Annotated in this window: 49 protein-coding genes (2 of these 49 cut by a window edge); 23 read left to right on the top strand and 26 right to left on the bottom strand. The window is 74.3% G+C overall.

The window, feature by feature from the left end; translation table 11 throughout:
* Together ACZ6ZT_RS21365 and ACZ6ZT_RS21360 are read left to right on the top strand one after the other, a co-directional pair.
* Window positions 1-702, top strand: partial view of an NUDIX hydrolase gene (locus ACZ6ZT_RS21365; RefSeq protein WP_469721207.1) — the 3' portion only. Its footprint begins 63 nt before the window's first position; the window shows 702 of its 765 coding nt (coding positions 64-765); the start codon falls outside the window, past its left edge; its stop codon occupies window positions 700-702.
* Complete coding sequence (locus tag ACZ6ZT_RS21360; RefSeq protein WP_469721206.1) at window positions 699-1,751, top strand: ADP-ribosylglycohydrolase family protein; 1,053 nt, start codon at window positions 699-701, stop codon at window positions 1,749-1,751. The genes ACZ6ZT_RS21365 and ACZ6ZT_RS21360 overlap by 4 nt, the downstream gene beginning before the upstream one ends.
* Before the next feature lie 13 nt (window positions 1,752-1,764).
* Here ACZ6ZT_RS21360 and ACZ6ZT_RS21355 read toward each other — a convergent pair whose 3' ends face one another.
* The 3 genes from ACZ6ZT_RS21355 to ACZ6ZT_RS21345 all read right to left on the bottom strand — a co-directional run bounded on the left by ACZ6ZT_RS21355 (window position 1,765) and on the right by ACZ6ZT_RS21345 (window position 3,384).
* Window positions 1,765-2,445 (bottom strand): nucleotidyltransferase domain-containing protein, encoded by a 681-nt coding sequence (locus tag ACZ6ZT_RS21355; RefSeq protein ID WP_469721205.1) that lies wholly within the window; start codon window positions 2,443-2,445, stop codon window positions 1,765-1,767.
* 28 nt (window positions 2,446-2,473) lie between these two features.
* Window positions 2,474-2,941: a Rieske (2Fe-2S) protein gene (locus ACZ6ZT_RS21350; protein WP_469721204.1), complete on the bottom strand. Its 468-nt coding sequence runs from the start codon at window positions 2,939-2,941 to the stop codon at window positions 2,474-2,476.
* A 98-nt stretch (window positions 2,942-3,039) separates the two neighbouring features.
* A complete protein-coding gene (locus ACZ6ZT_RS21345) occupies window positions 3,040-3,384 on the bottom strand; it encodes a DUF952 domain-containing protein (protein WP_469721202.1) in 345 nt (114 codons plus the stop codon).
* 184 nt (window positions 3,385-3,568) lie between these two features.
* On the opposite strand from ACZ6ZT_RS21345, the gene ACZ6ZT_RS21340 reads away from it, so the two are divergent.
* The 4 genes from ACZ6ZT_RS21340 to der all read left to right on the top strand — a co-directional run bounded on the left by ACZ6ZT_RS21340 (window position 3,569) and on the right by der (window position 7,667).
* Window positions 3,569-4,657: a prephenate dehydrogenase gene (locus ACZ6ZT_RS21340; protein WP_469721201.1), complete on the top strand. Its 1,089-nt coding sequence runs from the start codon at window positions 3,569-3,571 to the stop codon at window positions 4,655-4,657.
* A 119-nt stretch (window positions 4,658-4,776) separates the two neighbouring features.
* Window positions 4,777-5,484 (top strand): (d)CMP kinase, encoded by a 708-nt coding sequence (gene cmk / locus ACZ6ZT_RS21335; RefSeq protein ID WP_469721200.1) that lies wholly within the window; start codon window positions 4,777-4,779, stop codon window positions 5,482-5,484.
* Window positions 5,485-5,540: 56 nt separating this feature from the next.
* The gene (locus ACZ6ZT_RS21330) at window positions 5,541-6,128 is read left to right on the top strand and encodes a lysophospholipid acyltransferase family protein (RefSeq protein WP_469721415.1); all 588 of its coding nucleotides are present in this window, start codon (window positions 5,541-5,543) and stop codon (window positions 6,126-6,128) included.
* A 75-nt stretch (window positions 6,129-6,203) separates the two neighbouring features.
* Entirely contained in the window at window positions 6,204-7,667 is a 1,464-nt protein-coding gene (gene der / locus ACZ6ZT_RS21325; protein WP_469721199.1) for a ribosome biogenesis GTPase Der, read from the top strand.
* Window positions 7,668-7,685: 18 nt separating this feature from the next.
* Here der and ACZ6ZT_RS21320 read toward each other — a convergent pair whose 3' ends face one another.
* Complete coding sequence (locus ACZ6ZT_RS21320; RefSeq protein ID WP_469721197.1) at window positions 7,686-8,087, bottom strand: hypothetical protein; 402 nt, start codon at window positions 8,085-8,087, stop codon at window positions 7,686-7,688.
* A gap of 248 nt (window positions 8,088-8,335) precedes the next feature.
* Entirely contained in the window at window positions 8,336-9,151 is an 816-nt protein-coding gene (locus tag ACZ6ZT_RS21315; RefSeq protein ID WP_469721195.1) for a hypothetical protein, read from the bottom strand.
* Between the two features lie 294 nt (window positions 9,152-9,445).
* Between ACZ6ZT_RS21315 and ACZ6ZT_RS21310 the strand changes: the two genes are divergently transcribed.
* Entirely contained in the window at window positions 9,446-10,150 is a 705-nt protein-coding gene (locus ACZ6ZT_RS21310) for a LysM peptidoglycan-binding domain-containing protein (protein WP_469721193.1), read from the top strand.
* 360 nt (window positions 10,151-10,510) lie between these two features.
* Here ACZ6ZT_RS21310 and ACZ6ZT_RS21305 read toward each other — a convergent pair whose 3' ends face one another.
* Entirely contained in the window at window positions 10,511-11,545 is a 1,035-nt protein-coding gene (locus ACZ6ZT_RS21305) for a phosphatase PAP2 family protein (RefSeq protein ID WP_469721191.1), read from the bottom strand.
* A gap of 240 nt (window positions 11,546-11,785) precedes the next feature.
* A complete protein-coding gene (locus ACZ6ZT_RS21300) occupies window positions 11,786-12,910 on the bottom strand; it encodes a glycosyltransferase family 39 protein (protein WP_469721189.1) in 1,125 nt (374 codons plus the stop codon).
* A 302-nt stretch (window positions 12,911-13,212) separates the two neighbouring features.
* On the opposite strand from ACZ6ZT_RS21300, the gene ACZ6ZT_RS21295 reads away from it, so the two are divergent.
* Entirely contained in the window at window positions 13,213-14,937 is a 1,725-nt protein-coding gene (locus ACZ6ZT_RS21295; protein ID WP_469721187.1) for an MFS transporter, read from the top strand.
* A 96-nt stretch (window positions 14,938-15,033) separates the two neighbouring features.
* Window positions 15,034-16,245, top strand: coding sequence for an acyl-CoA dehydrogenase family protein (locus ACZ6ZT_RS21290; RefSeq protein WP_469721185.1), 1,212 nt, complete (start codon window positions 15,034-15,036; stop codon window positions 16,243-16,245).
* 9 nt (window positions 16,246-16,254) lie between these two features.
* Here the strand turns inward: ACZ6ZT_RS21290 and ACZ6ZT_RS21285 are convergent, their stop codons facing one another.
* Window positions 16,255-16,713, bottom strand: a complete 459-nt coding sequence (locus ACZ6ZT_RS21285) for a cell division protein SepF (RefSeq protein WP_469721183.1) — start codon at window positions 16,711-16,713, stop codon at window positions 16,255-16,257.
* A 286-nt stretch (window positions 16,714-16,999) separates the two neighbouring features.
* Here ACZ6ZT_RS21285 and ACZ6ZT_RS21280 point away from each other — a divergent pair, with 286 nt between their 5' ends.
* The 4 genes from ACZ6ZT_RS21280 to ACZ6ZT_RS21265 all read left to right on the top strand — a co-directional run bounded on the left by ACZ6ZT_RS21280 (window position 17,000) and on the right by ACZ6ZT_RS21265 (window position 20,860).
* The gene (locus ACZ6ZT_RS21280; protein WP_469721182.1) at window positions 17,000-18,292 is read left to right on the top strand and encodes a DUF5685 family protein; all 1,293 of its coding nucleotides are present in this window, start codon (window positions 17,000-17,002) and stop codon (window positions 18,290-18,292) included.
* Window positions 18,293-18,386: 94 nt separating this feature from the next.
* Window positions 18,387-19,196, top strand: a complete 810-nt coding sequence (locus ACZ6ZT_RS21275) for a DUF1684 domain-containing protein (protein ID WP_469721180.1) — start codon at window positions 18,387-18,389, stop codon at window positions 19,194-19,196.
* A 177-nt stretch (window positions 19,197-19,373) separates the two neighbouring features.
* Window positions 19,374-20,243 carry a S1 family peptidase gene (locus tag ACZ6ZT_RS21270; protein WP_469721178.1) on the top strand — a complete coding sequence of 290 codons (870 nt, stop codon included), beginning with the start codon at window positions 19,374-19,376 and terminating at the stop codon, window positions 20,241-20,243.
* A gap of 137 nt (window positions 20,244-20,380) precedes the next feature.
* Window positions 20,381-20,860, top strand: coding sequence for a hypothetical protein (locus tag ACZ6ZT_RS21265; protein ID WP_469721176.1), 480 nt, complete (start codon window positions 20,381-20,383; stop codon window positions 20,858-20,860).
* Between the two features lie 28 nt (window positions 20,861-20,888).
* Here the strand turns inward: ACZ6ZT_RS21265 and ACZ6ZT_RS21260 are convergent, their stop codons facing one another.
* From ACZ6ZT_RS21260 to fxsA, 6 genes are all read right to left on the bottom strand, one after another.
* Window positions 20,889-21,797 carry a DUF4231 domain-containing protein gene (locus ACZ6ZT_RS21260; RefSeq protein ID WP_469721174.1) on the bottom strand — a complete coding sequence of 303 codons (909 nt, stop codon included), beginning with the start codon at window positions 21,795-21,797 and terminating at the stop codon, window positions 20,889-20,891.
* A 70-nt stretch (window positions 21,798-21,867) separates the two neighbouring features.
* Complete coding sequence (gene fxsT, locus ACZ6ZT_RS21255; protein WP_469721172.1) at window positions 21,868-25,842, bottom strand: FxSxx-COOH system tetratricopeptide repeat protein; 3,975 nt, start codon at window positions 25,840-25,842, stop codon at window positions 21,868-21,870.
* Entirely contained in the window at window positions 25,826-27,313 is a 1,488-nt protein-coding gene (locus ACZ6ZT_RS21250; RefSeq protein ID WP_469721413.1) for a TIR-like protein FxsC, read from the bottom strand. The genes fxsT and ACZ6ZT_RS21250 overlap by 17 nt, the downstream gene beginning before the upstream one ends.
* 43 nt (window positions 27,314-27,356) lie before the next feature.
* Window positions 27,357-28,232 carry an AAC(3) family N-acetyltransferase gene (locus ACZ6ZT_RS21245; RefSeq protein WP_469721171.1) on the bottom strand — a complete coding sequence of 292 codons (876 nt, stop codon included), beginning with the start codon at window positions 28,230-28,232 and terminating at the stop codon, window positions 27,357-27,359.
* The gene (gene fxsBH, locus ACZ6ZT_RS21240; protein WP_469721169.1) at window positions 28,229-30,481 is read right to left on the bottom strand and encodes a radical SAM/SPASM protein FxsBH, inactivated beta-hydroxylase extension form; all 2,253 of its coding nucleotides are present in this window, start codon (window positions 30,479-30,481) and stop codon (window positions 28,229-28,231) included. Before fxsBH ends, ACZ6ZT_RS21245 begins: the two co-directional genes overlap by 4 nt.
* A gap of 29 nt (window positions 30,482-30,510) precedes the next feature.
* Window positions 30,511-30,675 carry an FxSxx-COOH cyclophane-containing RiPP peptide gene (gene fxsA / locus ACZ6ZT_RS21235; protein WP_469721167.1) on the bottom strand — a complete coding sequence of 55 codons (165 nt, stop codon included), beginning with the start codon at window positions 30,673-30,675 and terminating at the stop codon, window positions 30,511-30,513.
* 295 nt (window positions 30,676-30,970) lie between these two features.
* On the opposite strand from fxsA, the gene ACZ6ZT_RS21230 reads away from it, so the two are divergent.
* A complete protein-coding gene (locus tag ACZ6ZT_RS21230) occupies window positions 30,971-31,942 on the top strand; it encodes an aminoglycoside phosphotransferase family protein (protein WP_469721165.1) in 972 nt (323 codons plus the stop codon).
* Here the strand turns inward: ACZ6ZT_RS21230 and ACZ6ZT_RS21225 are convergent.
* A complete protein-coding gene (locus ACZ6ZT_RS21225; protein WP_469721164.1) occupies window positions 31,884-32,786 on the bottom strand; it encodes an alpha/beta fold hydrolase in 903 nt (300 codons plus the stop codon). The genes ACZ6ZT_RS21230 and ACZ6ZT_RS21225 overlap by 59 nt on opposite strands.
* Before the next feature lie 140 nt (window positions 32,787-32,926).
* Entirely contained in the window at window positions 32,927-34,051 is a 1,125-nt protein-coding gene (locus ACZ6ZT_RS21220) for a DUF3533 domain-containing protein (RefSeq protein ID WP_469721163.1), read from the bottom strand.
* Window positions 34,052-34,196: 145 nt separating this feature from the next.
* Here ACZ6ZT_RS21220 and ACZ6ZT_RS21215 point away from each other — a divergent pair, with 145 nt between their 5' ends.
* The 3 genes from ACZ6ZT_RS21215 (at window position 34,197) to ACZ6ZT_RS21205 (ending at window position 39,812) form a co-directional block, all read left to right on the top strand.
* Window positions 34,197-37,703 (top strand): DNA polymerase III subunit alpha, encoded by a 3,507-nt coding sequence (locus tag ACZ6ZT_RS21215; protein ID WP_469721162.1) that lies wholly within the window; start codon window positions 34,197-34,199, stop codon window positions 37,701-37,703.
* Entirely contained in the window at window positions 37,700-38,776 is a 1,077-nt protein-coding gene (locus tag ACZ6ZT_RS21210) for a DinB/UmuC family translesion DNA polymerase (protein WP_469721160.1), read from the top strand. Before ACZ6ZT_RS21215 ends, ACZ6ZT_RS21210 begins: the two co-directional genes overlap by 4 nt.
* 178 nt (window positions 38,777-38,954) lie before the next feature.
* Window positions 38,955-39,812, top strand: a complete 858-nt coding sequence (locus tag ACZ6ZT_RS21205) for an esterase/lipase family protein (protein ID WP_469721158.1) — start codon at window positions 38,955-38,957, stop codon at window positions 39,810-39,812.
* Window positions 39,813-39,887: 75 nt separating this feature from the next.
* On the opposite strand, the gene ACZ6ZT_RS21200 is transcribed toward ACZ6ZT_RS21205, so the two are convergent.
* Both ACZ6ZT_RS21200 and ACZ6ZT_RS21195 read right to left on the bottom strand, forming a co-directional pair.
* Entirely contained in the window at window positions 39,888-40,970 is a 1,083-nt protein-coding gene (locus ACZ6ZT_RS21200) for a lytic polysaccharide monooxygenase auxiliary activity family 9 protein (RefSeq protein WP_469721156.1), read from the bottom strand.
* A gap of 222 nt (window positions 40,971-41,192) precedes the next feature.
* A complete protein-coding gene (locus ACZ6ZT_RS21195) occupies window positions 41,193-41,675 on the bottom strand; it encodes a ribonuclease FAU-1 family protein (protein ID WP_469721154.1) in 483 nt (160 codons plus the stop codon).
* 195 nt (window positions 41,676-41,870) lie between these two features.
* Here ACZ6ZT_RS21195 and ACZ6ZT_RS21190 point away from each other — a divergent pair, with 195 nt between their 5' ends.
* Window positions 41,871-42,260, top strand: coding sequence for a GntR family transcriptional regulator (locus tag ACZ6ZT_RS21190; RefSeq protein WP_469721152.1), 390 nt, complete (start codon window positions 41,871-41,873; stop codon window positions 42,258-42,260).
* Here the strand turns inward: ACZ6ZT_RS21190 and ACZ6ZT_RS21185 are convergent.
* The gene (locus tag ACZ6ZT_RS21185; protein ID WP_469721150.1) at window positions 42,257-43,354 is read right to left on the bottom strand and encodes a DUF5925 domain-containing protein; all 1,098 of its coding nucleotides are present in this window, start codon (window positions 43,352-43,354) and stop codon (window positions 42,257-42,259) included. The genes ACZ6ZT_RS21190 and ACZ6ZT_RS21185 overlap by 4 nt on opposite strands.
* Window positions 43,355-43,556: 202 nt before the next feature.
* On the opposite strand from ACZ6ZT_RS21185, the gene ACZ6ZT_RS21180 reads away from it, so the two are divergent.
* A complete protein-coding gene (locus tag ACZ6ZT_RS21180) occupies window positions 43,557-44,366 on the top strand; it encodes an SGNH/GDSL hydrolase family protein (RefSeq protein WP_469721148.1) in 810 nt (269 codons plus the stop codon).
* Window positions 44,367-44,384: 18 nt separating this feature from the next.
* Here the strand turns inward: ACZ6ZT_RS21180 and ACZ6ZT_RS21175 are convergent, their stop codons facing one another.
* A complete protein-coding gene (locus tag ACZ6ZT_RS21175) occupies window positions 44,385-46,031 on the bottom strand; it encodes a serine/threonine-protein kinase (RefSeq protein WP_469721147.1) in 1,647 nt (548 codons plus the stop codon).
* Window positions 46,032-46,303: 272 nt separating this feature from the next.
* Here ACZ6ZT_RS21175 and ACZ6ZT_RS21170 point away from each other — a divergent pair, with 272 nt between their 5' ends.
* Complete coding sequence (locus ACZ6ZT_RS21170) at window positions 46,304-46,573, top strand: hypothetical protein (RefSeq protein ID WP_356214728.1); 270 nt, start codon at window positions 46,304-46,306, stop codon at window positions 46,571-46,573.
* Window positions 46,574-46,683: 110 nt separating this feature from the next.
* Here the strand turns inward: ACZ6ZT_RS21170 and ACZ6ZT_RS21165 are convergent, their stop codons facing one another.
* The 3 genes from ACZ6ZT_RS21165 to ACZ6ZT_RS21155 form a co-directional block, all read right to left on the bottom strand.
* Window positions 46,684-47,922, bottom strand: coding sequence for a CaiB/BaiF CoA transferase family protein (locus tag ACZ6ZT_RS21165; RefSeq protein ID WP_469721146.1), 1,239 nt, complete (start codon window positions 47,920-47,922; stop codon window positions 46,684-46,686).
* A gap of 84 nt (window positions 47,923-48,006) precedes the next feature.
* On the bottom strand, window positions 48,007-48,795 hold the full coding sequence (locus ACZ6ZT_RS21160) for an ABC transporter permease (protein ID WP_469721145.1): 789 nt from the start codon (window positions 48,793-48,795) through the stop codon (window positions 48,007-48,009).
* Complete coding sequence (locus ACZ6ZT_RS21155) at window positions 48,792-49,772, bottom strand: ATP-binding cassette domain-containing protein (protein WP_469721144.1); 981 nt, start codon at window positions 49,770-49,772, stop codon at window positions 48,792-48,794. Before ACZ6ZT_RS21155 ends, ACZ6ZT_RS21160 begins: the two co-directional genes overlap by 4 nt.
* 73 nt (window positions 49,773-49,845) lie before the next feature.
* Between ACZ6ZT_RS21155 and ACZ6ZT_RS21150 the strand changes: the two genes are divergently transcribed.
* Entirely contained in the window at window positions 49,846-50,577 is a 732-nt protein-coding gene (locus ACZ6ZT_RS21150) for a TetR/AcrR family transcriptional regulator (protein ID WP_469721143.1), read from the top strand.
* A gap of 502 nt (window positions 50,578-51,079) precedes the next feature.
* Here ACZ6ZT_RS21150 and ACZ6ZT_RS21145 read toward each other — a convergent pair.
* Window positions 51,080-52,204, bottom strand: coding sequence for a type ISP restriction/modification enzyme (locus ACZ6ZT_RS21145; RefSeq protein ID WP_469721411.1), 1,125 nt, complete (start codon window positions 52,202-52,204; stop codon window positions 51,080-51,082).
* A 158-nt stretch (window positions 52,205-52,362) separates the two neighbouring features.
* Between ACZ6ZT_RS21145 and ACZ6ZT_RS21140 the strand changes: the two genes are divergently transcribed.
* Window positions 52,363-52,536 (top strand): hypothetical protein, encoded by a 174-nt coding sequence (locus ACZ6ZT_RS21140; RefSeq protein ID WP_469721141.1) that lies wholly within the window; start codon window positions 52,363-52,365, stop codon window positions 52,534-52,536.
* A 42-nt stretch (window positions 52,537-52,578) separates the two neighbouring features.
* On the opposite strand, the gene ACZ6ZT_RS21135 is transcribed toward ACZ6ZT_RS21140, so the two are convergent.
* Window positions 52,579-53,328 (bottom strand): GntR family transcriptional regulator, encoded by a 750-nt coding sequence (locus ACZ6ZT_RS21135; protein ID WP_469721140.1) that lies wholly within the window; start codon window positions 53,326-53,328, stop codon window positions 52,579-52,581.
* Window positions 53,329-53,417: 89 nt separating this feature from the next.
* Complete coding sequence (gene hmgA / locus ACZ6ZT_RS21130; RefSeq protein ID WP_469721139.1) at window positions 53,418-54,746, bottom strand: homogentisate 1,2-dioxygenase; 1,329 nt, start codon at window positions 54,744-54,746, stop codon at window positions 53,418-53,420.
* A gap of 175 nt (window positions 54,747-54,921) precedes the next feature.
* Here hmgA and ACZ6ZT_RS21125 point away from each other — a divergent pair, with 175 nt between their 5' ends.
* Window positions 54,922-55,905 carry the 5' end (the start) of a right-handed parallel beta-helix repeat-containing protein gene (locus ACZ6ZT_RS21125; RefSeq protein ID WP_469721137.1) on the top strand. 1,152 nt of this gene lie beyond the right edge of the window, so 984 of the gene's 2,136 nt are visible here — the first part of the coding sequence; its start codon is at window positions 54,922-54,924; its stop codon lies off the right edge, out of view.

The following is a 55,905-nucleotide window of genomic DNA, read 5'->3' as shown; positions in this document are numbered from 1 at the left end:
GAGCCGTTCGCCGTGACCGTGGACCTCGCCGTCCTCACCGTGCGCGGCGGGGAGCTGCACGTGCTGCTGATCCGGCGCGGGCAGGAACCGTACGCCGGTGCCTGGGCGCTGCCCGGCGGGTTCGTCCTGCCCCGGGAGTCCGCCGAGACGGCCGCCCGGCGCGAACTGGCCGAGGAGACGGGGCTGGCGCCCGCCCTGGTCGCCTCCCTGCACCTGGAACAGCTGCGCACCTACAGCGAACCCGACCGGGACCCCCGGATGCGGGTGGTGTCGGTGGCGTTCACGGCGCTGGTCCCCGACATGCCCGAACCGGCCGCAGGCGGCGGCGGGGACGCCGACCGGGCGCGGTGGGTGCCGGTCGGGGAGGTGTCCGAGCCGGCCTTCGACCACGCGCGGATCCTCGCGGACGCGCGGGAACGGGTCGGCGCGAAGCTGGAGTACACCTGCCTCGCCACCGCCTTCTGCCCGCCCGAGTTCACCCTCGGCGAGCTCCGGGCCGTCTACGAGACCGTCTGGGGCACCGCCCTGGACCGCCCCAACTTCCGCCGCAAGGTCCTCGCCACGCCCGGCTTCGTCGAGGCCGTCCCCGGAGCCGCCCGGCTGACCGGCGGCCGCGGCAAGCCCGCCGCGCTCTACCGGGCGGGACCGGCGACCGCCCTGCACCCGCCCCTGCTCCGCCCCACGGAAGGCCCCGCCCGATGACGACGAGTCCCACGACGCGCTCCACCACGCGCCCGGCCGCGCAGAAGCGCCCCGCGACCGGAGCCCTGATCGGCCTGGCCCTGGGCGACGCCCTCGGCTTCCCGACCGAGTTCAACGACGTCCCGTCGATCCTCGCCAAGTCCGGGCCGTGGCGCGAGATGGCCCTGCCCCGCCCGGCCCTCGTCACCGACGACACCCAGATGACCCTCGCGCTGGCCCGCGGGATGCGCACCGCCGCCGAGCGCGGACACGTCGGCCCGCTGCGGCTCGCCCGGCCGGTCCGGGAGGAGTTCGTCGACTGGTACCACTCCCCGGAGAACAACCGCGCCCCAGGCCGCACCTGCATGGTGGCCTGCCGTCTCCTGGACGAGCCCGGCCGGGACTGGCGCGACGCCAGCCAGACCGGCTCCAAGGGCTGCGGGGCGAACATGCGGGTGGCGCCGATCGGCCTGGTGCCGGGCTGGACGGACGAGGAACGGGCGGGCGCCGCCCAGCTCCAGTCGGCCCTCACCCACGGCCACCCCACCGCACTCGCCGCCTCCGACCTCACCGCGCGGGCCGTCCAGCTGCTGGCGTGCGGCACGGAGGTGACCGGCCTGGTCGGGCGGCTGCGCTCGTACGCCCTGGAGAACCGCACCCGCTACCACGAGCGCTGGCTCGGCGACCTCTGGCAGCGCACCGCCTGCGACGCCACCCCGGAGTCCTTCATCGCCCGGGGCTGGGACGACTGCCTGGCCGTCCTCGACCGCCTCGCCGCCGCCCTGCGCACCCCGTCCCCGGAGACCGACCCCTGCCTGACCACCGGCCAGGGCTGGATCGCCGAGGAGGCGCTGGCCACCGCCCTGCACTGCTTCCTGCTGTTCCCGGAGGAACCCCTCCTGGCCCTGCGCCGGGCCGCCTGCACCTCGGGCGACTCCGACTCCCTGGCCTGCCTCGCCGGCGCCTTCGCCGGAGCCCACCTCGGCGCGGACGTGTGGCCCCGCGACTGGGAGGGCCGCATCGAGTACCGCTCCGAACTCCTGGCCTTCGGCACGCTCTGGGACGCGTGACGGGAGAGCCGGCTTAGCGGGCCGTGGCCAGTCGGGAGCGGTGGAGGTAGTCCGCCACGCGGGTCTGGTCCGGTTCGGCCGGGAGGGGGGTCGTGGTGAGGGCGGTGTCGGACTCGTCCGCGAGGCGGGCCATCCAGGCCTCGACCTCCTCCCAGGTGCGCTCGCCCCGCCTGACCGCGAGGAGGGCTTCGCGGTGCGGGCCCGCGTCGATCGTCAGCCGGCCGGTGCGCAGCAGGTCGCGGCAGGAGATCAGCAGGCGCAGCAGGTGCATGGCGTGCTTCCAGCGCGGGGCGCCGTGGTGGCGTACGTCCGCGAGGAGCTTGCCGTGCTGGGACTTCGCGTAGCGGGTGAAGGTGGTGTGGGCCCGGCGGGAGAGGAACGCCCCGCGCAGGGAGAGGAGTTCCTCGCCCGCCGGGGTGAGGCGGTCCACCAGGGGGGAGTGCAGGCACTCCAGGATGTTCGGGTTGGCCCGCAGCGCGAGGGCGCAGAAACGTTCCAGCTCCCAGGAGAACTCCTCCTCCCGGGGCCCCTCCACATGCGTCGGCGGCTTCTCGAACCCCCAGAACAGCGGGGTGGGGGCGAGATAGACGCCGCGCCGGTCGGTGTCGCTCGCCTCCGTGGCCAGCCCGAAGGCACGGGAGCCCATGACGCAGGCGTAGATCGTGTGCTCCCGTACCAGGGTCAGGTCGTCCATCCCGGGAGGGTAGGCGGCCGGAGCGGCCCTACGCGAGTGAGATAGCGCCGTCGGGGGCCACCGTGATCTTCTGCTCGGGCAGCGGGCGGGTGGCCGGGCCCTTGGCCACCGCGCCGTCCGCGATCTGGAACTCGCTGCCGTGGCAGGGGCAGTCGATCGTGCCGTCGGCGACCTTGTTCACCAGGCAGCCCTGGTGCGTGCACACCGCGGAGAAGCAGCGGAAGGACCCGGCCGTCGGCTGGGTCACCACCAGCTTCTGGTCCTTGAGGACCACGCCGCCGCCGACCGGCACCGCCGAGGACTTCAGCAGGGTCTTGCCGCCGGCCCCGCCGGAGGACTGCGGGGAGGGGGCGCTGCCCGACTCCTGGGCCGGCTCGTCCGAGCCGCCCCCGCCGCACGCGGCGAGCGTGCCGCCGGCCAGGGCGGCGGCGCCGACCGCCAGTACGGTACGCCGGGCGGTGGGGGCGGGGCCGCTCATCGGATTCGGGTCGGTCATGGGGGGACTCCTCGCTCGGTGGCCGGAAGGGCGAGCAGCATCCTGGCGCGTGCCGGGCTCCGGGAGAAGCCCGCCACACCCTGCGCCCCGGCTTCACTTCATCCCGCCGGCTGCCGCCGGGGGACCAGGTGCGCCGGGCCGTCCGGGACGCGTACCACCTCCCACACGCGCACCACCGCGTCCCGGTTCAACGGCCCGTACACGTGCGGGTAGCGGCCGTCGGAACCGTCCGCACGGCGCACCTCGGCGGTCAGGGCCGCCTCGTCGAGCTCCACGGCGAGCAGGGTGCCGGGCACCCGCCGGTAGTGGGCCTCCACGACGGCGAGGGCGGTCGCGCGGTCCGCCGAGCAGTGCACGAAACCCTCGGCGGCGAGCGAGGGCGGGGCGTACGGGAGCGCGGGCGCGGCGTTCCAGTCGGCGAGCGGGACGATGTGGAAGATCATGCGGGCCGTTCTACCGCAGCGGGAGGGAGGGCGCGCGCCAGCCCCGGCCGGGGCGCGGTGAGGCCGTGTGCGGCGTCGCGCACACGGGGTCGGCCCCGGTGGGGACCAGGCCGGGGGCGGTGGCGGGCGGGCGGTGGCTACCCTGAGTCGGGAACCGCCGTTACGCGATCACCCTGGAGCGCCCGTGAGAACCGCCGTCGTCATCGGAACCGGACTGATCGGCACCTCCGCGGCGCTCGCCCTGACCGCGCGCGGGATCGCGGTCCACCTCGTCGACCACGACCCGGCCCAGGCCCGTACGGCCGCCGCCCTCGGAGCCGGCACCGACGACGCCCCCGAGGGACAGGTCGACCTCGCCATCGTCGCCGTGCCCCCGGCCCACGTCGCCCGGGCCCTTGCCGACGCCATCGGCCGCGGGACGGCCCGCGCCTACGTCGACGTCGCCAGCGTCAAGGGCGGCCCCCGCCGGGAACTGGCGGCGCTGGGCGCGGACACCTCCGCGTACATCGGCACCCACCCCATGGCAGGCAAGGAGCGCAACGGCCCGCTCGCCGCCACCGCCGACCTCTTCGAGGGCCGCCCCTGGGTGCTCACCCCCACCCGGGACACCGACCACGAGGTGCTGAACCTGGCACTGGAGCTGGTCGCGCTGTGCCGGGCCGTGCCCGTCGTGATGGACGCCGACGCGCACGACCGGGCCGTGGCCCTGGTCTCCCACACCCCGCAGCTGGTCTCCAGCATGGTCGCCGCCCGCCTGGAGGAGGCCGATGAGACGGCCGTCCGGCTGTGCGGGCAGGGCATCCGCGACGTCACCCGGATCGCGGCCTCCGACCCCCGGATGTGGGTGGAGATCCTCTCCGCCAACCCCGGCCCGGTGGCCGACGTGCTCTCCGGGATCGCCGCCGACCTGGCGGAGACCGTCGAGGCCCTGCGCGGCCTCCAGTCCGCCGACGAGGACAAGCGCCGGGGCGGGGCCGCCGGTATCGAGGACGTCCTCAAGCGGGGCAACGCGGGCCGGGTCCGGGTCCCCGGCAAGCACGGCGCGGCCCCCGCCGCCTACGAGACCGTCGGGGTGTTCATCAGCGACCAGCCGGGCGAGCTGGCCCGGATCTTCGCCGACGCGGGCCGGGCCGGGGTCAACATCGAGGACGTCCGCATCGAGCACGCCACCGGCCAGCAGGCGGGCCTGGTCCAGCTCATGGTCGAGCCGCGCGCCGTCGCGGGCCTGACCGCCGAGCTGCGCGAGCGGGGCTGGGCCCTGCGCCCGCAGTAGCCGCCCCGGGCGGGGACGGGACGCGGCGGAACCAAGGGGTGCCGGGGGCCGGTAACCTGGGGGAGGGGCGCTCTTGGCGCGCCCGGACACGTACGTGCAACCAGGAAGGTGCCCGCACCGTGGAAACCGCCGCTCCGTCCGCCGTGATCGTCGCCATCGACGGTCCCTCCGGCACGGGCAAGTCCAGCACCTCCAAGGCCGTGGCCGCCAAGCTCGGGCTGCGCTACCTGGACACCGGTGCCCAGTACCGGGCCATCACCTGGTGGATGATCAGCAACGGCGTCGACACCGACGACCCGCAGGCCATCGCCCTCGCCGCGGGCAAGCCCGCCATCGTGTCCGGTACGGACCCGGCCGCGCCCACCATCACCGTCGACGGCCAGGACGCCTCCGGCCCGATCCGCACCCAGGAGGTCACCTCCAAGGTCAGCGCCGTCAGCGCCGTCCCCGAGGTGCGCGCCCTGATCACCGAGCTCCAGCGCTCCATCGCCGCCGCCGCGGCCCGGGAGGCCGAGGGCATCGTGGTCGAGGGCCGGGACATCGGCACCACCGTCCTGCCCGGCGCCGACCTCAAGATCTTCCTGACTGCCTCCGCCGAGGCCAGGGCCGCCCGCCGCAGCGGAGAGCTGCGCGGCAAGGAGGCCGCCGACCTCGCGGCCACCAAGGAAGCCCTGATCAAGCGCGACGCCGCCGACTCCGGCCGCAAGACCTCCCCGCTGGCCAAGGCCCCCGACGCCGTCGAGGTCGACACCACCGACCTCACCCTGGACCGGGTGATCGAGTGTGTGGTCACGCTCGTGGAGGAGAAGCGGGCGGGTCGCCCGTGAGCGGTACGCCCTCCCTCAAGGGTGCGGCGGTCGGCAGGCGCATCGGCATCGGGCTCATGTACGGGCTGTGGAAGCCGCGCGTGCTCGGAGCCTGGAAGGTGCCGGCCAACGGCCCCGTCATCCTGGCCGTGAACCACGCGCACAACATCGACGGCCCCATGGTCATGGGCACCGCGCCGCGCCCCCTGCACTTCCTGATCAAGAAGGAGGCCTACGTCGGCCCCCTCGGCCCCTTCCTGGAGGGGATCGGCCAGGTGAAGGTGGACCGGACCGGCACCGACCGGACCGCCGTCACCCGCGCCCTCGGCGTGCTGGAGCGGGGCGGCGCCCTGGGGATATTCCCCGAGGGCTCCCGGGGCGAGGGCGACTTCGCCTCACTGCGCGCCGGACTCGCCTACTTCGCGGTCCGCAGCGGCGCCCCGATCGTCCCCGTCGCGGTCCTCGGCAGCACCGAGGCCCGGGGCCGGCTCGTCAAGGGGCTGCCGCCGCTGCGCAGCCGCGTCGACGTCGTCTTCGGCTCCGCCTTCGACGCCGGCGACGGCACGGGCCGCCGTACGCGCACCGCGCTGGACCAGGCCACCGAACGCGTCCAGGGGCGGCTGACCGCCCACCTGGCCGACGCCAAGCGCCTCACCGGGCGCTGAGCGAGACTTGACCTAGTAGTGGAACCGCGCTGCGCGGGAGCCACCGATCACCACGAACGACGAGGAACGGACTTCATGAACGACCAGCACGACCACGGAGCACTTGGCGACGCCGAGTACGCGGAGTTCATGGAGCTCGCCGCGGAGGAAGGCTTCGACATCGAGGATGTCGAAGGCGCGATCGAGGCGGCGGGCCACGGCCCGCTGCCGGTCCTCGCCGTCGTGGGCCGCCCCAACGTCGGCAAGTCGACCCTGGTGAACCGCATCATCGGCCGCCGCGAGGCCGTCGTCGAGGACAAGCCGGGCGTCACCCGCGACCGCGTCACGTACGAGGCCGAATGGGCCGGCCGCCGCTTCAAGGTCGTCGACACCGGCGGCTGGGAGCAGGACGTCCTCGGCATCGACGCCTCCGTCGCCGCCCAGGCCGAGTACGCCATCGAGGCCGCCGACGCGGTCGTCTTCGTCGTCGACGCCAAGGTCGGCGCCACCGACACCGACGAGGCCGTCGTCCGGCTGCTGCGCCGGGCAGGCAAGCCCGTCGTGCTCTGCGCCAACAAGGTCGACGGCCAGAGCGGCGAGGCCGACGCGGCCTCCCTGTGGTCGCTGGGCCTCGGCCAGCCGCACCCGGTCTCCTCCCTGCACGGCCGCGGTACGGGCGACATGCTCGACGCCGTCCTGAAGGCCCTCCCGGAGGCCCCCGAGCAGACCTTCGGCGCCGCCGCCCCCGGCGGCCCGCGCCGCATCGCCCTGATCGGCCGCCCGAACGTGGGCAAGTCCTCGCTGCTGAACAAGGTCGCCCGCGAGGACCGCGTCGTCGTCAACGAGCTGGCCGGCACCACCCGCGACCCGGTCGACGAGCTGATCGAACTCGGCGGTGTCACCTGGAAGTTCGTGGACACCGCGGGCATCCGCAAGAAGGTGCACCTGCAGCAGGGCGCCGACTACTACGCCTCCCTGCGCACGGCCGCCGCCGTCGAGAAGGCGGAGGTCGCGGTCATCCTGATCGACACGACCGAGAACATCAGCGTCCAGGACCAGCGCATCATCACCATGGCCGTCGAGGCGGGCCGCGCGATCGTGATCGCGTACAACAAGTGGGACGAGCTGGACGAGGAGCGCCGCTACTACCTCGAACGCGAGATCGAGACCGAGATGCAGCAGGTCGCCTGGGCGCCCCGCGTCAACGTCTCCGCGCTGACCGGCCGCCACATGGAGAAGCTGGTCCCGGCGATCGAGACCGCCCTGGCCGGCTGGGAGACGCGCGTCCCCACCGGCCGGCTGAACGCCTTCCTGGGCGAGGTCGTCGCGGCCCACCCGCACCCGATCCGCGGCGGCAAGCAGCCCCGCATCCTGTTCGGCACCCAGGCGGGCAGCAAGCCGCCGCGGTTCGTCCTCTTCGCCTCCGGCTTCCTGGAGCACGGCTACCGGCGCTTCATCGAGCGCCGCCTGCGCGAGGAGTTCGGCTTCGAGGGCACCCCGATCCACATCTCGGTGCGGGTGCGCGAGAAGCGTGGCGCCCAGTACAAGAAGAAGAAGTAGGACGGACGGCCGCCGGGGTCAGTAGCCCCGGCGCGGAGCGGGCGGCAGGGCCGCCGGGATGTGCTGCATCATCCCGGTCTGGTGCTGCCGCCCGCCGCCGTATCCGGACCCCGAGGTGCCGGCGGTGGCGTACGAGGGCTGCGGGGACGGGACGGGCACGTACGCGGGCTGCCAGGACTCGCTCTGCTGCCATGCGGAACCGTTCCAGCCGCTCCCGTACGAGCCGACGCCGTAGGAGCCGCCGTACGGGACGCAGGTGTACGAGGACCCGTACGAGAACGCCGTGAAGCCGAGGTCCTCCTCGCCGGAGCGGTCGCCCGGCAGGGTCCGGAAGGCGCGCAGGTACTCGGAGTACAGCGTGTCGTAGATCGGGGTGTGCGAGGCGGCCGGTGCGAGGTCCCGGTCCCGTGCGGGGCGCATCGGGGGGACGCTGCTCGGATGGGACGGGGCGCGGGAGGGGTCGTATGAATGCACGTATCAGCCAACGAACCCGGAGCCCTGCGGATGCGGGGTGAGGGGGCGGAAAACGCAGATCGCCGGGGGTGCGCGGGACGGACCGCGCACCCCCGGCGCATGCCGCCCGGCCCCCTCGCGTGGGGCGGGCGGCCGTCTCCGGAGGGGAGATGGGGACGGGCTCGGCCCCCCGTACCGGCCGCTGGTACGGGGGCTCAGGCGCCCGGGGTACCGGCCAGCGGCATGGAGGCGGCGACCAGCTTGCCGTTGCTCGCGGCCTTGTCCAGGGCGTCGCGGAGCAGGTCCTCGCGCGGCTGCTGGCCGATGGAGCCGAACGGGGCGGCGTAGATGAGCACGCGCTGGGTCTTGTTGACGGCGGCCCGCCAGCCGTCGGTGACGCTGAGCGCCTGGTGCGCCTGCCACCAGGCGACCTGGGGGCCGCCGGCGGCGCCGGGCTGGAGTACGGCGTGCAGCTGGCCGGCGGCGAGGAGCACCGACCAGCCGGCGAGCGCGGAGGGCACCTCGTCGGTGTCGGTGACCGGGATGAAGCCCTGCTCGATGAGGAGCGGCAGGAAGTCGTCGCCGGGGCCGGTGGTGCCGGGGCGGGCGATCGGGCCGGTGGGCTCGACGACCAGGGCCGGGTGCAGCTCGCCGCGGATCAGGACCAGGCCGCTGGTGATCCCGAGGACGGCCTGGCCGCCGGGGACGGACTGCGGGACGTCGACGGCGGTCCCGTCGGTCTGGGGGGCGGGGCTGTCGCCGGTGATGCTGCGGACGGCGCCCTGGAGCTGCTCCTCGGAGACCGTGACGACCTGGGAGGGGATGCAGCTGGCGTGGGCGAAGGCCAGCACCGCGGTCTCGTCGCCGACGAAGAGCACCGTGCTCGTGGGGTCGGTCTCGGGGTCGCCGGGGGTGCGGCAGGAGGTGCAGTCGTAACTGCGCGGGGCGTCGTCGCCGGTGAGCAGCCTGTCGGCCTCTTCGTCACCGATCTCTTCACGTACCTCAAGACTGACGTCGAGCATGCGCGGCACGGGGTGGCTCCTCATTCGTGCGGAGGCCGGGGGGTTCCCGGCTCGCCGGGCTCAACGGAGGAGCGGTGGCCGGGGTCACGCCGTTTGAGGGAACGGAATCGAACCGGCCACCCGGACGAGTGAACGGATCGGGCGGCGCTTTGTTTTAGTGGCAACTGTTGTTTGGTTGTGCGCAGTTGACGGCTGATGGTGGCCGTTTGGGGGAGGGGTGGTGGTCGGCCGTCCGGGTGGGGCGCCGGGATGTGCCGCGTGGCGGGCGGGTCGGGTGGGGCGGGGGCTGCATAGCGTGACGCGATGCCCGCACTCTGTTTCCGGCGAGGGGCCGTTGCCGCGGTCGTGTCCGCCGTGCTGTTCACGCTCGTACCCGTGGCCATGGCCGTCTCCGCGGACGCCGCGGTTCCACCACCTCCGGCGCCAGGGGCTCCGGGAGCCCGGGCGGGGAACGGGACGCGGGACTGCGGGCCGGGCGGGCAGTGGCCGTGGGACTGCGTCGCCGACTGCGAGAGCGGGGGGCGGTGGGCGGTGAACACGGGGAACGGCTTTTACGGGGGGCTGCAGTTCGGGCAGCCGACGTGGGAGGCGTACGGGGGGCTGGCGTACGCGGCGCGGGCGGATCTGGCGAGCCGGGAGCAGCAGATCCGGGTGGCGGAGGAGTTGGTCGCGGTGCAGGGGTGGGAGGCGTGGCCGGTGTGCGCGAAGCGGTACGGGCTGGCGGGGCGGGTGCATGTGGTGCGGGGTGGGGAGACGTTGGAGGGGATCGCGCGGAAGAGGGGGGTGCGGGGTGGGTGGCGGGCGCTGTACGAGGCGAACCGGGGGGTGATCGGGGAGCGGCCGGAGCGGTTGCGGGTGGGGGTGTTCCTGGCCCTGCCGGCGGTCGGCGCGGTGCTGCCGCCGCCGTCGCCATCCCCCTCGGCGTCCCCGTCGCCGTCCCCCTCGGCCGTGCCGGCCGCTGTGCCGAGTCCGGTGGCTTCCGGGGCTTCGGCGCGGCCGGGGCGCTGAGCCGGGGCGGGGCCGGGGGTGCCGCTGCGCGGGGCTGTCCCCTACCCGCCCTTCCACCGTTCCCGCCTCAGTCGCCGGCGCGGCTCACTGCACGGCGCTCCGCGCCCGCGCCTCAAACGCCGGCGGGGCTGGGGGGCGAGTGAGGGTGGGTGGGGAATGGGATTTGGGGTGTGGGGATTTCTCCGAATTCGTCCTGGGGATTCGGTCCGGGGTTTTGGGGACGGGATTGCTATTCGGGGGCGTTGTCGGCAAGCCGTGACACAAGCGTGACCCGGTACGGAGGAACGTCCGGGCGTATGGGTGACGGGCCGTGTATATGAACGGGCGGGGTGGGGTGTGCGTACCGGCCCCGCGGGTGGGTCAGCCGCCGGTGGCCGGGCGGGCCGAGGCGCTGCGGGTGGCCGGGCGCTCGGTGTGGGCCGGGCGGCGGCTGCCCGCCGGGGTGACCGGGGTGCGTTCCGAGCGGATCACGTGCGGGCGGGCCGTCGGGTGGGTGGTGGGCCGGGCGGTGGGGGAATGCCCGGCCGGGGCTGCCGCCACCGGTTCCGGGTGGGCGCGCTCCGGCCGCCACTTCCCGCCCGCGGACAGCAGCGGGGTGAGCGCGGCGGCGACGGGCTCGGAGACCCGGCCCTCCTCCAGGCGGCGGCGCCACAGCTCGCGCAGCTCGAAGACGTACGCCTCGGCGCGGGCGATCAGCGGCTCGAACCAGGGCAGCGCCAGCATGATCAGCAGCCCGGCGAGCCAGCCGAGCAGGACGTCGCTGACCCAGTGGGTGCCGAGGTAGACGGTGGTCGCGCCGACGCTCAGCGAGACGACGGCGGACAGCAGGGACAGCACCCGCCGGGTGACCGAGGTGGAGGCCAAGTAGGCCAGGATCCCCCAGGTCACGACGGCGTTGGCGGTGTGGCCGGAAGGAAATATATCGCCGCCCGCGAAGAGCTCGGCGGAGCCGATCTGGGTGGCGTAGTGCGGACCGAGCCGGCCGAGGCCGAGCTTGACCGAGCCGACCGTGATGTTCAGCAGCAGCAGCGCCACGCCGAGGGTGATCAGCGGGCGGAGGGTGTGCTGGCGCCAGGAGCGCCAGCCGAGCCAGGCCGCGACCATCACTGCCGTGGGTCCGCGCTGGCCCAGGACGACGAGATAGTCGAGGAAGGCGTGCAGCTGCGGCCACTGCTCGTAGGGCCGGAAGAACATGATCTGCCAGTCCAGCCGGACGAGCCAGGACGTCGTCAGCACGGCCACGACGATCGCGAGGTAGCACGCGAGCAGCGCGGCCAGGAGCACGACGCGGTGCCGGCTCATCCGCGGTGTCTGCAGATGAGCCGGTCGCTCTGGTTCCCGGTCCAGCCGGGCGAACACCGGCTCCAGACGGGTCAGCAATTGGTCGGTACGCACTCAATCGACGTTACCGCGCGGCGCAGCGCGGCCCGGTCGAATCGCGGGCTTTGTGATGACCATGTGATGTGGAGTGCGTCTCACGCGGAACTTAATTCCCGCTATTTCGACGCCCGTTGGAACTGTGCCGATTCAACTCCGGGAGTGCTGCCGCCGCAATTATCCGCATACTTACCTCCGGCTTATTGCCGCAGGTCAATTCCTTTGCGCAATCATGGATTGGAATGATCCGTTCCGTGATCATGGAGGACCGGATCCGTTCAGCCAGAAGGCCCCGTAGACCGCCGACGCCGCCGCGAGCGCCCCCAGCAGCGCCACCGTCCGCCCCGGCCGCCACCGGGCCAGCGCCACCGCCGCCGGCAGCAGCAGCGGGAACGCCGGGAGCAGCAGCCGGGGCTTGGAGCCGAAGTACCCCGAGGCGCACAGCGCCAGGGCCATCACGACGCCGCCGTACACCAGCAGTGCGGCCGGCTGCCGCTGCCGTACGCACAGCCGGTACGCCCACAGCACCAGCAGCACCCCCGCGACCAGCCCGATCCCGGCGAGGAAGGCGGGGGAGGCCAGCCGCGCCCCGACGAAGCGGGCGAAGGCCCAGCCCCCGTCGAAGCCGTTGCCCCAGCCCGCCTGTACGTCCAGGTACCCCAGTGGTCCGCCGCCGGCCCGGGCCCCGGCCCACAGTGCGTACGCCGCCGCGCCCAGCGGGGCCAGCAGCGCTCCGGCCGCCGTCCGCCACGAGCCCGCGCCGCGCCGCCACGCCAGCGCCCCGGCCACCCACACCGCCGCGACCACCGCCGCTCCGACCGGGCGGGTCAGCCCCGCGCCGGCCGCCAGCAGGCCGGCGGTGATCCAGCGCCCGCGCTGGACGGCGTACAGGGACCAGGCGGCGAGGGCGGTGAACAGCGACTCGCTGTACGCCATGGACTGGACGATCCCGACCGGCAGCGCCGCCCACAGCGCCGCCGCGCACACCCCGGCCCGCCGCCCGTACAGCAGGTCCGCCACCGCGAAGATCCCCCAGGCGGCGGCGAGCCCCGCCACCGCCGAGACCACCAGGCCCGCCGACCCGTACGAGAGCCCGGTGGGCGCCGCCACCAGCCGTTCCAGCCACGGCAGCAGCGGGAAGAAGGCCAGGCTGGAGTGGACGGCCCCGCCCGGCAGGACCACCTCGTACCCGTACCCGCCTGCGGCGACCCGGGCGTACCAGAGCGAGTCCCAGCGGGCCGACAGCAGCGTGTGCGGGCTGCTGCCCGCCGCAGCGCTCCACGCGCCGAGCACGGCCAGCCCGAGCAGCCGCACCGCCGCGAAGGCGGCGAGCGCGGGCGCGGCCCGGCGTGGGCCGGGTTCCTCGACGGGTACTTCGTCCACGGGCGCAGTTCTCACGCACACGAGTATCGACGGTGCGTACGAGGGCCCCCGCACCAGAACCACGAGGCGTGAGCGGGCGTGTACGAGGAGGTGAGGACACGGCGGGGGGAGTGGCGCACACCACAGCGCGGGCGGCACCGGCGTGAGAGCTTGACCACGTGCCCGGCGCGCGCGCTCGCGTACGCTGACCCTTCACTCGCGTGTCGATGCCGGACCCCGTTGGACGCCGCCCAGCGCACCACCCGCGGCGGCGCAACGACGCTGGTCCGCCGAGTGCGAGGGATCACCAGGGAGGTACAGGCATGTCGGGCACGCACATGACCGGCGACAGGAACCCTTCCCTGCGGCAGCGGATCGACGCGGCCTCCGGCGGGGCCAACCGCTGGCTCGTCCTGGCCGTCCTGTGCGTCAGCCTCGTGCTCGTCGCCCTCGACGCGACCATCCTGCACGTGGCCGTCCCCTCCGTCACCGAGGACCTGCGCCCCGGCCCGATGGAACTCCTGTGGATCGTCGACGCCTACCCGCTGGTCTGCGCCGCCCTGCTGATCCTCTTCGGCACCCTCGGCGACCGCGTCGGCCGCCGCCGGATCCTGCTCCTCGGTTACGGCCTCTTCGGCGTGGCCTCCGCCATCGCCGCCCTCGCCCACGACGCCCAGGTCCTGATCGCCGCGCGCGCCCTGCTCGGCGTCGGCGGCGCGATGATCATGCCCGCCACCCTGTCGATCCTGCGCCAGGTCTTCCCCGACCGGCGCGAGCGGGCCCTCGCCATCGGCATCTGGACCGCCGTGGCCGCGATCGGCGCGGCCAGCGGGCCGGTGCTCGGCGGTTTCCTCGTCCAGCACTACTGGTGGGGCTCCGTCTTCCTCATCAACATCCCGCTGATGGCGCTGATCCTGCCGCTCGGACGCCGGCTGCTGCCGGAGTCGAAGGGCTCCTGCGACGGGCCCTGGGACGTGCTCGGCGCGCTGACGGCCGCCGTCGGCGTGCTCGGCGCGGTGCTCGGCATCAAGCGGATCGGCGCCGAACGGGACCTCACCGACGCCTGGGCGCTGGTCCCGCTGGTGCTCGGGGTGGCGCTGCTGGTCCTCTTCGTACGCCGCCAGAAGCAGCGCGAGCACCCGCTGATCGACATGCGGATGTTCTCCCGCGCCGCGTTCTCCACCTCCGTCGGCTGCATCGTGCTCGCCATGCTGGCACTGGTGGGCCTGGAGCTGATCGCCGTCCAGTACCTCCAGCTGGTGCTCCGGCTGAGCCCGCTGGAGACCGGCCTGCGGCTGCTCCCGCTGACCTTCGCCGCGATGGCCGCGGGGGCCACCGGCTCGTACACCCTCCAGCGGGTCGGCCCGCGCACCATGGTCTCGCTGGGCTTCGTCCTGACGGCCGGGGCCGTGCTGCTGCTGACCCTGATGGGGCAGCAGGACCGGCCGGTGCTGCTGACCACCGGGTTCGTCCTGCTCGGCTTCGGCCTGCAGACCACCCTGTTCGCCGCGTACGAGTCCATGCTCAGCGAAGCCCCGGCGGACAGCGCCGGCGGCGCGGCCTCCATAGGCGAGACCTCGTACCAGCTCGGCGCGGGCATGGGCATCGCGCTGCTCGGCAGCGTGATGAACGCCGCCTACGCGCCCGGCCTCGCGCACGTCCCCGGGGTCCCTGCCGAGGACGCGCGCGACGCCGCGCACTCGCTGGGCGAGGCCTACCAGATCGCCGCCCACCTCGGCGGCGCGGCCGGGGAGTCCCTGCACGCCGCCGCCCGGCACGCCTTCGTACACGGGCTGCACGTGACCCTGGCGGTCAGCGCGGGCCTGCTCCTCGCGGGGGCCGTGATGGCGCTGAAGCTGCCGCGCACGGTGGAGGCCGCCGCCGAACCGGACCGCGGTGAGACCGGTGACGCGGCCGCCGTACGCCTGCCCGCTCAGTGCGCCGGCGCCCCGCTCCCCGACCCGTCCGCCGGTGCGCGGATCCCCGCGCCGGGCGCCCCCGCCCGCGACCGGGCCGCCGACGGACGGCCGGGCCGCCGCAGCGCCTGAGGGCACGCGCGGAAAACCCGGGGTGGACCCGGAGCGGGGCCGAGGACAGACTTGCGCTGCTGGGTTCCGTTCCACGTGCCTGCCGGGAGGCCCCTCTTGTCCGCGTCGTCTGTGCCGTCTGCGTTCTCCGCCTCGAAGACCCCCTTCGTGCCCACCGATCCGCTCGGGCTCGACGAGCTGCTGAGCCCCGAGGACCTCGCCGTCCGCGACACCGTCCGCTCCTGGGCCGCCGACCGGGTCCTGCCGCACATCGCGCAGTGGTACGAGGACGGCGCACTCCCCGGCATCCGCGACCTGGCCCGCGAACTCGGCTCCCTCGGCGCGCTCGGCATGTCCCTGACGGGCTACGGCTGCGCGGGCGCCAGCGCCGTCCAGTACGGCCTGGCCTGCCTGGAGCTGGAGGCCGCCGACTCCGGGATCCGCTCGCTGGTCTCCGTACAGGGCTCGCTGGCCATGTACGCGATCTGGAAGTACGGCTCCGAGGAGCAGAAGGAACGCTGGCTGCCCGGCATGGCGGCCGGCGAGCTGATCGGCTGCTTCGGGCTGACGGAGCCCGACGTCGGCTCCGACCCGGCCGCGATGCGCACGTACGCCAAGCGTGACGGCACCGACTGGGTCCTGAACGGCCGCAAGATGTGGATCACCAACGGTTCGGTGGCCGCCGTCGCGGTCCTCTGGGCGCAGACCGACGAGGGGATCCGCGGCTTCGCCGTCCCCACCGGCACGCCGGGCTTCTCCGCGCCGGAGATCAAGCACAAGTGGTCGCTGCGCGCCTCGGTGACCAGCGAACTGCTGCTGGACGACGTACGGCTGCCCGCGGACGCGGTCCTTCCGGGCGTCACCGGCCTCAAGGGGCCGCTGGGCTGCCTCAGCCACGCGCGGTACGGGATCATCTGGGGGTCGATGGGCGCGGCGCGCGCCAGCTTCGAGTCGGCGCTCGACTACGCCCGCACGCGCGAGCAGTTCGGCAGGCCCATCGGCGGCTTCCAGCTCACCCAGGCCAAGCTCGCGGACATGGCGCTGGAGCTCCACAAGGGCATCCTGCTCGCCCACCACCTGGGCCGGCGGATGGACGCGGGCACCCTGCGGCCGGAGCAGATCAGTTTCGGCAAGCTCAACAACGTCCGCGAGGCCATCGACATCTGCCGCACCGCGCGGACGGTCCTCGGGGCCAACGGCATCTCGCTGGAGTACCCCGTCATGCGGCACGCCACCAACCTCGAATCGGTGCTCACCTACGAGGGCACCGTCGAGATGCACCAGCTGGTGCTGGGCAAGGCGCTCACCGGGCTCGACGCCTTCCGGTGAGGGCCCCGCTCAGCTCTGGTTGAAGAAGTCGCGGGCGCGGCCGCCCGCCTCGCCGGTGACGATCTGGGTGTCGGCCGGGGTCAGGAGGAAGACTCTGGTCGCCACCCGCTCGATCGAGCCGCGCAGCCCGAAGGTCAGACCGGCCGCGAAGTCGACCACGCGCTTCGCGTCACCCGGGTCCATCGAGGAGAGGTTCACGATGACCGGGACGCCTTCGCGGAACAGCTCGCCGATGCCGCGCGCGTCACGGAAGCCGTCGGGGGTGACGGTCGCGATCCGGCGGCCCTGCTCGACGGCGGACTCCGAGGCCACCTTGACGCGCGGGTCGGTGACCCACTGGTCGCCCGGGCCCGAGACCGACCCCTGCTGGCGTTCCACCGCCTCCGCGTAGTCGTCGTCGTAGTACCGCTCGTCGTCGCTGTCCTCTACGAGACCCAACCACGCACTCGCCTTGCGTACCGAACCCATGGACGCCTCCTTTCACCGTGGCCAGTCTGTCTTCTTCTCCGCTGCCCCCATCGTCGTCCATGATGCTGACAACGCGCCAAGTGGATAGCCGCCGCGCAGGGGTTTCGTGACGGGACTGGTGCAGAACATCCGTTGCACGACTAAGGTTTCCGCCGCACTACCGCTGCTGACTGAGTGAAAATACGACCACGGCCGCCGACCGGGTGAGCTGCTGGGACGTACGGGTGAACGGCCGGGCTGGTTACGATGCCCCCGCAACACCGTATGGCGCACGGGGGAACCGGATTTGTTCGGCATTGTCAGACCTTGCTCGCACCGTCTCGGCGAGAGGTTCACAGCGGAGTGGACGGCCCATCTGTGCGGGCTGTGCCTGGCACTTCGCGGTGACCACGGCCAGTTCGCCCGGGTGGTCACCAACTACGACGGGCTCCTGGTCTCCGTTCTGACGGAGGCTCAGTCGGGCCCGCTGCCCGGGGCGCGGCGCACCGCCGGGCCCTGCCCGCTGCGCGGCATGCGCACCGCCCCGGTGGCCAACGGCGAGGGCGCGCGGCTGGCCGCCGCCGTGTCGCTGGTGCTGGCCTCGGCGAAGGTGCGCGACCACGTGGCCGACCGGGACGGGCTGTTGGCCCGGGCCCCGATCGCCGCCGCCGCGCGCCGGGTGGCCCGCGGCTGGGACCGGGCCGGTGCCCGTACCGGCGCGTCGCTCGGCTTCGACACGGCCGTCCTCGTTGACGCCGTGGACCGGCAGGGGGGCATCGAGACCCTGGCGGGCCCCGGCACGCCCGTCCTCGCCGTCACCGAGCCGACGGAGACGGCCACGGCGGCCGCCTTCGCCCATACCGCGGTCCTCGCGGGACGGCCCGGCAACGCGGCGCCGCTCGCCGAGGCGGGCCGGTACTTCGGGCGGCTCGCGCACCTGCTGGACGCCGTCGAGGACCAGGCCGCAGACGCGGCCTCCGGCGCCTGGAACCCGCTCACCGCCACCGGCACCTCCCGGGCCGAGGCGCGTCGGCTGTGCGACGACGCGCTGCACGGGATACGGCTGGCGCTGCGCGAGGCGGAGTTCGCCGATGCCGGCCTCGCGCACCGGCTGCTGGCGCACGAGCTGCGCACCTCGGTGGACCGCGCCTTCGGCACCGGCGGCTGCGGCCACACCGCCGCGAACGCCACCGGACCGGGGTACGGGGCCGCGCCCCAGGGGTACGGGGATCCGCGGGCGGGTCGGCCGCACGGTGCCCCGTACGGTCCGTACGGGGGCGGCCAGAACCCCTATGCCCCGGCCGCCCCCGGCGGGCCCGGGCTGCCGCCGACGGGTCCCGGCGGGGGCGGCGGCTTCGGCGGGTTCCCGCCGCCCTCGCGGAAGCCGCGCCGCGGGCTGCTGGCGGGCTGCGCGGTGGCCGTCGGGCTGTTCTGCACCTGCCGGCTGTGCTGCACCGACCACGAGGGCCCGTGGTCCCGCGAGAAGCGGGACGCGTGGTGCGACGGCTGCGATTGCGGCGATTGCGGCAATTGCTGCGACTGCGGTGATTGCTGTGACGGGTGCGACTGCTGCGATTGCGGGTGTGACTGCGGCTGCTGAACCCGCGTCAGCCCGCCTCGGCCCGCGGCTCCCACAGGTCCGGACGGGGTACCAGGGGGTTCCCGGCCCGTCCCGCGTGGAAGGGTTCTGCCGCATGAATGACGAACGGGAACCCCACGCCTGGCGGGAGTGGCACGAGCAGCGGACCGCCACCGTCTCCGCCCCCTACGGACCGCTCGCGCTGACCGGTACCCACTGGCTCGCGGACTACCCGGATGGTCGAATTCCGGCCGTTCCGGGGCAGTGGCGCGCCACGGCGTCCGGGGTGGCGCTGAACGCCGCCGCCGGGGACGGCCTCGTGCTCGACGGCCGCCCCTTCGCCGGGGAGGCCGTCCTGGCTCCCGACGGGGGCGCGCCCGCCGGTTCCCGTACCGCCTCCGGCAGGCGGCGGTTCGTCGTCATCCGGCGCGAGGGGGAGTGGGCGCTGCGCGTCTTCGACCCCGACGCCCCGGCCCGCGCCGCCTTCCGGGGCGTCGAGGCGACCCCCTACGACCCGGCGTACGCGTTGCCGGGCCGTTTCCGCCCGTACGGTGAGCAGCGCACCGTGCAGGTGGAGAACGCCGACGGACGCGAGCGCGGGCTCGGCCTCGGCGGTGAGCTGACCTTCTCCCGGGCGGGGGAGGAACACACCCTCCGGGTGGCCGTGGACGAGGACGACGGCAGCCTCTGGGCCGTCTTCGCCGATGCCACGGCAGGCCGTTCGAGCTATCGCTTCCGCTTCCTGCGGCCGGGCGTGCCGGCTGCGGACGGCCGCATCACGGTGGACCTGAACCGGGCGCTGCTGCCGCCCTGTGCGTTCGCCGACCACTTCGTGTGCCCCTTTCCGCCACCGGGGAACACGCTGCCCTTCGAGGTCGCCGCGGGGGAGCGACGGCTGAAAGGCGCCCTTGCCGCCGATGACTGACCGACAGGACACTCCCGTCAGCGTCATCCGGCGGACTTGTCAGGGGCACGGCGAAAACGTACGGGGAACCCCGTACGTCCCGCCCCGCCCCGCTCCGCCGCTCACGGGCTCCGGCGCCCCCCACCCTGCCGGGCCCCCGACCCCCTTCCGGGAGGACGTGAAGTGAGGAACACCAAGATGAGCCGAGTCCGGCTGCTCGCCATTGCCGCCGGCCTGGCCGCCGTCGCCGGGCTCGCCGCGCCCACCGCCGCCAGTGCGGACGCCGGCGACGAGGGCTACAGTCCCGCCCGTCTCGCCGCCGCCGGGGCATCCGTCCTGCGCGCCGACGTCGCGGGCACGGCCTGGCAGACCGACCCCGCCACCGGGACCCTCGTGGTCACCGTCGACTCCACGGTCACCAAGGCCGACCTCGCCCGGATCCGCCACGAGGCCGGACCCGACGCCGGAGCCCTGCGCATCGAACGCACCCCCGGCAAACTGCGCAAGCTGCTCTCCGGCGGCGACGCCATCTACGCCAGCAGCTGGCGCTGCTCGCTCGGCTTCAACGTCCGCAGCGGCAGCAACTACTACATCCTCACCGCCGGACACTGCACCGACGGCGCGGGCACCTGGTGGACCAACTCCGCCCACACCAGCGTCATCGGCTCCACCGTCGGCTCCAGCTTCCCGACCAATGACTACGGCCTGATCAAGTACGCCAGCAACACGCCGGTCCCCTCCGGCACCGTCGGCAGCCAGGACATCACCAGCGCCGTCGACGCCACCACCGGCATGTCCGTCACCCGCCGCGGCTCCACCACCGGCATCCACGGCGGCACCGTCACCGGTCTCAACGCCACCGTCAACTACGGCAACGGCGACGTCGTCTACGGCATGATCAAGACCAACGTCTGCGCCGAACCCGGCGACAGCGGCGGCCCCCTCTACTCCGGCTCCCGCGCCGTCGGCCTCACCTCCGGCGGCAGCGGCAACTGCTCCTCGGGCGGAACCACCTACTTCCAGCCCGTCGTCGAAGCGCTGAACGCCTACGGCGTCAGCGTCTACTGACCCGCCCGGACCCCCCTCCACCCGGTCCGGCCGACCCGCGCGCCCCCGTCGGCCCCCTGGACGTCCTCCCGCCTTCTGGGAGGATGTCCAGGCAACCGGGTCCACGGGGGAGGCGGGTTCCGCATGCAGGCGTCCACATGAAGCGCATCGGAGTGACCGGCCACCGGTCCATCCCCGCCGAGGCCCTCGGCCACGTCGAAGAGGGACTGCGCACCGTACTGGACAGCCGCCAGGGTCCCCTGGAAGCCCTCTCCAGCCTCGCCGACGGAGCCGACCAGCTCTTCGCCGACATCGCCCTGCGGTGCGGCGCCGACCTCACCGTCGTGATTCCCAGCGGGGACTACGAGGACACCTTCGAGGACCCCGCCGCCCTGGCCCGCTACCGTCGGCTGCGCCACCGGGCCACCCAGGAGGTCCGGATGGCCTTCGCCCGCTCCACCGACGAGGCCTACTACGCGGCCGGCACCTACATCGCCGACTCCTGCGACCGGCTCGTCGCCGTCTGGGACGGCCTCCCGGCCCGCGGGCACGGCGGCACCGCCGAGATCGTCGCCTACGCCCGCGCCCTCGGCAAACCCGTCACCGTCCTGTGGCGCGAGGGCGTGACCCGCGACTGAGCCCCGCCCCGCCCCGCCGCGTACCGCCTCAACTGCTGTGCCGGGCCAGCCAGTCCGTGTGCTGCGGGGACACGTACCGCTCCGTCTCGTAGACCGCCGACGGCCACTGGTCCTCGGTGATCGTCGTCTGCATCACGACCATCATCGCCGACAGGTCCTGCTCGATCAGGGTGTGCGCCTCGATCAGCGGATGGTGGCGCCGCACCTCGTTCCAGGCGATCGCCGCCGCCGCGGCCGCGCTCAGCAACCCCGCCGGCAGCGGCCCCGTCCCCTCACCGAACGCCCCGACCAGCGCGAACAGCAGCGCCAGACAGGTCAGCAGCACGATCGTCCACGCCCACAGCGCCGTCGCCCGCCGCGAGCCCTCCGTCTTGCGCTGGTACCAGTTGCGCTGCTCGATCAGCCGGTCGCGGACGTACGTCTCCCGGCGCACCGCGTACTCCCGGCCGCGCAGCCGCTGCATCGCCCCCGTGATCTCCGCGCCCTCCGGCACCAGGCCCTCCGCACGGGGATCGCGCCAGCCCATCTTGCGCAGCTCGTCCAGCCCCTTCTCCAGCCTGGCCCGGTACGCTTCCCGCGCCCCGGCCGCCTCGCCGGCGAACGGCGCCCCGTGCACCGCGTACCGCCACGCCAGGGACTTGACGAACTCCGCCGCGCTGCGGTTGAGCTGCCACTGCGGCCGGGCCCGGCGCCGGGTCGCCCGTACGCCCACGGCCAGCACCCCCGCGTACGCCAGCGCGCTGAGCGCCCCGAACACGTGCAGCGAGCCCACGGCCGGACCGGCCGGCAGGGCGGCGGCCCCCGCGGCGGCGACCAGCAGCAGCAGCTGGGCGCGCGTCGCCTGGGTGGACTCCCGCTGCCGGGAGACCGCCGCCCGGTCGGTGTGGTGGAAGAGGGCCGGCAGGTCCTCGTTGCGAAAGGTCGTGCTGTCGCTCACAGCGCCCCCTGATGTCGGGTGGCTGGCGGCGGGGACCCCACGGCCGCGGGGCCCGCCGCCCGCCGTCGGATCACACCGCGAGCGGCTCCAGGTCCCGGTGGACCCGCCGCTCGTCCCGGGCGTACCGGGTCAGACCGTGCTCTTCCCCGAGGAGGCGGGCCAGCTCCGCGACCGTCTCCGCCCGTACCCGGGCCGCCTCCTCCTTACGGCCCAGCATGTCCAGGCTGACCGCCATGTTGGAGGCGCTCGCCAGGGTCTCGGGGTGGTGCGTCCCGAGCACCTCGCGCAGCCGCCGCACCGCGGTCCGCTCCAGCGCCAGGGCGCCCTCCGGATCACCGAGGTCGGCCAGGGCGTTGGCCAGGTTCAGGTGCGCGAACACCGTGTGCGGGTGGTCGTCGCCCAGCACCTCGCGCATGCCGGCGATCGTTTGGCGCAGCATCGGCTCCGCCGTCTCCGGCGCGCCGGTGCCCCAGTGGAAGACCGCCAGGTTGTTGGCGGCCGCCAGGGTGTACGGGTGCTTCTCGCCCGGCACCTTCACGTACTCGTCCACCACCTCCTGCGCCAGGTCCCGGGCCGCGCCCGCGTCACCCGTCGCGAACAGGTCCGCGGCCAGGTTCAGCTCGCAGGCCAGCAGGTCCGGATTGACCGCGGTGTACTTGGCCCGGTACCGGTTGCGGGTCGCCGTCGTCAGCCGCAGCGCGTCCTCCAGCTCGCCCGCCCGCCGCAGCGACACCGCCAGGTTCTTCGCCGCCGCCAGGGTGCCCGGGAAGGCCCGGCCGAGCGTGCGCTTGTAGATGTCGTACGTCCGGCTCAGCAACTGCACCGAATCGTCGTAGCGGCCCACCTCGCGCAGGTCCCGGGCCAGGTTCTGCGCCGAGGACAGCGTGTACGGGTGGTCCGGGCCCAGCACCTCGGTGCGCCGGTCGAAGACCTCCTGGTCGATCTCCCGGGCCCGGGCGTACTGGCCGACCATGCGCAGGTTGAGCGCCAGGTTGTTCGCGGCGGCCAGGGTGCGCGGATGCGCCTCGTGGAAGATCTGCCCGAAGCCCTCGTGCGCCGCCGTCGCCAGCTCCATCGCCTCCCCGTAACGGCCCATCGCCCCCAGGTCCATCGCGAGACCGCTGGTGGTCATGTACGTGTGGGGGTGCGAGGGGCCCAGGGCCGTGCGCTGCCGCTCCAGGGTGACCTCGTCCAGCTCCTTCGCCTCCACGAACCGGCCCTGCGAGCGCAGGATGTTCGAGAGGTGGAAGCGCAGGTACAGGTACTGCAGGTCGTCGTTGCCGAGGGTCTCCTTCCAGGTCTCGCGCAGCTCCTCGCCCAGCGTGTACGCCGCCTTGAAGTCGCCGCGCTTCCACAGGTAGCGCACCCGGTCGATGAGCAGCCGGCGGGTCTCCGGCTCCTTGCAGAAGCGGGCCTCCGAGGGGCTCAGGTGCGGCCAGATCGTGTTGAAGCGGGGCCAGGTCGCCGGGTTGTCTATCGGCTCGTCGTCATCGGGCCGGGCCCCCGCCAGGATCCGGTGCACCGCGTGCCGCGCCTCGCGCTGCTCCTCCTCGCTCAGCTGCGCCCGGATCACGGCCTGCACCAGCCGGTGCACCTGGATGCTGTTGCCGACCTGGTCCACCTTGGCCATCGCGAACCGGCCGATCTCCCGGATCACCCGGCCCAGCACCAGCTTCTCCTGGAGGGAGGGGTCGTACGGCTTGAGCGCGTCGATCATCTCCTTGCTGTACAGCAGGTTCGCCGAGATCGGCTCCGGTGCGAAGAACGCGCACAGCTGGAGCAGCCGCACGGCGGCCGGAGAGCGGGACTGGAGCCGTTCGATCGACACGTTCCAGGTGGCCGCCACCGGCTCCGGATAGCCGGGCGGCTGGTTCAGGGCCAGCACCCGCGCGGCCTGCCGGCCCAGCTGCTCCAGGTACGCGGACACCGGCGTGGCCGTCTCCGCGATCCACGCCCCCGCCTGCTCGACGGCGAGCGGCAGGTCGCCCACCGCCACGGCCACCTGCTCGGCGTCCTCCTTGGTCAGTCCCGGGGCCCGGCGCTGGAGGTGCTCGATGGACTCCTCGCGCAGGAAGACGTCCACCGGCAGCGCGTCCCCGTACTGCGACCAGGACTGGTTGCGGGAGGTGACCAGCACGTGCCCCGGACCGCCCGGCGGGAAGAACCGCTTGAGGGTCTCCGGGTCGTCGGCGTTGTCGAAGACCAGCAGCCACCGCGAGGTGGGCATCCCGCGCCGCAGCAGGTCGATCGCCTCCTGGGAGGCGGCCGACATGTCCTCGCCGGTCTGCGCGCCGAGCCGGACGGCCAGCTCCGCGAGGGCGGCGACCACGTCGTCGGTCTGCTCCGAGGAGATCCACCAGACCAGGTCGTAGTCGGCCATGAACCGGTGCACGTACTCCAGCGCCACCTGCGTCTTGCCGACGCCGCCGAGCCCGTACAGCGTCTGCGGCTGCGGCAGCACCACCGCCATGCCGCCGCCGAGCTGGTCGCGCATCCGCTCCAGGACGATGCCGCGCCCGGTGAAGCCGGGGTTGCGGGGCGGCGCGTTCCAGATCTTCGGGACGGTCCCCGGGAAGCGGGGGCCGGGCCGGGAGGCGCTCGCGACGCTGTCGGGCAGGGCCGCCGGGCGTTCCACGGCGCGCAGCAGGGCGGTGGTGGCGTGCACCTCGTCCAGGCGGAACAGGTCGACCGGGTTGCGGTCGATGTAGGGGGTCGCCAGGCGTACGTCGCCCACCCGCAGCGGCACCAGCCGGCGGCGGCCCCCGGTCGGGTCCTCGGCGGCGGCGCGGTTCCACACGTCCACGGCGCGGTCCGACTTGAGGTAGGCGCTGGAGAGCAGCACCACGGTCCGGGCGGCGGTGTCGACACCGAGCCCAGCCCCCAGCGTGTCCCCGGGGGCGGCGCCGGGGGAGCGTTCGGCTGAGACGTCGCGGGGGACGACCCGGAAGCCGGCCCGGGTGAGGACCGATTCGACCCAGTCGGCCCACATCCGGTTCTCGGCGACGTAGGAGAGGAACAGGTCGGCGGGCAGGGCCGGGCGGCGCCGGGTGAAGGCGTCCCTGATCCGCAGCCGGACCTCCTCGCCGACGGCCGGCATGGAGGTGATCTCGCCGCCGGTGACCACCGTGGTGAGCCGTTCGAAGGCGGACAGCAGGGAATTGGTGAGCCCGGCCTCGTCGCCGAAGGTGGCCAGGGTCTCCTCGTAGGCGTAGTAGGGGCGGTACGGGATCTCCACCGCGCCCCAGTAGGCGCTGAGTTCGTCGCCGACGAGGCCGCCCGGGAAACGGTCGAACTTCAGCCGGGCCAGGGCGCGGCCCGCGTCGGCCTTCTCCTTCTCGCCCTCGTCGATGCGCATCGGCACCGGGTAGATGGTGATGCCCCGGTCGTTGAACCGCTCGTCGATCTGGCGGGCGACGGAGGCGGCGCCGTCGATGGACTGGTCGGAGAGGGTGAAGCAGTCGACCAGGACGTCGGGGAGGTGGACGGTGCAGATGTCGGCGATGTCGGAGAGGCCGGTGCGGCTGTCGATCAGGACGTAGTCGTAGTTCCGCTTCATGTCGGCCCGCAGGGCGTCGAAGAAGAGGCCGCCGCCGAGCCGGTCGTAGAAGTTGTCCCAGTCGAAGGTGGACACGGTCGCCGAGTACTCGCGGTTCTGCCGGCCCGCCGAGACGAAGTCGAGGGTGCCGCCGTCCGGGAACTCCCAGCCGAGGGTCTCCGGGGTGAGGGAGACGGCGTGCGGCTGGATCCGGGCGTAGTCCTTGTGCCAGTCGTCGGCGCGCTGCACCGGGCTGGTGGCCGCCCAGGCGTACTCGCTGATCAGGTCGATGACGCCGGTGGTGGCTCCGAGGGTGGAGGGGTCCAGGAAGGGGTGGAAGAAGCGGTGCAGGCCGGGCGCCTCCAGGTCCCAGTCCACGGCGAGGACCCGCTTGCCGTTGGCGGCGAGGATCCAGGCGGTGTTGGCCAGCGCCATCGTGCGGCCCGTTCCGCCCTTGTAGGAATAGAAGGTGACGATGCGTCCGTCTCGGCTGTCACGACTCGCTGTCATCCGCGTCCCCCCGGTGATCGGTGTCGGTGCTGTCGGTTGGTGCGTCTGGCGCGTCTGACGTGTCGGGCGCGTCTGGCGTGTCGGGGCCGCCAGGGCCGCGAGGGCCCTCGGGGCCCTGCCGCACGGAGGGCGGGAAGGGGGCGGGTGGCGGAAACGGCGGGTCGCCCGTCCCCATCGGCCCCAGCAGTCGCGGGCGTTCGGTGGTGGCGTTCCCGGCCGGCAGGTACACCTGCGCGTGTCTGAGGAACTGCTGCGCGGCCGCCTCGACCACCTGCGGCAGGATCTGCCCGAGGGTCTCCATGTTCGCCACCCCGTTGGCCGCGGCCCGGCAGGCGGCCCGGCCCTGGCCCATCTTGACCGGCAGGGTCTCCTCCAGCCGCCGCGCGAGTTCCGCCTCCCGGGCCCGGCCCTGGTGGTCGTAGCGGTTCCACGGCACGACCACGTTGATCCACGGGCGGTGTTCCTGGTCGAAGGCCGCCAGCCGGCGGCGGCGCTGCTCGTCCTCCACCGCCCAGCGGTCGACGATCAGGATCTCCGGCCGGGTCGGCGGCTGCTTGCTGTCGAAGTGCCCGGACTCGTCCTCGAAGGAGGACATCGTGGTCCGGTAGTCGAGGTTCCTGACCAGTTCCTCCGCCACGTACGCGACGGGCCGCTGGGCGACCGGATGGTACGGGTTCCACTCCAGGGCGCTCTCCCCGTAGTACTCGGGGCTGCGGCCCTCCGGCAGGTCGTGCCGGGAGGCGGCGGCGACGGTCACGTGCAGGGTCCGCGCCGGGCCCGGGGCGCCGCCACCGCCCCCGTGCCGGCCGCCCGCGGGGCCGAAGGCGCTGGGCACCAGCCGGTAGTCGAGCGGGCGGACCGGATCGAGGCGGACCGTCTCGGCGACCTTGACGATCCGCCGGGCCAGTTCGTAGACGGCCTGCTCGTACTGGTCGGCGTACCCGCGGAGTTTGATCAGCCCGTACAGCCCGTCGGTGACGTAGCGCTCGCCGAAGGTGGCATGGTTGAACTGCAACCGCTCGGCCGGGCCGGGCAGTTGAGCGGGCGGTACCGGCACCCACAGCGCCGGGACGATGGCCTCGGCCCGCTGGTCGCCCTCCCTGACCGCGCCGTGCTGGATGGCGCGCTGCGCGAAGGCGAACCATTCCCTGCCGCACATCTCACTGGCGAAATAGCGCGGTGAGAACAGGGGGACGAAGACCCGGCAGGTGGCGAGCGCCGCCCCGAGCCGCTCCGACCAGCCCTCGCCGCTGCGTATCTCCCGGTCCATGAAGCCCGCCTCGGAGCCGGCGGGCAGGTCCGTCAGCGCCATGATGTGGTTGCAGAGGTCACGGAACAGCCGCTCCACCCACATGTCGGGATCGGGTCCGCCGGGTCCGAACCTCGGTGTATGCGCATAACTGAGAAAAAAATACGGCTGCACTGATGCGGGCACACGACCCCCGTCCCGAAGATGCGAGCGAAGAAACATCATTCCGGAGCTGCTTCGCCACATCCCCTCGTCGTTCAGTCAATCAGCGTCTGTTTTCGGTCATCCAGCCAACGGCGTGATCGACGGCGTCGGGAAGGGAGAAGAGCACGGCGGGCGCGCCTCCCACCCGCCCCCGGCGCAGCAGGGAGGCGGGGAATGTCCTGCCGATCTCCGCGAAATCCCCGTCGTCCAGCCTGACGTCCTCGTACGAGGTCCAGACGCCCTCTCGTCCTCCCCCTCGCGGACCCCCCGGAAGGTTCACCTTCACCACACAGTCGTACATGCGCAAGGGGGGCTTCGGAATTCGATACTCCGCGAGATGGAAAGCGGTGCAGACCGAAAATCCCACATTGATCATGAGTACCTGTCCCCCCTCCCAGCACATTTTTCCCAGCGGGGAGTCCTCGCCCAGATGGCATTCCATCCGGTGCTCCGCGCACAGCCGGTGCGCGTCCGCCCCGAGCGCCGCGAAGGAGGTCTGCGGGTGGGCGCTGCGGGCCGCCCCCGGGGTGGTGCGGACCGTCTCGGCCAGGACGCCCATGTCCTGGCACGGGGTGCGCGCCGGGTCGAAGGCGGGCATGCGGGCGCGGAACTCCTTGACCTCCGCCTCCGGCAGGTCCGCGATCCGGGCCAGGTGGGAGGTGGAGGTGAGGGAGTTCGCCGTGGTGAACGCCGGGACCATCAGAGTGCCTTCGGGGCCCAGCACCCCGCGCAGGGCGTCGCGCAGCGTCTCGGCGCGCAGGCCGGTCCCGCCCAGGGCGCTGTGCACCAGCAGCCGCTGCCGGGGGCGCACGCCGAGCAGCCGCAGCTGTACCGCCAGTGCGAGGGCCCCGACGGGCCGGCCCGGTAACGACCGCCCGTGCGGCGGCGGCGCCGGGCCGTCGGGTCCGCCCGGAGCGGGCCGGGGCGGGGCGCTCACGCGTACGCCGCCTTCAGTTCCCAGCGCAGCTCCTCCACCAGCCGCTTGCCCGACACCGTCAGCTCGGCCGCCTCCGCGAGCCGGTCCAGGGCGCGGTGGATGCGGTCCGCCCCGTCGGGCTCGTGCGGGGCCGTGGCCCGCCGGTACGCCTCCACCGCGATCCGCTCGTGCACGTCGGCCAGCAGCCGCGACACCGGGACCGGGCGGGTGCGCCACGGCGAGGGGTGCTGCCAGGCCCCGTCCAGCGCGTACAGGTCGGCCACCTCGGTCAGCGCCCGCAGCCGGGCCCGCCGCCACCCGGTCAGCAGGGCCAGCGCGGTCTCCCCTACCCCGGCCGCGTACGGCACCCCGAGCGCCCCCGGGCCGTGCCGGCCGGCCTCGCCCCAGCCCCCGGCGCGCGGACCGCCGGCCAGCGGGGTCAGGGTGCTCAGCCCGGCGGCGGCCGCCCGCGCGAACACCGGGACCGTGCGGTGCAGCAGCGCCCACGCCGCGTCCAGCCGGCCGCGCCACTCGTCGGCCTCCCCGGCACCGAGCCGCAGCCGGGGCGGACGGGCGAAGCAGGTGCGGTACGGGTCCAGGTCCTCCAGTGCCACCGGGTCCGCGTCCGGCCCGGGCGACCAGCTCCGTACGGGCAGCCAGCGCGCGTCCCCCGCCGCCGGGCCGAAGCGGTGCTCGCTGCGCCCGTCCCGTGCCGCGTACCCCTCGCCGGTGTGGCGCAGCGTGGCCCGGCCCTCCGTGCCGGGCTCCCCGAGCCGCAGCAGCCCCAGCGTCGGCAGGTACACCTCGCCGTCCCGGTAGGCCACCTCGGCCGGCAGCTCCAGGGCGCCGCGCAGCACGGCGGCCGCCGCCAGCGCGGCCAGCCTGCGCGCCGCGCCGGGCCGGTCCGCGCGCCCCTCCCGCAGAGCCTCCAGCGCCTCCAGCACCCAGGTACGGGTGAACGGGTGGTCCAGTACGCGGTCCAGCGCGTCCGCGCCCGCCTCTCCGGCCCCCTCCACCGCGGCCAGCAGCTCCCAGGACCGCGCCCAGTCGGGGTCCCCGGCGAGCTCGGTGTGCAGCCGGGCCAGCAGGACCCGGGTCAGCTCCTCGTGGGCCCGGTCGAGCGCGCCGGCGTCGGCCAGCTCGGGGGCGGTGTGCCGGGCGGCGGTGCGCCCCTCCACCCCGTCGACCAGTTCACGCAGGTCGGAGCAGTAGACGGAGGGGTTGTCGAAGCCGTTGGACTCGGCGTAACGGTGGGTGTAGAGCCCGCCGCCGCACGAACGTACGACGGGGCAGCGGCGGCACGTACCGCTGACGCCCGCCAGTCCCAGCTGCCGGGCCCGTACCCCCGGATGGGCGGCGACCAGGTCGAAGGAGTGGTCGAAGACGTTGAACCCGGTGGCGGGGGCCCCCTCGTACGCGCTCTTGAGGGAGTCGGCCTGCTCCAGCGTCCCGTCGGTCTCGACGACCACCAGGTCGGCCGGCGCGAGCCCCAGGGACTCCGTCAGGCCGGGCCCGCCGCGCAGGGTGGACTCCAGGGACTCGAAGAGCCGTACGGGGACCGGCCGCCCCAGCAGCTCCCAGCGGTCGAAGACCCGCAGCAGCCAGCGGGCGTACGCGTCGGGCGCGCCGTCGGGGCGGACCGGCGGGGTCTGCCAGGTTGCGTGGGGGAGCAGGAAGTCCACCCGGGGCGGCGCCAGTTCGACCAGGGCGTCCAGGACGGCGACGGGGTCGTTGGCCACGTCCACGGTGCACAGGAGGCCCTGGTAGAGGTGGCGGTAGGGCTCCGAGCGGAGCAGGGCCACGGCGGCGAGCACCAGGGGATGGCTCGTACGGCCGTCCGCGAAGCGGCGGTGGCGGTCGTTGGCCGCCCGGTCCCCGTCGAGGGAGACGCCCACCCGGACGCCGTACTCGGCGAAGAGGTCCAGGTAACGACGGTCGAGCTGGAGGCCGTTGGTGTGGATCCGCAGGTCGAGGTCCGCGACGCCGGAGAGGGCGCGGGTGAACTCCTCGCACACCAGCCGTAGTCGTCCGGGACCCGCCAGCAGGGGTTCCCCTCCGTGGAGGATCACCGTGACGGAGGGGAGTGCATGGTCACGGGCATGTTCGGCGAGGCGCGACGCGGTCTGGGAAACGACCCCGGGGGAGATCGCCTTCGGCCGGGCCCGCCAGCTCTGGTCCGCGTGTTCGTAGACGTAGCAATGATCACAAGCGAGATCGCATCTGCTGTGAACCTTCAGGACGATCTCGCGAAATGCGATCAGGCCGGTCATTCCGCCAGTCTAGGGCGCGTACTTCTCTATCAGAGCGCGGAGTTGAAGATCGGTGCCTGAACGTGACGGCCGGATTCCGTGGGAAGGACCCGGGCGAGCGCCGCCGCGGCCGAAGCGCTACGGACGTCGATCTGCGCGAGCGGGACCCGGCGGTCCTTGACCGTGCTGGTCGGGGGGGTTGCGGAAGTGTTCACGACACCGTCCTCGGGGAGGCCATGTGAAACGGGGGGAATGGCACCAGCGCGTCGCTGCTGTCAAGCGTGGACTTTACCCGGCCACACCCCATTGGCAACCGGGACATGACGCTTGGTCAAGCGTTCTACGGAAAGCCTGGCGCAATTCTCAAGGCGCCGTATTCGGCCGTTCGCCGGACGGCAAGATCCAATTTCCACCGGGCGCGCCGACGCCCGCGTCACCGCAGGTCGCGGGTGCGCCGCCGGACGGGATAAGCGGTTGACTCCGGGCGGCGCCGCCGGTCGGATGGCGGTCATGGACACGGTACGGACGCGGCCCGGCCCGGTGGGCGTCGACGAGGACCTCGTACGGCGCCTGGTCGCCGGGCAGTTCCCCCGCTGGGCGGGGCTGGAGGTGACGCGCTTCCCCTCGGGCGGCACGGTCAACCACGTGTACCGGCTCGGCGCCGACATGACCGTACGGCTCCCGCTCACGCGCGGCGGCGCCGAGGACGTGCCCCGGGAGCGGTACTGGCTGCCCCGGCTCGCCCCCCGGCTGCCCGTGGCCGTCCCCGAAGTGCTCGGCGCGGGGGAGCCGGCCGAGGGGTACCCGTACGCCTGGTCGGTGTACCGGTGGCTGGCGGGGGAGCACCCCGAGGCAGGGGCGCCGGCCGCGCCCGAGGCGCTGGCCCGCGACCTCGCCGCCTTCGTACGGGCGATGCGGGAGACCGGCCTGCCGGGAGCGCCGCGGGCCCACCGGGGCGGGCCGCTCGCGCTCCAGGACGCCGGGACGCGGGCCGCCGTCGAGGCCCTGCGCGCGGTCCCGGAGGAGGGCGTCGACTGCGACGCCGTGAGCGCCGTGTGGGAGGACGCCCTGCGGGCCCCGGCCTGGCAGGGACCGCCGGTGTGGCTGCACGCCGATCTGATGCCGGGCAACCTGCTGGTCCGCGACGGCCGGCTCGCCGCCGTGATCGACTTCGGCTGTGCGGGCGCCGGGGACCCGGCCTGCGACCTCTTCCCGGCGTGGAACCTGCTGCCCGCCGGCGCCCGGGAGGTCTTCCGCGAGGCGCTCGGCGTGGACGACGCGACCTGGGCCCGCGGCCGTGCCCGCACCCTCTCGCAGGCCCTGATCGCGCTCCCGCACTACCGGGGGCGCAACGAGGCGATGGCCCGCAACGCCCGCCACGTGATCCGGGCGGTGCTCACGGACGCCGACGCGATCGGAGGCCTTAGGCGGGCTGCTGTTCGCCCAGCGGCGGGGCTGGAAGGGCGCGCAGCAGCCAGGTGAGTACGCCGGGCAGCGCGTGCAGGGCCGCGAAGTGCGCGGCGGCCGGGTCGATGGTGGTGGTCGCGCCGGGGATGCGGCGGCCCAGCCAGCGGGCGTGGCCCACCGGGGAGAACACGTCGAGCTCGCCGTGCCAGATCAGTACGGGGCAGCGGATGTCGGCGGGCTCGAAGCCCCAGGGGCCGCTGAAGGCGAGGGCGTCGTCGATCCAGCCCCACGCCGAGGTGCGCACGCCCTCGCGGTAGTTGCGCAGCAGCATGGACCGTAGGCCCGCGTCGGAGACGATCACCCGGTCGCTCTCGGTGAGTTCCCGGCGCAGCTCCTCCAGCAGCCGGCCGGGGTCCCTGGCGATGCCGGCGGCGCGCGGGATCAGCCGGGCCGCCAGCTCCTCGGGGTCGTCGGAGGCGGTGGTGTACTCCTGCACGTTCGAGGCGGCCATGCCGGCGAACCAGTCCAGGTCCTCCGCGTCCCGGGGCGCGAGCGGGACCAGGGCCGCCGTCCGGGTGACCCGGTCCGGCAGCAGGGCCGCGCAGGCCAGGGCGCCGGGGGCGCCGCCGGAGCGGCCGGCCACCGCGAAGGTGTCCAGGCCGAGGGCGTCGGCGACGGTGGCCACGTCCTGCGCCACGTCGGCGACGGTGCGGCCCGGGTGGCGGTCGGAGCCGCCGTAGCCGGGCCGGTCGTAGGCGATGAGCTGGACGCGCCGCTGGTAGAGGACCATGCCCCGGGGAGCGGGGCCCAGGCGGCTGCCGGGGGTGCCGTGGAGCAGGAAGACGGGCTTGCCGTCCGGGTCGCCCCAGCGCTCCACCCTCAGCACGCGTCCGTCCGCGGTGCGCACTTCTTCGCGCACGCGCTCCCTCCCTCACGTCCGACGCGAGCGGTCAGGGTGATTGTGCTCCCCGGCCGGGGAACGCGGTAGGCCGCGTCTGGTTATCGGCGTCGCGGGAGGGCGCCCCGACGGCGTGCCCCCGCCCCACCGGGCGGGGCGGTTCACCGGGGCGGACCCGGTACGGCGCCCGGGGGGCGGGGTGTGGCCGGGGCGCCGTCGCCGGGCCGGCCACTGCCCACGGCCGGTCCCGGCCGGCGCCGGTGGAGGACCGCGCAGGCCAGAGTGACGGCGGCGCCGGCCACCGCCCAGGCGGAGAGCACCAGCATCGGGCCGCGGGCACCGTTGCCGTGGAAGTAGGCGATCGAGCGGGCGGCGTACGTACCGGCGCCCGGCGGCAGGGCCGGGCCGATCGCGCTCCAGAACGGCGGCAGCAGGGGGTAGGGGTAGGCGCCGCCGGCGCTCGGGTTGCCGAACACCACGACCAGCAGGATCGCCAGGCCGATGCCGACCACGCCCGCCACCCCCTGGAAGGCCAGGGTGATCGCGCCGACGGCGAAGACGACCAGGGTGCCGAGGCCCCACAGGGCCGGGATCGAGCCGGGCAGCGCGTCCAGCACCGGGCCGGCGATGACCGCGCCGAGCAGCCCGGCGGCGAGGGAGTAGAGCAGCAGCGCGCCGAGCCGGATCACGGCGCGGTGGATGTTGGCGGGCCGGGCCCCGGCGCTGATCGCGAGGATCGCGGCACACAGGTAGCCGCCCACGCACCAGCCGACCACCAGGTAGAAGGAGCTCAGGCCGCGGGCGTCGCCCCGGGCGGCGGGGGCCACGTCGACGACGCGGACGGTGCGCCCCTGGGCCTTCTCGACCGCGCCGACGGTCTCCTCCAGGGCCTGGGAGAGGGCGCCTCCGGCGCCGCTCGCGACGAGCAGCCGGTCGGTGGTGCCGGCCGGGTCGATGACCAGCGCGCCGTCGACGTCCCGGTTCTGGATCAGGGTGACCGCCGCGACCTCGTTCTGTGCCGCCCGGGGGTCCAGGGGCTTGCCGGGGAGGGCGTCGAGCCGTTGCACCGACTGCCGGGTGACCTGTTCGGCGGGCGCGGTCACCGCGATCGGGATCCGGTGCGGCTTCGGGTGGTGGAAGGCCCCGATGTAGGAGGTGATGAAGGCCAGCTGGAGGGCGAGTACGCCCAGGACCAGCAGGGCCGCGCGGGTGGTCACGGCGTCCTTGACCTCGGCGAGGAAGCCGCCGGACGGGCCTGCGGGGGTGCTCTCGGTGCGCTCGGTCATGCCCTCACGCTCGACGCGGCGGGGGCCGGGCGCAGCAGGGGAGGCCCCGAATGGATGATCGAACAAGTGTTTCGCACGGATATTCGAATTGCTCTATGGTGGAGGCGGGGGAGGTGTTGATCCGAGCGAAGCAGGAGGGCCGCGGGTGCCTGGTTTTACGCATCTGCACACCGTTTCGGGGTTCTCCGTACGGTACGGAGCCTCCCACCCGGAGCGGCTGGCGGAACGCGCCGTCGAGCGGGGCATGGACGCCCTCGCCCTGACCGACCGCGACACCCTCGCGGGCGCGGTGCGGTTCGCCAAGGCGGCCGCGCGGGCCGGGATCCGGCCCCTGTTCGGGGTGGACCTGGCCGTACCTCCGGCGGAGCGGCCCGGCGGACCCCGGGCGGGCGCCGGCGCCGCTGAGGCCTCGTACCGCAGGCGGGTTCCCGTCCGGGGCGGCGCCTTCGTCGACGAGTCCGCCCCCCGCGCCGTCTTCCTGGCCCGCGACGGAGCCGCCGGCTGGGCCCGGCTGTGCCGCATGATCACCGCCGCCCACGCCCACGCTCACGCCCCGGCCGGCCCTGGAGAGGGTGGGGGCGTCGGCCCGGTGCCCTGGGAGGCGCTGGGCGGAGACGGGGTGTTCGTGCTGCTCGGGCCCGGGTCCGAGGTGGGCCGGGCACTCGCCGCGGGGCGGCCCGACCGGGCGGCCCGGCTGCTCGCGCCCTGGCGGGAGCTCTACGGCGACGCCCTGCGCCTGGAGGCCGTCCACCACGGCCGCACCGGCACCGGCCCCGGCTCCCTCCGGCTGGCCGCCCGCACCGTCGGCTTCGCCGCCGACCAGGGCCTCACGGCCGTGCTCACCAACGCCGTCCGCTACGCCGACCCCGGCCAGGGCCCGGTCGCCGATGTCCTCGACGCCGCCCGCCGACTGGTCCCCGTCGACCCCCGCGGCCCCCACGACAGCGGCGAACGCTGGCTCAAGGACCCCGACCGCATGGCCGAGGCCGCCGACCGGATCGCCGAGGCCGCCGGACTGCGCCCCGCCGACGCCCGCCGCCTGCTCGCCCGGACCCGGGAGACCGCCGAGGCCTGCTCCGTCGACCCCGAGGACGACCTCGGCATCGGCTCCGTGCACTTCCCCGAGGCCCGCCTCGTCGGCGCCGCCCACCGCACCGCCCAGCGGGTGCTGACCTCCCGCGCCACGGCGGGCCTGGTGCTGCGCGGCCACGCCGGCGACCCCGTCTACTGGGAGCGGATGCACGAGGAGCTCGACGTCATCGCCCACCACGGCTACGCCTCGTACTTCCTGACGGTGGCCCAGGTGGTGGACGACGTACGGGAGATGGGCATCCGGGTGGCCGCCCGCGGCTCCGGCGCCGGCTCCCTCGTCAACCACCTCCTCGGCATCGCGCACGCCGACCCCGTCGCCCACGGGCTGCTGATGGAACGCTTCCTCTCCAGGCGCCGCCGCGTGCTGCCCGACATCGACATCGACGTGGAATCCGCCCGCCGGCTGGAGGTCTACCGCCGGATCATCGACCGCTTCGGTGCCGAACGCGTCGCCACCGTCGCCATGCCCGAGACCTACCGGGTCCGCCACGCCGTCCGCGACGTCGGCGCCGCCCTCGCCATGGACCCCGCCACCGTCGACCGCCTCGCCAAGGCCTTCCCGCACATCCGCGCCCGCGACGCCCGCGCCGCGCTGGCGGAACTCCCCGAACTGCGCGGCGTACGGGAGGAGGCGGGAGGCCCGGCGTACGAGCGGATGTGGGACCTCGTCGAGGCCCTGGACGCCCTGCCCCGCGGCACCGCCATGCACCCGTGCGGGGTCCTGCTCTCCGACGCCTCCCTGCTCGCCCGCACCCCGGTGGTCCCCACCAGTGGCGAGGGCTTTCCCATGTCCCAGTTCGACAAGGACGACGTGGAGGACCTCGGGCTGCTCAAACTCGACGTCCTGGGCGTACGGATGCAGTCCGCGATGGCGCACGCGGTCGCCGAGCTCCGGCGCGCGACGGGGCGCGTACTCGACCTGGACGACCCGGCGCAGGTGCCGCCGGGCGACGGGCCGACGTACGAACTGATCCGCTCCGCCGAGACGCTGGGCTGCTTCCAGATCGAGTCGCCGGGCCAGCGCGACCTGGTGGGACGGCTCCAGCCGGCCACCTTCCACGACCTCGTCGTCGACATCTCCCTCTTCCGGCCCGGCCCGGTGGCCGCCGACATGGTGCGCCCCTTCATCGAGGCCCGGCACGGGCGGGCCCCCGTCCGCTTCCCGCACGAGGACCTCGCCGACGCGCTGCGCGAGACCTACGGGGTCGTCGTCTTCCACGAGCAGATCATCGAGATCGTGCACGTCATGACCGGCTGCGGCCGTGACGAGGCCGACCGGGTCCGGCGCGGACTCTCCGACCCCGGCTCCCAGGGCCGGATCAGGGTCTGGTTCGCGGCGACGGCGGCCGCCCGCGGCTACTCGGCCGAGGTGATCGCCCGGACCTGGGAGATCGTCGAGGCCTTCGGCAGCTACGGCTTCTGCAAGGCGCACGCCGTGGCCTTCGCCGTGCCCACCTACCAGTCGGCCTGGCTCAAGGCCCACCACCCGGCCGCCTTCTACGCCGGACTGCTCACCCACGACCCCGGGATGTACCCCAAGCGGCTGCTGCTCGCCGACGCCCGGCGGCGGGGCGTGCCGGTGCTGCCGCTGGACGTGAACCGCTCGGCGGTCGCCCACCGCATCGAACTGGTGTCCGAGAGCCCGGAGCGGTGGGGCCTGCGCCTCGCCCTCGCCGACGTCCACGGCATCAGCGAGGCCGAAGCCCTGCGCATCGAAACCGGCCAGCCCTACGCCTCGCTGCGCGACTTCTGGGACCGGGCCCACCCGGGCCGGCCGGTCGCCGAACGCCTCGCCCAGGTCGGCGCGCTGGACGCCTTCGGCGCGAACCGCCGGGACCTGCTGCTGCACGTGAGCGAACTGCACGGTGCCCAGCGCGCCGCCGGAGCCCGGGGCGGCTCTTCGGGCGCCGCCCAACTGCCGCTCGGCGGCGGCCGCGCCACCGCCCCCGTCGGCCTGCCCGACCTCAGCGAGGCCGAACGCCTCAGCGCCGAACTCGGCGTCCTCGGCATGGACGCCTCCCGCCACCTCATGGGGGACCACCACCCCTTCCTCGCCGAACTCGGCGTCGTCCCGGCCCGCCGCCTGCGCGACACCGCGCACGGCCGGACCGTCCTGGTCGCCGGCGCCAAGGCCGCCACCCAGACCCCGCCGATCCGCTCCGGCAGGCGGGTCGTCTTCACCACCCTCGACGACGGCACCGGCCTCGTCGACCTGGCCTTCTTCGACGACAGCCAGGAAGCCTGCGCCCACACCGTCTTCCACTCCTTCCTGCTCCTGGTACGGGGCGTCGTGCAGCGGCGCGGACCGCAGAGCCTGAGCGTCGTCGGAGCGGCCGCCTGGGACCTCGCCGAACTCGCCGAACTGCGCGAACGCAGCGGCCTCGAAGCCGTCACGGCCCGCCTCGCCGCACCCCAGGCGGGCGGCTCCACCGACAGCGGCCGCCGCATCCACCTCCCCACCGGCTACGAGATGAACCCGTGGGCCGACCTCCAGCCGCCCGGCGAGCGCGCCGCCACCGGCCGCAAGCTCTGGCACTCCAGCCCCGGGAGCGCCGGATGAACCGCTTCGGCGCGGGAGTCCTGCACGTCCGCTGCGCCCCCGCCCTGACCCCCGAGGGCTACCGCGACGTCCTCGACCTGCTGCGCGAGTTCTCCCCGCTCGTCCAGGCCCTGCCGCCGCGGGCCGCCCTGGTCCAGGTCCGGGGCGCCCAGCGGTACTTCGGGGCCGACGCCGCCCGCATCGCCGAGGTCGTCCGGCTGCGCGCCGTGGCCCGGCTCGGCACCGACGTGCGCGTCGGCGTCGCGGGCACCTGGGCCGTGGCAGCCATGGCCTCCGCGCGGGTCCCCGAACCCGGCGGCACCCTGGCCGTCCCCGAGGACGAGGCGGCCGCCTTCCTCTCCCCGCTGCCCGTGGAGGCGCTGTACGGGCTCGGCCCCCGCCAGGCCGACGCCCTGCGCGCCTACGGCCTGCACACCGTCGGGGCCCTCACCCGCGTCCCGCCCGGCGTCCTCGAACGGATCCTCGGCAAACGCGCCGGCCGGCTCGTCGCCGAGCGGGCCCGCGGCGTCGACCCGCGCCCGGTCACCCCGCGCGACCTGCCGGCCTCGGCCGCCGTCCGGGCCCGCTTCAGCCGCCACGAACTCGACGGCCCGCACGCCCGCGCCGCCCTGCTGGACCTCGTCGTCCGGCTCGGCGCCGACCTGCGCGGCCGCCGCCAGGCCGCCCGTTCCCTGTCCCTGACCCTCCAGTTCGCGGGCGGCACCCGCTGGGAGAAGTCCCGCCGGCTGCCCGAGGCCTCCGGGCACGACGAGGACCTGCGCACCCTCGCCTACCGCCTGATGGACGCCGCCGGTCTGCAACGGGCCCGGCTGACCGGCATGGTGCTCCGCGCCGAGGACCTCACCGCCGCGAGCGCCGCCACCCGCCAGCTCACCTTCGACCCGGCCCGGGAATCCCGCCTCACGGCCGAGGCGGCGATGGACCGCGCGAACTCCCGCTTCGGCCCGGGCACGGTCCGCCCCGCGGCCGCCTTCCTGGGGCGAACCGCGAGCGCGGGCCCCGGCGGGGCCCCGACGAGGGCGGCGACCCGGGGGAGCGCTCCACACCCGAAATCCAGCCCCGCCGGCGTCTGAGGCGCGTCCCGTACTCCGGAGCGGAACCGGAGCGCGGCTCGACGTCAGAGTTTTTACCGCCGCGTAACTTCCCAGTCTTGCTACCCGCCCGTAATTTAACGGGCAGCAGCCCCCCTTGTGATCCGGATCACGGGACGAACCCCCACGCCTTCCCCCTGACCCGCGAGGAGATCACACGATGCTGCCCTGGAGACGCCTGCTCCGCCCGCTGGCCGTCCTCACCCTCGCCGCCGCCCTCGTCGCCCCCGCCGGCGCCGCCCAGGCCGCGTCCCGTCCCAGCACCGGCTGGAACGACTGGTCCTGCAAGCCCTCCACCGCGCACCCCCGCCCCGTCGTCCTCGTCCACGGCACCCTCGGCAACTCCGTCGACAACTGGCTCGGGTTCGCGCCGTACCTGGTCCACCGCGGGTACTGCGTCTACTCCCTCGACTACGGCCAGCTCCCCGGGGTGCCCCTCTTCAACGGCCTCGGCCCCATCGACCAGTCGGCGGGCCAGCTCCAGGTCTTCGTCGACAAGGTGCTCGCCGCCACCGGCTCCGCCAAGGCCGACCTCGTCGGCCACTCCCAGGGCGGCATGATGCCGCGCTACTACCTCAAGTTCCTGGGCGGCGCCACCAAGGTCAACGCGCTTGTCGGACTCGCCCCCGACAACCACGGCACCACCCTCTCCGGGCTCACCCGGCTGCTCCCCTACTTCCCCGGCGCCGAGGACCTGATCAGCGCCGCCACCCCGGGGCTCGCCGACCAGATCATCGGCTCCGCCTTCCAGAACAAGCTGAACGCGGGCGGCGACACCGTCCCCGGGGTGCGGTACACGGTGATCGCCACCCGCTACGACGAGGTGGTCACCCCTTACCGCAGCCAGTTCCTCGACGGGCCGGACGTGCACAACGTCCTGCTCCAGGACCTCTGCGGGGTGGACGTCTCCGAGCACGTCACCATCGGCCTCACCGACCGGATCGCCTGGCACGAGGCGCTCAACGCCCTCGACCCGGCGCACGCCGAACGGACCACCTGCGCGTCGGTCTTCGACTGACGCGCGGGCGGTCCGCCGGGTCCGACCTCCCGGTATGTCCTCCGGGTCCGTCCTCCGGGTCCGTCCGCCGGTCCGTCAGCGGCCGTGCCGGCCCGCCGTCGACCGGCGGCGGGCCACGCCGAACAGCACGGCCGCACCCGCCGCCAGGGCGCCGGCCCCGGCGATCGCGAGCATCGGGGTCGCCCCGTCGCCGCCCGTCTGCGCGAGGTTGTCGCCCGCGGAGCCGGCCGCGGAGGGCGAGGAGGACGAGGAGCCGGCCGGGGGGAGCGGTGAGCTTGCCGCCGAGCCGTTCGTCTTCGGGTCGTTGTCGCCGTGGCCGCCGTGCTCCACCGAGGACTTGCCCGCCCCGTCGGAGATCTGCCGGTCCGTCGGCGCCTTGGCGGGCGCTGCGGCGGCGGGCACGGCGGGTGCGGCAGGCGTGCGGGAGGGCTCGGCATCCGCCCCGGCGGTCGGCCGCGTGCCGGGCTTCCCGCCCGGGGTGGTCCCCGTACCGCTGTCGCCGCCCCCCGCGCCGGTGTCCTTGCCGAAGACGACGTCCGAGCAGGTGTAGAAGGCCTCCGGGCTGTCCGAGCGCTGCCACACGCTGTAGACGAGGTGACGGCCCGTCTTCTTCGGGACGGTCCCGCTGAAGACGTAGTCGCCGCCCCGCAGGGCGGGGTCGGTGACCTTCAGGAAGGGCGCGGGCTCCAGATCGGACCACTTCAGCGGCTTCGACGGGTCGTAGCCGTCCTTCGTCACGTACAGCTCGAAGGAGCCCTTGTGCGGGGCGGTGCCCTTGTAGCGGAAGGTGTGCGGTCCGGCCGTCAGCGGGCTGGCCGGCCAGTCCGCGCGGGGCAGGTCCAGCCCCTTGTACTTGGCGTTGCCCGCCGAGCACAGCTGCCCGTCGGGGATCAGCTTCCTGCTCTGCCCGGCCGCGTTGGCGATGTTCACCGCGTTCCAGTCGTAGAACGCCTGCGCGCCGCTCGCGGCCACGGCGGCCTTGCACGCCGCCGACTTCGGGGATTCCGGCCCCTCCGCGTAGCAGGCCGCCACCCGGCTGACCGGGTCCGTCATCGACCCGTGGGCCACCGCCGGCCCGGCGGCGTACGCGGCCACCGCGAGCGGGGCGAGAGCGGCGGAGGCGAGACGGACGGCGGTGCGGCGGCGGGACGCGGGCATGGCGGATCTCCTTCGGGCGCGGGGCAGGGGCGTGCCGGCGGAGGGAACCGGTGCGGCGCCGCCCCCCGAACGGGTCCCGGCGCCGCCACCGGCCCTCCCTGGCGCCGCCAAACTAGCCCGCCGCACCCGCCGTCCGGCCCTGATACGGGCCCCCGCCCCGATCCTTAGGCTCCGCTTAAGGCGGCGGTAAGAGCCCCCTCAGAAACGCGCCAGCCCGCCACGTCAGGTGAGCAGGGCGGCCAGCCCCGCGGCCGAACCGGCCTGCTCGTCCAGCGCGTCGAGGGCGCGGACGGCCTGGGCGGCGGCCTCCGGGTCGGTCACGGCCAGGCCGCTCGCCGCGAACTCGTCCTCGTCCAGCCGCAGGGCGGGCCCGCCGTCCGCCGGCACCCACAGGTCCAGGTCCAGGTCGTCGACGACGATCTCGCCCGCGCGCACCAGCGCCGGACGGGTCACGTCGCAGTACCAGCCCTTCAGCGCGCCCGCGCCGCTCCACACCTCCTTGACCGCGAACCAGCGCGTGCGCCAGAAGTGCTCCACGAACACGTCACCCGGCTCGAAGCGCACGAACCCGAAGTCCCGTACGCCGTCGGCCGCCCAGGGCGCGCGCACCGAGATCCGGTCACCGTCGTCGGACACCTGAACCGCCGGGTAGCTGATCTTGGTGCGGCCGGCCTTGGTGAGGATGACGGTCCATTCCGTGGTCATTCCTTCGCTCCCTTTCTCCGATGCGGCGCGTCCGGGTCACGGATCGCGGATCGCGGGGTCGCGGATCGCGGATCGCGGGTCGCGGGTCGCGGACGGTCCCGGGCCCGACGTTACGGCCGGTGCGTGGCCCGCGCCCGCGAATTAGGCGGCGCCGCCCGGCCCGGCCGGACCGGGAGATGGGGGAGAATCGCCCGCGTGACCTCGACCAACCTCAGGATCAGGATCGACGGCTCGGCCGGCTCGGCCGCCCCGTACGAACAGCTGCGCGCCCAGATCGCGGACCGGGCCAGGACGGGGAAGCTCCCGGCCGGCTACAAGCTGCCGACGGTACGGGGGCTGGCGGAGGAACTGGGCCTGGCCGCCAACACGGTGGCGAAGGCCTACCGGGCCCTGGAGGCCGACGGCGTGATCGAGACGCGGGGCCGCAACGGGACGTTCGTCGCCGCCGCCGAGGGCTCCTCCCGCGAGGCGGCGCAGGCCGCCCAGGCGTACGCGGAGCGCGCGCACCGCCTCGGCCTGACGCAAGCCGAGGCCGTCGAAGCAGCGACCACCGCCCTCCGCGCCCGCTACGCCGACGGAGTCTAGAGGTACAGGCCCGCCTCGGAGGAGTGCGCCTGGGGCGGCAGGACCGCCGCCGGGCCCGTGCCGCGGCGCAGGGCGAAGAGTTCCGCCAGGGTCGCGCCCTCGCGGGAAACCCCTTCCTCCGTACCCAGCCACTCCACCGCCTCCGGCCGCGTCAGCGGACCGACCTCGATGCGGGCCATGCACCGCCCCGGGCGGACCACCGCGGGGTGGAGCCGCTCCAGGTCCTCGTTGGTGGTGACGCCGACCAGCACGTTGCGCCCCTGCCCCAGCAGACCGTCCGTCAGGTTCAGCAGCCGCGACAGCGCCTGGCCGGCCGTGTGCCGGGCCTCGCCGCGGATCAGCTCGTCGCAGTCCTCCAGCAGCAGCAGCCGCCAGCGGCCCTTCGCGGAGCCCTCGTCCTCGCCGATCGCGATGTCCATGAGATAGCCGACGTCGTTGAACAGCCGCTCCGGGTCCAGGACGCAGTCCACCTGGCACCAGTCCCGCCAGGAGCGGGCCAGCGTGCGCAGCGCCGAGGTCTTGCCGGTGCCGGGCGGCCCGTGGAGCAGCAGCAGCCGGCCCGCGATGTCGTCCGGGGTGACCTTCATCAGCCGGTCCATCGCCGCCGCCACCGGCGCCGTGTAGTTGGGCCGCACCTCCTCCCAGGTCCCGGCGGAGATCTGCCGGGTGGTGCGGTACGGGCCGCGGCGCGGGGAGACGTACCAGAAGCCCATCGTGACGTTGTCGGGCTGCGGTTCGGGCTCGTCCTGCGCCCCCTCGGTGGCCTCGTCGAGGACACCGGCGGCGAGTTCGTCGCTGACCGCCGTCACGGTCACGTCGGCGCCCCGGCTCCAGCGGGAGACGAGCAGGGTCCAGCCCTCGCCCTCGGCGAGCGTGGCGCTGCGGTCGGTGTCGCGCGCGGAGCGCAGCACCGTCGCCCGCGGCGGCAGCAGCGTCGCCTCCGGCTTCACCCGGTCGATCGTCACACTCTGCGCGAACGGCTGCTCGCCGGTCGCGAACCGGCCGAGGAACAGGGCGTCGACGACATCCGACGGTGAGTCACTGTCGTCCACGTTCAGGCGAATCGGCAGCGCGTCCTGCGGGTCTGCTGGCATGGCGCCCATGATCCGGCACGATGTGCCCTCATGCACCCGTGTTTCGCCGGATCGGGTGCCCGGGTTCCCTCTTCAAACACAGCGGGCGTGAAGATTCCGGCTCAACCCTGACCCGAACATTCTTGGCATGGACACTTCCCCCGGGGCCCGGCTGCTTGTACCACGGACTCAGGAGTAACCCCCCACAAGGAGCCCCGCATCCATGAGCATCAGAATGCCCCGCTTCGCCGCCTTCGCCTCCTCCCTGCTCCTCGCCGCCGGCGCCACGCTCCTCGGAGCGGGCCAGGCGTCCGCCGCCCAGGCCGACTTCGGCTACGTGGCCCTCGGCGACTCGTACTCCTCCGGCGTCGGCGCCGGCAACTACGACGCCGCCAGTGGCGCCTGCAAGCGCACCACCCGCGCCTACCCCGCCCTCTGGGCCGCCGCCCACTCCCCGCAGACCTTCTCCTTCGCCGCCTGCTCGGGCGCCCGTACGGGTGACGTCCTCTCCGGCCAGCTGGCTCCGCTCAACTCCGGCACCGACCTCGTGAGCATCACCATCGGCGGCAACGACGCCGGTTTCGCCGATGTGATGACGACCTGTGTGCTCCAGTCCGAATCCACCTGCGTCGGCCGCGTCAACCAGGCCAAGGGATACGTCGACTCCACCCTCCCCGGCCAGCTCGACCAGGTCTACGACGCCATCCACAGCCGGGCACCCGGCGCCCACGTGGTCGTCCTCGGCTACCCCCGCTTCTACCAGCTGAACGGCACCTGCGTCGCCGGCCTCACCGAGGGTGAGCGCACCGCCATCAACGGCGCCGCCGACTACCTCAACGCGGCCATCGCCAAGCGCGCCGCCGACCACGGCTTCACCTTCGCCTCGGTCGCCGGGTCCTTCACCGGCCACGAGATCTGCTCCGGCGACGCGTGGCTGCACAGCCTCAACTGGCTCAACATCGGCGAGTCGTACCACCCCACGGCCGCCGGACAGTCCGGCGGCTACCTGCCCGTCTTCACCGGCAAGGCCTGACGGCCGGGCCGGCCGCCCTCAGCGGCGGCCGGCCTCCGGCGTCCCCGCCGGGGACGGACTGCCGCCCGGTGAACCGGTAGCGGCGGGGGAGGAGGCACCGCCCGGCGGGGTTTCCTTCTCGCACGTCACGGTGAACTCCAGCCACGCCGAGGTCTTCTCCACCGGTCCGCGCACCTCCAGCCGGACCGCGTCGGCCAGGGTCGTCCCCGGTGCCCCGACCGGCTCGGTGTGGTTCAGCTGGCGGGTGCGGGCCCCGTCCGCCTCGTACGCGATGCTGCTCCAAGCCGGGGCGGGGGAGGAGCCGCCGCGCGTGATCCAGCGGTACTCCACCACGGCGGGCGTACGCGCCACTTCCAGCGTCCCCGTGAAGGCGGGCGCGGACACCTCGGGCGGCGGACAGCTCCCGGTGTAGGCGGCCCGCAGCGTGTGCACGTACACCGTGACGTCCTGCGGGGGCGTCGGACTCGCGGACGCCGAGGGGGAGGGGGAGGGCGAAGGGGACGCCGGGGGCGAGGGGGACGCCGGTCCCGGCGCCGGAGCGGAGGCCCCGGGCCCGGCGCTCCCGCTCTCACTCCCGCTCCGGCCGCCGGTTTCCCGCAGCAACAGCCACACCAGCAGGGCCAGTACCAGCAGCAGCGCCACCAGCACGGCGCCCAGCACCGCCCCGGCCCGCCCCTGCCCCGGCGGCGGCGACTGCGGTACGGGGCCGCCCGCGACCGGCAGTGGCAGTGGCCGCGTCCCCCCGTACCGCTCGTGTCCCTCCCCCCGGCGCACGACGACCGTCGGAGCCTCCGAGCCCGCCGGCCCCGGCCCGCCCGGCGCCCCCGCGACGCCCCCCGCGCCGATGATCCGCAGCATCCGGGCCGCCTCCGCCGCGGCCATCCGCTCCCCGGGGTCCTTGCGCAACAGCCCCCTCAGTACGGGCTCCAGCGGCCCGGCCCGGCGCGGTGGCGGCAGCTCCCCCTCCACCACCGCCCGCAGGGTGGACAGCGGGGTGTCCCGCCGGAAGGGCGAGACCCCCTCCACGGCGGCGTACAGCAGCACCCCGAGCGACCACAGGTCCGACTCCGGGCCGGGCTCGTGCCCCACGGCCCGCTCCGGGGCCAGGAACTCGGGGGAGCCCACCACCTCGCCGGTCATCGTGAGGGCCGAGGAGCCCTCCAGGCGCGCGATCCCGAAGTCGCTCAGCACCACCCGCCCGTCCTGGGCGATCAGCACGTTGGCGGGCTTCACGTCGCGGTGCAGCACCCCCACCCCGTGCGCGGAGCGCAGCGCGTCCAGCAGCTGTTCGCCGAGGTGCGCGGCGTGCCGCGGGCTCATCGGGCCCTCCCCCTCCAGCACTTCCGCCAGCGAGAGCCCGCGCACCAGCTCCATCACGATCCACGGGCGGCCGTCCTCCTGGGCCACGTCGTAGACGGTCACGACCCCGCGGTGGGAGATCCGGGCCGCCGCCCAGGCCTCCCGTTCCAGCCGCCGGTACATCCGTTCCACCTCGGCCGGATCCAGCCCGGCCGGGGCCCGTACCTCCTTGACGGCGACCTCGCGGCCCAGCACCTCGTCCCGGGCCCGCCAGACGACGCCCATGCCGCCGCGGCCCACCGGACCGAGCAGCCGGTACCGTCCGGCGACGACACGCGCGGTGTCCCCGACCTCGCTCCCACTCACGCCTACCCCCCAAGCGTCACCGGGTGATCACTCCAAGTTAGCGCAGGGTGGCCCCGGGTGGCCCCTGCCGGGACGGCACTCTTCGGCCGCCCTCACGCAGCGTTCGCCAAGTGGCGCCATTTATGCGGAGAGTGACGACTGATCGCGCTGAGTAATCGTCAACTACCCGTAACCACAGGGGTAATTCACACCACCGGGATACCCGAGTGTGACGCCGGGACGATAGGGTTAACCTGCCCGGGCCGGGTGCCCTCGTACGGGTGGGGAGAGACATGGAACAGATAGCAATGCGCAGCAGGCCGCCCCGCGTGCCTGCCATCACCTGCGGCAGCAGCGCGGTCAGCTCGCGCCTCGACCGCCATCTCGCCGTGCTGGGCGGTCCCGCCGTCCCGCACCACGAGGCGGCCGAGGCGACGCTGCTGATGCGCGAGCTCACCTCCCGCGACCACACGCACGTCCAGCGGAGCCGGAGCGCGCGCGTCGCGCTGTTCGCCCCGCTGCGCAGGCTGCGGCGCACGCTCTTCGGCAGCCGCCGCTCGTAACTGTCCCGGCGCCGCGGCCGGTCACCCGGCCCGGCCGCACTCCGGCCCCCGTCCCCCCTCCGGCGCCGGCGGGGCATCCGGCGACCCCGGATGCCCGGCGCCCCCCGGCCTCAGGCGATCACACCGTCCCGGCGCAGTGCCGTGATCCGCGCGTCCGTCATCCCCAGGGCGCGCAGCAGGGCATCGGTGTGTTCGCCGAGCGCGGGCACCGCGCCCATCCGCGCCTCCGGGCCGCCCGGCAGCCCGATCGGCGGCAGCAGCGCCCGCAGCGGGCCCGCCGGTGAGTCCACCTCCCGCCAGCGGTCCCGCGCCGCCAGCTGCGGGTGTCCGGCCAGCCGCGCCACCGAGTTCAGCCGGGCGCAGGCGATCCCGGCCGCCTCCAGCCGCCCGACCGCCTCGTCCGCGCCGAGCCGGCCGAGCGCCTCGGCCACCACCGCGTCCGTCTTCTCCCGGCCCCGCGTGCGGGCCGCGTTGGTCGCGTACGCCGGATCCCGCGCCAGGTCCGGCCGCTCCAGCACCTGTTCGGCCAGGCGCCGCCACTCCCGGTCGTTCTGCACCGAGAGCAGGACGCGGCCCCCGTCGGCCGTCGCGTAGGCGTCGTACGGTGCGATCACGGCGTGCGCGAGACCCGTCCGCACCGGCTGCTCCCCGCCGTGCATCGTGTGGTGCAGCGGATGCCCCATCCACTCGGCGAGCGCGTCGAGCATCGACACCTCCACCGGCCCGCCGCGCCCGGTCGTCCCCCGGCGCAGGAGGGCGGCGAGCACCCCCGAGAAGGCGTACATGGCCGCGGCGATGTCGGCGGCCGGGATCCCCGCCTTCACGGGCCGCTCCGGGGTGCCGGTCACCGAGACCAGGCCGGCCTCGCACTGCACGAGCATGTCGTACGCGCGCTTGTGCGCGTACGGGCCCTCGGCTCCGTATCCGGAGATGTCCACCGCGACCAGCCGCGGGTAGCGCGCGCACAGGGCGGCCGCGTCGAGCCCGAGCCGGGCGGCGGCGCCCTGCGCGAGGTTCTGGACGAACACGTCGGCGCCGTCGAGCAGTCCGTGCAGCACCTCCAGCCCGCGCGGGTCCTTCAGGTCGAGCGCGAGGGACTCCTTGCCGCGGTTGGCCCACACGAAGTGCGAGGCCAGGCCCTGCGCGGCGGTGTCGTAGGCGCGCGCGAAGTCGCCGCCGTCGGGGCGCTCCACCTTCACGACCCGGGCGCCGAGGTCGGCGAGCTGACGGGTGGCGAAGGGCGCGGAGACGGCCTGTTCGACGGCGACGACGGTGATCCCGGCGAGCGGGAGCGGCTGCGGGGGCGAGGGAGGGAGCGGCTCGGAGGCGGGGGCCGTTTCGGTGTCCATGACCCCGATGCCTATCCCGGACGCCCCGGATCTGTCACCCCCACGGTGCTTTGTACGGGGTCCGGTACGGGTCCGGTACGAGGCTCAGCCCGCGCCCCGCGCGGACCGGCGGGCGGCCGCCGGCACGCACAGCGCCAGCAGGAGCAGCGACCACAGCACCGCCCCCGCCACCGGATGGTCCGCCGGCCAGGCCGCGTCCGGTGCCGCCGCGCCGCCCGCGTTCCCGCACAGTTCCCGTACGGCGGTGGCGACGGCGCTGATCGGGTTCCACTCCGCGACCGTCCGCAGCCAGCCGGGCAGTCCGGCCGTCGGCAGGTAGGCGCTGGACAGCATCGGCAGGACGAAGGTGGCGCTGCCGAGCTGCCCCGCCGCCTCCTCGCTCTTGCTCACCAGCCCGAGGTACGTGCCCGCCCAGGCGGCGGCGAAGCGGAACAGCATCAGCACGCCGAGCGCCCCGAGCGCGCCCGGCAGCCCGTTCTCGATCCGCCAGCCCATCGCGAGCCCCACCAGCATCAGCGGCACCAGCGACACCGCCGTGGTCAGCAGGTCGGCGGCCGTCTGCCCCAGCGGGACGGCCGCCCGGCTCATCGGCAGGGTGCGGAAGCGGTCCATCACCCCGCGATGGGCGTCCTGCGCGGCCGTGAACATGCCGGTCATCACCCCGTTGGCGGCGGTCGCCGCGAGCAGCCCGGGCACCAGGAACTCGCGGTACTCGGAGCCCGGCATGGCGAGCGCGCTGCCGAAGACGTACCCGAAGAAGAGCAGCATCATGATCGGCATGGTCTGCGTCAGGACCAGCAGCGCCGGGGCGTGCCGGGCCTTCTGGAGCTGGCGGGTCAGGACGGCGCCGCCGTCCGACAGCAGGGTGCTCACGCGGCGTTCTCCTTCACGGGGGCGGACGAGGGGGCCGGGGCCGGGGAGCCGGTGAGGCGCAGGAACACCTCGTCGAGGGTGGGCGGGCGCAGGCTCGCGTCCGTCACCGGGACCCCGGCGGCGTCGAGCGCGCGGACGATCCCGGGCAGGGTGAGCGCGGGGTCCAGTACGGTCGCCCCGGCCGTGAGGCGCTGCGCGTCCAGGACGGGCAGGCTCCCGGTGAGCCGGTCGAGCACCGCGGCCGCGTCCGCGAGGGCCTCCGGCGCGGCGACGCTCACCTCGGCGTGGGAGCCGATCCGGGCCTTGAGGGCGGCCGGTGCGCCGTTGGCGACGGCGCGGCCCCGGTCGACGACCACGACGTCGTCGGCGAGCCGGTCGGCCTCCTCCAGGTACTGGGTGGTGAGCAGCACGGTGGTGCCCTCGTCGGCGAGTTCGCGCACCGCCGTCCAGACGTACGCGCGGGCCGCCGGGTCCAGGCCGGTCGTGGGCTCGTCCAGGAACAGCACCCGGGGGCGGGTGATCAGTCCGGCGGCCAGGTCCAGGCGCCGCCTGGTGCCGCCCGACCAGGTCGAGGCGACGCGGTCGGCGGCCTCGCCGAGCCCGAAGCGCTCCAGCAGCCCGTCGGCGCGCTCGCGTCCGGCGCGCCCGCGCAGTCCGGCCAGGCGGGCGAACAGCCGCAGGTTCTCCCGGCCCGTGAGGTCTCCGTCGACGGAGACGTACTGACCGGTGACCCCGATGGCGCGGCGGACGGCGGCCGGGTCCGCGGTGACGTCGTGGCCGGCGACCAGGGCGCGGCCCGCGGTGGGCGGGGTGAGGGTGGTCAGGATCCGCACGGCGGTGGTCTTGCCCGCGCCGTTGGGGCCCAGCAGCCCGCAGACGGAGCCCGCCGGCACGGCCAGGTCCAGGCCGCGCAGGGCGTGCACGTCCCCGTACTCCTTCTCCAGACCTTCACTCAGTACAGCGTACGTAGTTGTCATGTGCGGCACCCTATCCCACTCCGTACGGTGTACGTAACTAAGATGGTGGCGAGACCACGAGGTGATGTGACCGATGACAGCCGGCGGCAGCCCCGCTGAACCCGAAGTGATCTGGACCCGCCCCGCCCGGGCCGGACGAGGACCGCGCCCCGCCCACAGCCGGGACTCCATCGCGGCCGAGGCGGTGCGGATCGCCGACGCGGAGGGGATCGAGGCCGTCTCCATGCGGCGGGTGGCGGCCGGGATCGGCGCCGGGACCATGTCCCTGTACAACTACGTCCCGCGCAAGGAGGACCTGTACGAGCTGATGGTCGACACCGTCAGCGGGGAGTACGAGTTCACCCCGCCGACCGGCGACTGGCGCGCCGACCTGCTGGCGCTCGCCCGCCAGACCCGCGCCCTGATGCGGCGCCACCCCTGGCTGCCCCGGCTGCTGAGCCCGGTCTACGGCTTCGGCCCCCACGCCCTGCGCTACCTGGAGCACAGCCTGGACTGCCTGGCGCCGCTGGAGGTGCCCGACGGGGAGAAACTGGAACTGGTCGCCGCCGTCAACGGCACGGTGGCGACGTTCGTGGCGGCGGAACTGGCCCTCGCCGAACGGGCCCGCTCGCTGCCCTGGAGCGAGAGCGCCGAGCAGGCGGTACGCGCCGCCTGGCTCGGCTCGCGACTGGCGACCGGGGAATACCCCCGGCTCGCGGCCGCCCTCACCGCGACCGGCCCCGTCCCGGCCCCGGACACGGACATGGCGGCCGTCTTCGACCGCTCGGTGAGCCGCCTGCTGGGGGCGTGGTCGCCGCCCGCGTGAGCGTTCTCGGGGCGGGCTGGCGGAAGCGGGGGCGACCGTGTGGGGTCTGGCGTGCCGCTTGGCGGGCGTCGGGGTGTTTGCGTGGGTTCGGTGGCCCGCCGGGCGGCTCCCCGGGCGCCCGCGTGAGCTTCGGTGCGCCGCCTGCTGGGCGTGCCGGCGTTCGCATGGGTTTTGGTGCGCCGCCTGGGGCGTGGGGGTGTCCGCGTGGGGTTCGGGGGGTCGGCTGCCGGTTGCATGGGCACCCGTGCGGGCCTGGGTGCGCCACCGGCCGGGTGTCCGGGTGCTCGCGTGAGCTCAGGTGGGCCGCCTGGCGGGCTTGGGCGTCTCCGCGCGAGCTTCGGTGCGCTGCCTGCTGGGCGTGCCGGCGTTCGCGTGGGCTCTGGCGTGCCGCCTGGCGGGCGTCAGGAGTCCGTGTGGGGTTCGGTGGGCCGCACGGCGAGTGCCCGGGCGTCTGTGTCGGCTTCGGTGGGCCGCCTGCCGGGTGCCCGGGCGGTCGCGGGCGCTAGAGCAGCGCGAACTGGCCGCCCGGGCCCTCCTCGTGGTGGTCCAGTACCGATGCCGGGCGGCGTGACCAGCGCGGGGGCGGCAGTACCCCGGCCGTCGCCAGCTCCTCGCCCGTCAGGGAGGGGCCGGGCTCGAACGCCGCCCGTGGCGGAGCGAGTTCGGCCAGCAGTGCCAGGGTCGTCACCAGGGCCGTCAGCTCCGAGGTCCAGGCCTGCGGCCACTCGGCGGGCCCGAGCGCCTCCAGCCCCCGCGCCGCGGGATCCCGGTGCGCGGTCCGCGCCGCGAACCAGGACTCCAGTACGCGCACGCCCCGCGCCTCGTACTCCCAGGCCGCCACCGGAACGGGGGAGACGACCCCGTCGCCGAGGCTCAGCTCCTCGGTCTCCGGGTCGTACCCGAGCCCCGCCGGCCAGGCCGTGACCGCCGCGCGCACGTACGGGCGCTGCCCGCCCGGCAGCCGGGGCGGCTCCCCGCCGCGCGCCCCGCGCAGCTGGACGGTGAGCAGCCGGTGCCCCAGCTCCAGCCCGGCCCGCCAGCGCTCCGGGTCCGCCGCGAGCGGGACCTCGTACCCCCGGGGCCCCGGGCGGCCCGCGGCGAGGATCCAGCACAGCACGTCCTCCGGGGTGACCCACCCGCCGAGGCGCGCCCCCAGCAGCGGCAGCAGGCCCGGCGCGAGGTTCGGCTCGGCCCCCTCCGGGCGCCGGTGCAGCGGGCGGATCCGGCCGAGCCGGCCCGCCGGGAGGTGGGCGGTGGCCAGCGGTTCCGGGGCCTCCGTCAGGAACACCTGCCGCGCGTCGAGGACCCGCCACAGCTCGGGGCGGGCCGCGTCGATGAGCCGCTGGTCGGGCAGCAGCCACTGCTCGTCGAAGGGCGCGCGGAGCACCCGTACGGGTTCCGGGAACGGGCCGGGCGCCTCGGAGAACCGGGCCGTGGCCCCCGTACGCTGCCCCGGCAGCGCGGCCGCCCCGGCCGCGGGCGTACGGCTCCGGCTCGGGCGGAACAACCGCTCCCGCTCCGGCCCTTCGGACCCCGTCAGGGCCGTCCAGCGGGCGCGCAGCACGGCCGGATCGGGCGCGGCCACCCAGTCCCGGCCCAGCCGCAGGCCGGCCACGGACCAGGGCATCAGATCGTCCAGCAGCGGTACGTCGTCGCTCACCCGGCAGATGGTAGCGACGGGGCGCCGGGCAGCGCCGGGCCCGGGCCGTGACCCGGCCGAAGCGTTACGCTCCTTATGTACCCATCCGTACGGAACCGGAGCGAATCGGGAGTCGGGAGTCGGGCATGAGCCAGTACGACGAGTATTCGACGCCGTCGCAGGCGGAGGGCGAGCGCCTCGACGAGGACATGGACGACAAGCAGCGGGGCGAGAAGCACCCCGCGACGATGCGCACCACGCCCTCCCAGGCGGAGGGCGAGCGCGGCACGGACGAGCAGGAGGGCGACGCGAAGCGGTAGCGGCCCGGACGGCCGACGCGCGCCGGGCCCCCGCCCCCGCCCTCAGGGGGCGTCGACCGTCACGGTGAAGGAGAACCGGTCCCCCCGGTACCGGATCCGCGCCACGTCGGCCACCCGCCCGTCCTCGTCGTACGTCACGCCCGTGTAGTGCAGGATCGGGCTCAGCAGCGGCACCTGGAGCAGTTCCGCCGTGACCGGGTCCGCCAGCCGCGCCTCCACGGTGTCGGTGATCCGGCTGATCCGCACCCCGACCACGTCACGCAGCACCTTCGTCATCGGCCAGCGCACCAGATCGTCCAGATCGACGGCGTCCGCGAACTCCGGCCGGACCGCGTTCTCCGCCCAGTTCGTCGGCTCGCCGCTCTCACCGTCGTGCCGGAGCCTGCGGTACGTGACCACCTCGGCGGTGTCCGGAAAGTGCTCCAGCAGCTCCCCGGACACCGGGGTCCGCTCGCGGCCGAGGACCGTCGTGCGCTCGCCCGACTGCTGGGCCACGATCGCGTCGACCGACCCCAGCAGCCGCACCGGGGCACTTCGCCGCGCGCCCGGCTCGATGAAGGTGCCGCGCCGCCGGTGGCGGCTGATCAGCCCCTCGCCCTCCAGCTCCTTGAGCGCCTGGCGCATCGTCAGGACGCTCACCCCGTAGTGCTCGGCGAGCTGCTCCTCGGTCGGCAGGCGCAGCGAGGCGTCCGGGGTACGGCCGAGTATCGAGGCGCGCAGCGACTGGGACACCTGATACCAGAGGGGCAGCTTCCGGTTCAGTACGAGGGAGTCGGGGGCGAAGGCGGTCACGGGTGGTTCTCCGAACGGCGGCAGGCTGGAGTGCAGGCGGCGGGGCGCGCGCGCGGGCCGTTTCCGGCCGTGCGCGCCGCACCCGCATGTTAGGCGCGGAAGTGGCGCTGGAGACCCTCCCAGACGTCGTCGTATCCGCGCTGGAGGTGATCGGCGCCGGCTGCCTGGGGGGTGGCGGTGACCGGCCAGCGGGTCTCGAACATGAAGGCCAGACCGTCGTCGATCTTCTGCGGCTTCAGCTCGGCGGCGCTCGCCTTGTCGAAGGTCTCCCGGTCCGGGCCGTGCGCGGACATCATGTTGTGCAGGGAGCCGCCGCCCGGCACGAACCCCTCGGCCTTGGCGTCGTAGGCGCCCTCGATCAGGCCCATGTACTCGCTCATCACGTTGCGGTGGAAGTACGGCGGGCGGAAGGTGTCCTCGCCGACCAGCCAGCGCGGGGCGAACACCACGAAGTCCACCCCCGCCAGCCCCGGGGTGTCGGACGGCGAGGTCAGCACCGTGAAGATCGACGGGTCGGGGTGGTCGTGGCTGATCGACCCGATGACGTTGAAACGGCGCAGGTCGTAGACGTACGGGACGTGCGTGCCGTGCCAGGCCACCACGTCGAGCGGGGAGTGGTCGTACGTCGCGGACCAGAGGTTGCCGCAGAACTTGTTCACCACCTCGGTCGGCCGCTCGACGTCCTCGTACGCGGCCACCGGCGCCCGGAAGTCACGGGCGGCCGCCAGGCCGTTGGCGCCGATCGGGCCGAGGTCCGGCAGCTCGAAGGGCCGGCCGTAGTTCTCGCAGACGTAGCCCCGGGCGGGCGCGCCCCCGGCGTCGGCGTCCAGCGGCTCCACACGGAAGCGGACCCCGCGCGGGATCAGGGCCACCTCGCCCGGACGGACGCCCAGCAGGCCGAACTCGGTGCGCAGCAGCAGGCCGCCGCGCTCCGGGACGATCAGCAGCTCGCCGTCCGAGTCGCTGAACACCCGGTCCGTCATGGGCGCGTTGGCGGCGTAGAGGTGGATGGCCATGCCGGTGCGCTGGGTGGCGTCGCCGTTGCCGCCCAGCGTCCACAGGCCGGACAGGAAGTCGGTGCCGGGAGCCGGATCGGGCAGCGGGTTCCAGCGCAGCCGGTTGGGGTCGGGCACCGTCTCGGTGAAGGGCGCGGTCCGCAGGGCGCCGTTGCCGGTCCGGGTGAAGGCCGGGTGCGCGGCCGAGGGGCGGATCCGGTACAGCCAGGAGCGGCGGTTGTCGCGGCGCGGCTCGGTGAAGGCGCTGCCGCTGAGCTGCTCCGCGTACAGGCCGAGGGGGGCGCGCTGGGGGGAGTTGCGGCCGTGGGGGAGGGCGCCGGGCACGGCCTCCGAGCTGTGCTCGTTCCCGAAGCCGGTGAGGTACTCCAGCGCCTCCGCCGTCTTCCTGGCCTGCTCGCTCATGGGCTGCTCCCGCTCCGTCGAAGGAATCCTATGGCTGACAGTAGGATTCCGCGCGCCGCCCGTCAACGCCACTGGGCGGCCGCATGGCCGAATCCCCGCTGTGCACGGGTGCGCCCCAACCGGACCGACGCACGGGGGGATCCCAAAAGATGAACAATGCTCTACTCTCTCGCGCATGTCGTGGACCCGCAGGTTCCCTGCCGTGCCGGCGGTGCTCCTCGCCGCCCTGCTCGCCCTCCTGTCCCTCTTCGCCGCCGCGCCCGCCGCCCGCGCGCACGAAGAGCGCCCCGTCACCCTCCCCGACGGCACCGGCTCCGTACCCCTCTACCGCGCGACCGAGCCCGACCTGATCGTCTGCAAGACCGACCGCCCCGACTTCGAACGCCGGATCGCCGGCTTCCCCGACGAGCTGCGCAACCGCAACCTCGCCCTCTACGACCGCTGCGAGAAGTCCGGCTACCGCCACCTCCAGGAAGCCGTCGACGCCGTCGACCGCCCCGGAATGAACATCGCGATCCTCCCCGGCCTCTACGAGGAGGAGCCCTCGCTCCCCAAGCCGACCGGCGCCTGCGCGCACCTCAAGGCCCCCAATTCCGCGCTCGGCTACCAGATCCTGTCCTACGAGCAGCAGGTCCAGTGCCGGCACAACCAGAACCTCGTCGCCATCCTCGGCAAGACCGGCCTGCAGATCGAGGGCACCGGCGCCACCCGCACCGACGTCGTCATCGACGCCAAGTACCAGAAGCTCAACGCCATCCGCGCCGACGAGTCCGACGGCGTCTACTTCCGCAACTTCACCGCCCAGCGCACCACCTTCAACTCGCTGTACGTCCTCGCGGGCGACGGCTTCGTCATCGACGACGTCCTGACCCGCTGGAACGACGAGTACGGCTTCCTGACCTTCGCCAGCGACCACGGCCTGTACAAGAACTGCGAGTCCTACGGCAACGGAGACTCCGGCATCTACCCCGGCAGCGCCTCCGACATCAACGACGGACGCGGCTACGACGTGCCCCGGTACTCCATCGAGATCACCGGCTGCCACAGCCACCACAACATGGTCGGCTACTCGGGCACCGCCGGGGACTCGGTGTGGGTCCACGACAACGAGTTCGACCAGAACATGGGCGGCGCCTCGATGGACAGCGCCTTCCCCGGC

It is taken from the genome of Streptomyces sp. NPDC102258, assembly GCF_055584685.1.
The sequence above is the reverse complement of the archived record's forward strand: the minus strand, read 5'-3'. Positions and strand labels throughout refer to the sequence as shown.

Coding starts and splice junctions, on each gene's coding strand:
- ACZ6ZT_RS21360 (WP_469721206.1), top strand. CDS start 699: ATGACGACGAGTCCCACGACGCGCTCCACCACGCGCCCGGCCGCGCAG.
- ACZ6ZT_RS21355 (WP_469721205.1), bottom strand. CDS start 2,445: ATGGACGACCTGACCCTGGTACGGGAGCACACGATCTACGCCTGCGTC.
- ACZ6ZT_RS21350 (WP_469721204.1), bottom strand. CDS start 2,941: ATGACCGACCCGAATCCGATGAGCGGCCCCGCCCCCACCGCCCGGCGT.
- ACZ6ZT_RS21345 (WP_469721202.1), bottom strand. CDS start 3,384: ATGATCTTCCACATCGTCCCGCTCGCCGACTGGAACGCCGCGCCCGCG.
- ACZ6ZT_RS21330 (WP_469721415.1), top strand. CDS start 5,541: ATGTACGGGCTGTGGAAGCCGCGCGTGCTCGGAGCCTGGAAGGTGCCG.
- der (WP_469721199.1), top strand. CDS start 6,204: ATGAACGACCAGCACGACCACGGAGCACTTGGCGACGCCGAGTACGCG.
- ACZ6ZT_RS21320 (WP_469721197.1), bottom strand. CDS start 8,087: ATGCGCCCCGCACGGGACCGGGACCTCGCACCGGCCGCCTCGCACACC.
- ACZ6ZT_RS21310 (WP_469721193.1), top strand. CDS start 9,446: ATGCCCGCACTCTGTTTCCGGCGAGGGGCCGTTGCCGCGGTCGTGTCC.
- ACZ6ZT_RS21295 (WP_469721187.1), top strand. CDS start 13,213: ATGTCGGGCACGCACATGACCGGCGACAGGAACCCTTCCCTGCGGCAG.
- ACZ6ZT_RS21285 (WP_469721183.1), bottom strand. CDS start 16,713: ATGGGTTCGGTACGCAAGGCGAGTGCGTGGTTGGGTCTCGTAGAGGAC.
- ACZ6ZT_RS21275 (WP_469721180.1), top strand. CDS start 18,387: ATGAATGACGAACGGGAACCCCACGCCTGGCGGGAGTGGCACGAGCAG.
- ACZ6ZT_RS21270 (WP_469721178.1), top strand. CDS start 19,374: ATGAGCCGAGTCCGGCTGCTCGCCATTGCCGCCGGCCTGGCCGCCGTC.
- ACZ6ZT_RS21265 (WP_469721176.1), top strand. CDS start 20,381: ATGAAGCGCATCGGAGTGACCGGCCACCGGTCCATCCCCGCCGAGGCC.
- fxsT (WP_469721172.1), bottom strand. CDS start 25,842: ATGACAGCGAGTCGTGACAGCCGAGACGGACGCATCGTCACCTTCTAT.
- ACZ6ZT_RS21250 (WP_469721413.1), bottom strand. CDS start 27,313: ATGTTTCTTCGCTCGCATCTTCGGGACGGGGGTCGTGTGCCCGCATCA.
- fxsBH (WP_469721169.1), bottom strand. CDS start 30,481: ATGACCGGCCTGATCGCATTTCGCGAGATCGTCCTGAAGGTTCACAGC.
- ACZ6ZT_RS21230 (WP_469721165.1), top strand. CDS start 30,971: ATGGACACGGTACGGACGCGGCCCGGCCCGGTGGGCGTCGACGAGGAC.
- ACZ6ZT_RS21220 (WP_469721163.1), bottom strand. CDS start 34,051: ATGACCGAGCGCACCGAGAGCACCCCCGCAGGCCCGTCCGGCGGCTTC.
- ACZ6ZT_RS21210 (WP_469721160.1), top strand. CDS start 37,700: ATGAACCGCTTCGGCGCGGGAGTCCTGCACGTCCGCTGCGCCCCCGCC.
- ACZ6ZT_RS21205 (WP_469721158.1), top strand. CDS start 38,955: ATGCTGCCCTGGAGACGCCTGCTCCGCCCGCTGGCCGTCCTCACCCTC.
- ACZ6ZT_RS21200 (WP_469721156.1), bottom strand. CDS start 40,970: ATGCCCGCGTCCCGCCGCCGCACCGCCGTCCGTCTCGCCTCCGCCGCT.
- ACZ6ZT_RS21195 (WP_469721154.1), bottom strand. CDS start 41,675: ATGACCACGGAATGGACCGTCATCCTCACCAAGGCCGGCCGCACCAAG.
- ACZ6ZT_RS21185 (WP_469721150.1), bottom strand. CDS start 43,354: ATGCCAGCAGACCCGCAGGACGCGCTGCCGATTCGCCTGAACGTGGAC.
- ACZ6ZT_RS21180 (WP_469721148.1), top strand. CDS start 43,557: ATGAGCATCAGAATGCCCCGCTTCGCCGCCTTCGCCTCCTCCCTGCTC.
- ACZ6ZT_RS21170 (WP_356214728.1), top strand. CDS start 46,304: ATGGAACAGATAGCAATGCGCAGCAGGCCGCCCCGCGTGCCTGCCATC.
- ACZ6ZT_RS21165 (WP_469721146.1), bottom strand. CDS start 47,922: ATGGACACCGAAACGGCCCCCGCCTCCGAGCCGCTCCCTCCCTCGCCC.
- ACZ6ZT_RS21155 (WP_469721144.1), bottom strand. CDS start 49,772: ATGACAACTACGTACGCTGTACTGAGTGAAGGTCTGGAGAAGGAGTAC.
- ACZ6ZT_RS21150 (WP_469721143.1), top strand. CDS start 49,846: ATGACAGCCGGCGGCAGCCCCGCTGAACCCGAAGTGATCTGGACCCGC.
- ACZ6ZT_RS21145 (WP_469721411.1), bottom strand. CDS start 52,204: ATGCCCTGGTCCGTGGCCGGCCTGCGGCTGGGCCGGGACTGGGTGGCC.
- ACZ6ZT_RS21140 (WP_469721141.1), top strand. CDS start 52,363: ATGAGCCAGTACGACGAGTATTCGACGCCGTCGCAGGCGGAGGGCGAG.
- hmgA (WP_469721139.1), bottom strand. CDS start 54,746: ATGAGCGAGCAGGCCAGGAAGACGGCGGAGGCGCTGGAGTACCTCACC.